Source organism: Gelidibacter salicanalis, assembly GCF_007997285.1.
Classification (GTDB): Bacteria; Bacteroidota; Bacteroidia; order Flavobacteriales; family Flavobacteriaceae; genus Gelidibacter; species Gelidibacter salicanalis.
The window spans coordinates 57,047-104,178 of sequence record NZ_VORX01000010.1 but is presented as its reverse complement, the minus strand read 5'-3'; the positions used below and the strand labels follow the sequence as shown (position 1 = coordinate 104,178).

General features: G+C 37.1%; 41 protein-coding genes and 1 riboswitch. Of the genes, 19 read left to right on the top strand and 22 right to left on the bottom strand.

The features are described 5' to 3' along the window. Positions 1 to 281: 281 nt before the first annotated feature. Positions 282 to 851 carry a DUF4251 domain-containing protein gene (locus ES711_RS15505; RefSeq protein WP_146894217.1) on the top strand — a complete coding sequence of 190 codons (570 nt, stop codon included), beginning with the start codon at positions 282 to 284 and terminating at the stop codon, positions 849 to 851. 276 nt (positions 852 to 1,127) lie between these two features. Here ES711_RS15505 and ES711_RS15500 read toward each other — a convergent pair whose 3' ends face one another. The 5 genes from ES711_RS15500 to ES711_RS15480 are packed head-to-tail and all read right to left on the bottom strand — an operon-like array spanning position 1,128 to position 8,583. After that, positions 1,128 to 2,879: an AMP-dependent synthetase/ligase gene (locus ES711_RS15500; RefSeq protein ID WP_146894216.1), complete on the bottom strand. Its 1,752-nt coding sequence runs from the start codon at positions 2,877 to 2,879 to the stop codon at positions 1,128 to 1,130. Between the two features lie 18 nt (positions 2,880 to 2,897). Further along, the gene (locus tag ES711_RS15495) at positions 2,898 to 3,956 is read right to left on the bottom strand and encodes a CaiB/BaiF CoA transferase family protein (RefSeq protein ID WP_146894215.1); all 1,059 of its coding nucleotides are present in this window, start codon (positions 3,954 to 3,956) and stop codon (positions 2,898 to 2,900) included. Between the two features lie 43 nt (positions 3,957 to 3,999). After that, entirely contained in the window at positions 4,000 to 5,205 is a 1,206-nt protein-coding gene (locus tag ES711_RS15490) for an acyl-CoA dehydrogenase family protein (protein ID WP_146894214.1), read from the bottom strand. 17 nt (positions 5,206 to 5,222) lie between these two features. Then, entirely contained in the window at positions 5,223 to 7,391 is a 2,169-nt protein-coding gene (locus tag ES711_RS15485; protein WP_246139218.1) for a 3-hydroxyacyl-CoA dehydrogenase NAD-binding domain-containing protein, read from the bottom strand. After that, positions 7,384 to 8,583, bottom strand: a complete 1,200-nt coding sequence (locus ES711_RS15480) for an acetyl-CoA C-acetyltransferase (RefSeq protein WP_146894213.1) — start codon at positions 8,581 to 8,583, stop codon at positions 7,384 to 7,386. The genes ES711_RS15485 and ES711_RS15480 overlap by 8 nt, the downstream gene beginning before the upstream one ends. A gap of 185 nt (positions 8,584 to 8,768) precedes the next feature. Between ES711_RS15480 and ES711_RS15475 the strand changes: the two genes are divergently transcribed. The 7 genes from ES711_RS15475 to ES711_RS15445 all read left to right on the top strand — a co-directional run bounded on the left by ES711_RS15475 (position 8,769) and on the right by ES711_RS15445 (position 15,329). Further along, positions 8,769 to 9,425: a transglutaminase-like domain-containing protein gene (locus ES711_RS15475; protein ID WP_146894212.1), complete on the top strand. Its 657-nt coding sequence runs from the start codon at positions 8,769 to 8,771 to the stop codon at positions 9,423 to 9,425. Continuing rightward, positions 9,425 to 9,994: a TetR/AcrR family transcriptional regulator gene (locus tag ES711_RS15470; protein WP_146894211.1), complete on the top strand. Its 570-nt coding sequence runs from the start codon at positions 9,425 to 9,427 to the stop codon at positions 9,992 to 9,994. The genes ES711_RS15475 and ES711_RS15470 overlap by 1 nt, the downstream gene beginning before the upstream one ends. A gap of 139 nt (positions 9,995 to 10,133) precedes the next feature. Continuing rightward, a riboswitch (SAM-I-IV-variant riboswitch) is annotated at positions 10,134 to 10,231 on the top strand. 53 nt (positions 10,232 to 10,284) lie between these two features. Then, positions 10,285 to 11,586 (top strand): Na+/H+ antiporter NhaC family protein, encoded by a 1,302-nt coding sequence (locus tag ES711_RS15465; RefSeq protein WP_146894210.1) that lies wholly within the window; start codon positions 10,285 to 10,287, stop codon positions 11,584 to 11,586. 140 nt (positions 11,587 to 11,726) lie between these two features. Continuing rightward, positions 11,727 to 12,308 (top strand): TetR/AcrR family transcriptional regulator, encoded by a 582-nt coding sequence (locus tag ES711_RS15460; protein WP_146894209.1) that lies wholly within the window; start codon positions 11,727 to 11,729, stop codon positions 12,306 to 12,308. A 21-nt stretch (positions 12,309 to 12,329) separates the two neighbouring features. Then, positions 12,330 to 13,328, top strand: coding sequence for an NADP-dependent oxidoreductase (locus ES711_RS15455; RefSeq protein WP_146894225.1), 999 nt, complete (start codon positions 12,330 to 12,332; stop codon positions 13,326 to 13,328). 25 nt (positions 13,329 to 13,353) lie between these two features. Next, entirely contained in the window at positions 13,354 to 14,514 is a 1,161-nt protein-coding gene (locus ES711_RS15450; protein WP_146894208.1) for an iron-containing alcohol dehydrogenase, read from the top strand. Between the two features lie 8 nt (positions 14,515 to 14,522). After that, positions 14,523 to 15,329, top strand: a complete 807-nt coding sequence (locus ES711_RS15445) for a type 1 glutamine amidotransferase domain-containing protein (RefSeq protein ID WP_211363134.1) — start codon at positions 14,523 to 14,525, stop codon at positions 15,327 to 15,329. Positions 15,330 to 15,415: 86 nt separating this feature from the next. On the opposite strand, the gene ES711_RS15440 is transcribed toward ES711_RS15445, so the two are convergent. The 6 genes from ES711_RS15440 to ES711_RS15415 all read right to left on the bottom strand — a co-directional run bounded on the left by ES711_RS15440 (position 15,416) and on the right by ES711_RS15415 (position 23,429). Further along, positions 15,416 to 15,931 carry a hypothetical protein gene (locus ES711_RS15440; protein ID WP_146894207.1) on the bottom strand — a complete coding sequence of 172 codons (516 nt, stop codon included), beginning with the start codon at positions 15,929 to 15,931 and terminating at the stop codon, positions 15,416 to 15,418. 206 nt (positions 15,932 to 16,137) lie between these two features. Then, a complete protein-coding gene (locus tag ES711_RS15435; RefSeq protein WP_170245288.1) occupies positions 16,138 to 17,841 on the bottom strand; it encodes a tetratricopeptide repeat protein in 1,704 nt (567 codons plus the stop codon). A gap of 208 nt (positions 17,842 to 18,049) precedes the next feature. Next, entirely contained in the window at positions 18,050 to 19,438 is a 1,389-nt protein-coding gene (locus ES711_RS15430; protein WP_317129881.1) for an FAD-binding oxidoreductase, read from the bottom strand. A 257-nt stretch (positions 19,439 to 19,695) separates the two neighbouring features. After that, the gene (locus tag ES711_RS15425) at positions 19,696 to 20,886 is read right to left on the bottom strand and encodes a CynX/NimT family MFS transporter (RefSeq protein ID WP_146894205.1); all 1,191 of its coding nucleotides are present in this window, start codon (positions 20,884 to 20,886) and stop codon (positions 19,696 to 19,698) included. Positions 20,887 to 21,176: 290 nt separating this feature from the next. Next, on the bottom strand, positions 21,177 to 22,262 hold the full coding sequence (locus ES711_RS15420; RefSeq protein WP_146894204.1) for a nickel-binding protein: 1,086 nt from the start codon (positions 22,260 to 22,262) through the stop codon (positions 21,177 to 21,179). A 249-nt stretch (positions 22,263 to 22,511) separates the two neighbouring features. Further along, positions 22,512 to 23,429, bottom strand: a complete 918-nt coding sequence (locus ES711_RS15415) for a leishmanolysin-related zinc metalloendopeptidase (RefSeq protein ID WP_170245287.1) — start codon at positions 23,427 to 23,429, stop codon at positions 22,512 to 22,514. A gap of 481 nt (positions 23,430 to 23,910) precedes the next feature. On the opposite strand from ES711_RS15415, the gene ES711_RS15410 reads away from it, so the two are divergent. The 5 genes from ES711_RS15410 to ES711_RS15390 all read left to right on the top strand — a co-directional run bounded on the left by ES711_RS15410 (position 23,911) and on the right by ES711_RS15390 (position 28,932). Continuing rightward, positions 23,911 to 24,468 carry a Crp/Fnr family transcriptional regulator gene (locus ES711_RS15410; protein ID WP_146894202.1) on the top strand — a complete coding sequence of 186 codons (558 nt, stop codon included), beginning with the start codon at positions 23,911 to 23,913 and terminating at the stop codon, positions 24,466 to 24,468. A gap of 136 nt (positions 24,469 to 24,604) precedes the next feature. Continuing rightward, complete coding sequence (locus ES711_RS15405; protein ID WP_246139217.1) at positions 24,605 to 25,978, top strand: TolC family protein; 1,374 nt, start codon at positions 24,605 to 24,607, stop codon at positions 25,976 to 25,978. A 19-nt stretch (positions 25,979 to 25,997) separates the two neighbouring features. Further along, positions 25,998 to 26,954 carry an HlyD family secretion protein gene (locus ES711_RS15400; protein ID WP_146894201.1) on the top strand — a complete coding sequence of 319 codons (957 nt, stop codon included), beginning with the start codon at positions 25,998 to 26,000 and terminating at the stop codon, positions 26,952 to 26,954. 6 nt (positions 26,955 to 26,960) lie between these two features. Further along, entirely contained in the window at positions 26,961 to 28,136 is a 1,176-nt protein-coding gene (locus tag ES711_RS15395) for an ABC transporter permease (RefSeq protein ID WP_146894200.1), read from the top strand. Between the two features lie 106 nt (positions 28,137 to 28,242). Then, positions 28,243 to 28,932, top strand: a complete 690-nt coding sequence (locus ES711_RS15390) for a 2'-5' RNA ligase family protein (protein WP_170245286.1) — start codon at positions 28,243 to 28,245, stop codon at positions 28,930 to 28,932. Positions 28,933 to 28,937: 5 nt separating this feature from the next. On the opposite strand, the gene ES711_RS15385 is transcribed toward ES711_RS15390, so the two are convergent. The 4 genes from ES711_RS15385 to ES711_RS15365 all read right to left on the bottom strand — a co-directional run bounded on the left by ES711_RS15385 (position 28,938) and on the right by ES711_RS15365 (position 35,816). Beyond that, positions 28,938 to 29,882, bottom strand: a complete 945-nt coding sequence (locus ES711_RS15385) for a hypothetical protein (RefSeq protein ID WP_146894198.1) — start codon at positions 29,880 to 29,882, stop codon at positions 28,938 to 28,940. Between the two features lie 86 nt (positions 29,883 to 29,968). Beyond that, positions 29,969 to 31,813, bottom strand: a complete 1,845-nt coding sequence (locus ES711_RS15380; RefSeq protein WP_146894197.1) for a helix-turn-helix domain-containing protein — start codon at positions 31,811 to 31,813, stop codon at positions 29,969 to 29,971. Positions 31,814 to 32,583: 770 nt separating this feature from the next. Further along, entirely contained in the window at positions 32,584 to 35,079 is a 2,496-nt protein-coding gene (locus ES711_RS15370; RefSeq protein WP_146894221.1) for an ABC transporter permease, read from the bottom strand. A 47-nt stretch (positions 35,080 to 35,126) separates the two neighbouring features. Next, on the bottom strand, positions 35,127 to 35,816 hold the full coding sequence (locus ES711_RS15365; RefSeq protein WP_146894195.1) for an ABC transporter ATP-binding protein: 690 nt from the start codon (positions 35,814 to 35,816) through the stop codon (positions 35,127 to 35,129). Positions 35,817 to 35,841: 25 nt separating this feature from the next. Between ES711_RS15365 and ES711_RS15360 the strand changes: the two genes are divergently transcribed. Beyond that, positions 35,842 to 36,585: an arylesterase gene (locus ES711_RS15360; RefSeq protein WP_146894194.1), complete on the top strand. Its 744-nt coding sequence runs from the start codon at positions 35,842 to 35,844 to the stop codon at positions 36,583 to 36,585. A 132-nt stretch (positions 36,586 to 36,717) separates the two neighbouring features. Here ES711_RS15360 and ES711_RS16405 read toward each other — a convergent pair whose 3' ends face one another. The 3 genes from ES711_RS16405 to ES711_RS16395 form a co-directional block, all read right to left on the bottom strand. Then, entirely contained in the window at positions 36,718 to 37,638 is a 921-nt protein-coding gene (locus ES711_RS16405) for a DUF421 domain-containing protein (RefSeq protein WP_211363120.1), read from the bottom strand. Between the two features lie 87 nt (positions 37,639 to 37,725). Then, entirely contained in the window at positions 37,726 to 38,079 is a 354-nt protein-coding gene (locus ES711_RS16400; RefSeq protein ID WP_211363118.1) for a sodium:solute symporter family transporter, read from the bottom strand. Next, positions 38,079 to 38,318 (bottom strand): hypothetical protein, encoded by a 240-nt coding sequence (locus tag ES711_RS16395; RefSeq protein WP_211363115.1) that lies wholly within the window; start codon positions 38,316 to 38,318, stop codon positions 38,079 to 38,081. Before ES711_RS16395 ends, ES711_RS16400 begins: the two co-directional genes overlap by 1 nt. A 190-nt stretch (positions 38,319 to 38,508) precedes the next feature. On the opposite strand from ES711_RS16395, the gene ES711_RS15350 reads away from it, so the two are divergent. The 5 genes from ES711_RS15350 to ES711_RS15330 all read left to right on the top strand — a co-directional run bounded on the left by ES711_RS15350 (position 38,509) and on the right by ES711_RS15330 (position 43,180). Continuing rightward, positions 38,509 to 38,943 (top strand): RrF2 family transcriptional regulator, encoded by a 435-nt coding sequence (locus ES711_RS15350; protein ID WP_146894193.1) that lies wholly within the window; start codon positions 38,509 to 38,511, stop codon positions 38,941 to 38,943. A 67-nt stretch (positions 38,944 to 39,010) separates the two neighbouring features. Continuing rightward, positions 39,011 to 39,349, top strand: coding sequence for a cupin domain-containing protein (locus tag ES711_RS15345; protein ID WP_146894192.1), 339 nt, complete (start codon positions 39,011 to 39,013; stop codon positions 39,347 to 39,349). A 19-nt stretch (positions 39,350 to 39,368) separates the two neighbouring features. Then, positions 39,369 to 41,597 (top strand): nitric-oxide reductase large subunit, encoded by a 2,229-nt coding sequence (locus tag ES711_RS15340; protein ID WP_146894191.1) that lies wholly within the window; start codon positions 39,369 to 39,371, stop codon positions 41,595 to 41,597. A 206-nt stretch (positions 41,598 to 41,803) separates the two neighbouring features. After that, positions 41,804 to 42,373 carry a Crp/Fnr family transcriptional regulator gene (locus ES711_RS15335; RefSeq protein WP_146894190.1) on the top strand — a complete coding sequence of 190 codons (570 nt, stop codon included), beginning with the start codon at positions 41,804 to 41,806 and terminating at the stop codon, positions 42,371 to 42,373. 66 nt (positions 42,374 to 42,439) lie between these two features. Beyond that, positions 42,440 to 43,180 carry an acyl-CoA desaturase gene (locus ES711_RS15330; protein ID WP_146894189.1) on the top strand — a complete coding sequence of 247 codons (741 nt, stop codon included), beginning with the start codon at positions 42,440 to 42,442 and terminating at the stop codon, positions 43,178 to 43,180. Positions 43,181 to 43,193: 13 nt separating this feature from the next. Here the strand turns inward: ES711_RS15330 and ES711_RS15325 are convergent, their stop codons facing one another. The 4 genes from ES711_RS15325 to ES711_RS15310 all read right to left on the bottom strand — a co-directional run bounded on the left by ES711_RS15325 (position 43,194) and on the right by ES711_RS15310 (position 47,102). Continuing rightward, complete coding sequence (locus ES711_RS15325; RefSeq protein WP_146894188.1) at positions 43,194 to 44,510, bottom strand: DEAD/DEAH box helicase; 1,317 nt, start codon at positions 44,508 to 44,510, stop codon at positions 43,194 to 43,196. Positions 44,511 to 44,512: 2 nt separating this feature from the next. Further along, positions 44,513 to 45,856 (bottom strand): DEAD/DEAH box helicase, encoded by a 1,344-nt coding sequence (locus ES711_RS15320; RefSeq protein WP_146894187.1) that lies wholly within the window; start codon positions 45,854 to 45,856, stop codon positions 44,513 to 44,515. Positions 45,857 to 46,038: 182 nt separating this feature from the next. Next, positions 46,039 to 46,542, bottom strand: coding sequence for a CIA30 family protein (locus tag ES711_RS15315; RefSeq protein WP_146894186.1), 504 nt, complete (start codon positions 46,540 to 46,542; stop codon positions 46,039 to 46,041). Between the two features lie 50 nt (positions 46,543 to 46,592). Beyond that, positions 46,593 to 47,102, bottom strand: coding sequence for a peroxiredoxin-like family protein (locus ES711_RS15310; RefSeq protein WP_317129880.1), 510 nt, complete (start codon positions 47,100 to 47,102; stop codon positions 46,593 to 46,595). Positions 47,103 to 47,132: the final 30 nt, after the last annotated feature.

The window sequence follows — 47,132 nt, the reverse complement described above, 5'->3', positions numbered from 1 at the left end:
TCGAAATCATGAACAATCTGGAGCTTAAATTCTTCCGAATAAATACGGTGCTTTTTTAAGGTTTTTAAATTTGCTTTCATAAGTTTACACTTTGATTAAAGTGGTCAACCTATATCAGGGACTTACATTTTTCTCCTCTCTCTATTCTCTTTTCTATCATCTAAGAGTGGTTACACAGAGTACAACAGAAGAAAAATTCGTGAAATTCGTGAAATTCGTGTCAAAAACTTTTCTCTAATCATCTGATACAACTCTAATCCAAAATTCGTAAATTAGTAACTATGAAAAACCTAATTCTTTATAGTGCGTTAATCTTTGTGTTCATTGGTTGTGGTTCTTCCAAAGAATTCACGGCACGGGATAATCAGGCGTATCAGAATTTGAAGGATTTAGTAGACTCCCAAACATTTGAAATTGTCTCTAACAGGGCCTCACCATTTGCCTCGGCAGCGTTTAGCCGCGTGGCCAACTCTCGGATTTTAGGTCCGGGTAACAGCGCGAATAATATTGATATTAGCGCGAATGCTAACAGATTGACAATCAAAGGAGACAGTATCAGCGGTTATTTACCTTTTTTTGGGGAACAGCATTTTGGCGGTGGTTATAACAATAATAAAACCAGCATTGAATTTGATGATGTGCCTAAAGATTTTCAAGTGATGCATGATGATCAAAAACACGCTGTAGAGATTCGTTTTAAGATTGACGATAAATATCGCAACAGTGAGCATTACGATATGATGATTATCTTATATCCAAATTTAAGAAGCACCATCAGAGTCCAGTCGACCACCAGGAGTTCTATAGAATATACTGGACGGGTAAGTGCATTGGAAGATGGTAAAGAATAGTAGGATTTCATATCCTATAAAATTCTATTTTACATAATATAAATTATAGAACAAATATGAATATTTAATGTCAGTTGGTTTTGATGCTTGAATCTGCTTTGAGTTATGATTATATATGTAAATGTTATCTTTATTGGATTCAATAGCATCAATCAAAAGTTATCTGATTAGTAAATAATTAAAAATTCTGTTATTATTGGTTCAAAACTTCATCAAACAATTTTTCGTCAAACAATCGTTTTTCAACAAATGCATATTATGAAGACCTATAGAAGATTATCTCAAATATATTTTAACAAAAAGATCTTGATATTTTTCTTTGATGACCTTACGTTTCAATTTCATCGTCGGTGTTAAATGTCCAGCTTCAATGGTCCATGCTTCAGGTGTGATTTCAAATTTCTTGATTTGCTCCCACTTCCCTAAACTTTCACCATACACATCAATATCCTTTTGAATTTGGGCAATATGGGTTTTATCGGTCGTAATATCGGTTATGATATGATTGTTCTTTTTTGCCCAATCGCTAACAAAGTCATAGTTGACTTGAATGAGTGCGGCAGGCATTTTATAGCCTTCGCCAATCACCATAATCTGTTCAATAAATGGCGACTGTTTCATCATATTTTCAATCATTGCTGGAGCAATATATTTGCCGCCAGAAGTTTTAAACATTTCTTTTTTTCGGTCCGTAATTTTTAGAGATCCATCATTACAAATTTCGCCGATATCACCTGTATGAAAAAAACCATCTTTTATAGCTTCATTGGTTTTTTCTTCATTTTTGTAATACCCCTTTAGAATATTTTTCCCTTTAACGAGAATTTCGCCATCTGTTGCGATCTTAACTTCTAAACCTGGCATTATTTTTCCTACGGTTCCCACTTTTACCCCACCTTTTTTATAGCTATTTAAAGAGATGACTCCAGAGGACTCCGTCATTCCATAACCTTCATATATTGGCAATCCTGCCGCAGTAAACACTTTTATTAAACGTTCTTGTAAAGGTGCAGAACCCGATATAAAAAATCGTAAATCGCCACCAAAAATAGCACGCCATTTACTATAAATTAATGTATCTGCTATTTTGTGTTTTAAGCCTCTTTTTTGCCCTATTTCAGTGTTTTCGGCTAGTCTTACTGCCCAGAAAAACAAACTTTTCTTTACACCTGAAAGCGCATTACCTTTTGCCATAATCTTATCATAAATTTTTTCTAATAAGCGAGGTACAATAGGTAAAAATACTGGCTTTACTTCTTGAAAGTTATCCACTAGCCTTTCAAGAGATTCCGCAAAATAAATCTCCATTCCCATGTACTGGTAATAATACGTTACTAGTCGCTCAAAAACATGGCTAATTGGTAAATAACTCAGCATTGGAAGGTAGGACTCTTGAAGATTTATAAGATCCTTACACGTCGTTGCCGTATGTAATAATTCTTCATGCGCAATCATGACACCTTTTGGAACTCCTGTGGTTCCGGAAGTATAAGCAATGGTTGCAAGGTCTTTTGGCGACACATTTGCCTTTCGTTGTTCGAGTTCTTTTTGATGATTTACGTTCTGACCTAAAGCTAACAAATGTTCCCAATTGTCAAGGCAAACAGTGTTATCAAAAGAAAAAATAGTAGCTACTTGCGTGTTTGGTTGTATTGCTTTTACTTTATTAAATAAATCTGTATTGGAAACGAAGCAAAATTTTGAATCGGAATGGTTTAAAATAAATTCATAATCTTTTGAAGACAATGTCGCATATAAGGGCACGTTAATTGCCCCAATTTGCAAAACTGCCATATCTAAAATATGCCATTCCACACAGTTTATTTCTGTTACTACAGCAATTTTATCGCCCGCTTGAACACCTAATTCTAGTAACGCAGTACTTATAGTATCAATTTGACTACAGTAATCTTGCGTGCTCAAAGACAACCAATTACCTCCTGTTTTTGTATTAAACGCCTTATCGTGTGGTGTATGTTTTAATTGATATGCTGGAATATCGAATAAACGCGTTAAGTTTTGTGGCATAATACAGATGGTCAGTGGTTAACTATAAGTTTTATAAGGCGAAGCATACGTTTTTATGGTGCTAACTTTAATGGTAGTCTTATTAAAAACGTTACGATCTTTTATGTGTTGATGTTCTGTTACTTCTTCTATCTCTAAAACTGGCGACAAACAGGTATCATGATTGGCACTTAAGGTTGTCCATTCATCTCTCGTTTTGGTTTTAAAAAGTGCTTCTAAATGGTTCTTAGGAAAAACACCATTGATTAATTCTAGTTCCGATGTTCTTTTCCAATCTGGTTTATCTACTAGGTCACAGAAGCCGTTCCAAAATTTCATTTCTAAAGCACCCAACGCAATCCATTTTCCGTCGGAAGTTTCATATACATTATAGTTAACAAGCATACCACTTAAAATTGGCGTTTGTTTGTATGAAGCGCCACCTTGAAGCATACTATGAGCAATAGCGTTTAAGGGGATAGTTGCATCTAACAAACTCAAATCGACATACTGTGGTTTATTCTGTAATTTTTGAGCTATGAGTCCAGAAGTACAAGCCGATACTAACATATACGAACCACCTGCAATATCTGCAATTTGAAACCCAGGAATAACAGGTTTTCCTTGCGCGTCTCTATTTAAATCTAACAAACCAGCAGTAGCCAAATAATTAAGATCATGACCTGCTTTGGTATGTAATGCTCCAGTTTGACCATAGCCTGTAACGGAGACATAAACAATGTTTGGGTTTATTGCCTTTACAGTCTCAAAATCTAAATTGAAACTTGCCATGGCACCAGGACGAAATTGCTCTATCAACACATCAGCAGAAGCTATTAAATCACTAACTTCTTTATAACCTTCCTCAGTTTCATAATCAACTATAAGCTGTTCTTTTGAATGATTCATAGCATGAAACATAACAGAACTTTCGTCAATTTTAGGTTCGTAAAATCGCGTATAATCTAAACGTTTTGGACTTTCAATCTTAATTACTTTTGCACCTAATTGACTTAATAGATGTGTGCCTAAAGGTCCTGGAAGTAATCTGGTAAAATCTAATACAGTAATGCCTTGTAATGGTTTTGATTCTTGCATTATTTTATAATTGAAGTTTAAAATCTGCTATTTACAACTACTGTTATTTCTTTTGTTGCTTACGCATGGCTTTCATTTGAGCAAATAACTCTTTAAACAAGCCTCTAGCCACTACTAATTTCATGATTTCATTGGTGCCAGCGTAAATACGTGCTACTCTATTATCGGCATATTGTCGTGCAATAGGATATTCCCACATATAACCATAGCCACCGAATAATTGTAGACATTCATCGACCACTTTACTATGCATATCTGTTGCTGAAAATTTTGCCATAGAAGCACTTTCAGCAGAGAGTTTACCTGCTATTAAATCTTCTGTACAACGGTCTATAAACGCTTGATGGATTTGTAAGAGTGTTGCAGCTTCCGCTAGTTTAAATTGGGTGTTTTGAAAGCCGGCAATGGGTTGCTTAAATGCTGTTCTTACAGACGTATACTCAATAGTATCTTCAATGGCTCCTTGTGCACCCCCGACCGCTGCTATAGCAACTGTTAATCGCTCACGTGCTAACTCTGTCATCATTATTTTAAAACCGTAGCCTTCTTTACCTAGCAAGTTTTCTTTAGGAACTTTGACGTTGTCAAAAAACAACTCACAAGTATCTTGTGCTTTCATTCCAATTTTTTTGAAAGGCACGCCTTTTTCAAAACCTTCCATTGCACTTTCCATAATTAATAATGAAACGCCTTCTTCAGGAGTACCGGAATTTGTTTTTACAGCAACAATAGACATATCTGACAAATAGCCATTAGTAATAAATGTTTTTTGTCCATTAACTACATAATGATCTCCTGCGTCTTTGGCTGTTGTCCGAAGTGCTTGTAAATCTGAACCACAGTTAGGCTCTGTCATTCCAATAGACGTGATCATTTCGCCTGTAGCCATAGGTGGCAAGTATTTCTCTTTTTGAGCATCTGTTCCCCATTTTAGGATATACGGTGCTACAATATCTGAATGCAATGAGTAGCCAGGGCCGCTGATTCCCTTTTTTGCTAGTTCTTCCATAAATAAAGCACTATAACTAAAATCGAGGCCAGAACCGCCATATTGCTCTGGCATATCGATACAAAGCAAACCTAAATCGCCTGCTCTTTTCCAAATTTCACGACTTACCATGCCTTTTTTTTCCCATTCCTCCGTTTGAGGCGCAAGCTCATTAGCAATAAAATCTTGAATCATGCCTTGCATCATTTTATGTTCTTCTGATGCATATATTTTTCGTTCTAATAATACGTTTTGTAACATAATTAGTTATTTAAAAATTAGTTTTTATAAAATACTCTTCCCTCTCCTGCTGCTTCAATACGCTTTACCAACGCATCTGGTAATTGAAAACGCTCGCCATATTTTTGTGCTAATGTATCTGCATAAGCTTTAAATTCCTTAGCACCAATATAATCGATGTAAGACATGACACCACCTGTATAAATTGGGAAACCAAGTCCTAAGATAGAACCAATATCAGCATCTCTAGGCTCACGCAATACACCACTATCTAAACACTTGTAAGAATCTATAACCATTGCGAATAATAATCGTTTACCAATTTCCTCTTCATCATAATCTGTTTGCTGTTTAAAAATAGTTGGCCATTCTTCCCATAAATATTTCTTTCCGCCTTCTGGATATTCATAAAATCCTTTTCCAGATTTTTTACTAACTCTACCGTGTTTATTCACAATAGTGTCAATGGTATCTTTTAATTCCTTTTCAAATTCAGTTAAATCAGGACTTTCGTTCATGATATCTAACATCAATTTTAGAGTGACTTCATCTGAAATAGCTAAAGGACCAATTGGCATACCAATTTTCTTGGCTACATTTTCTATAACCGCTGGTGGAATTCCTTCTGCTAACATCTTAATACCTTCGTTTACAAATTTTCCGAAGACACGAGAGGTAAAGAATCCACGTCCATCATTAACTACAATAGGTACTTTTTTAATTTTTGTGACATAGTCAATAGCAGCCGCAACTGTTTCATCAGATGTTTTTTCTCCCACGATAACTTCTACTAAAGGCATTTTATCCACTGGTGAGAAAAAATGCAAACCAATAAATTTTTCTGGTTTTTTTGATGCTTTTGCCAATGCTGTAATAGGTAATGTAGAGGTATTACTTGCGTAAATCACTGCATCTGCAATCACTGCTTCGGTTTCTTGTGTGACCTTATATTTAAGGTCTAAATTTTCAAAAACTGCTTCAATAATTAAGTCACAATCTTTTAAATCTTCAACTGAAGCTGTAGGTTGAATTTTATCTAATAAGGGCTTCGATTTGTCTTCGGTACTTCGTCCTTTTGCAATCTTATCCTGTTCTATTTTTGAAGAATAGCTTTTTCCTTTTTCGGCACCTTCCATAGAAACATCTTTAAGAACGACATCTAATCCAGCTTTTGCAGAAACATAGGCAATGCCTGCCCCCATCATTCCAGCACCTAAAACACCAACCTTTTTATAGGTCGTATTTTCAAAATCTTTTGGTTTGGCTTTTCCTTTGGCTGCATCACCTATAAAAATAAAAGCAGCTCTAATAATATTTTTCGTTTCTTTAGTGAACAAGGTATTTACAAAATAACGTGCTTCAACTTCTAAAGCTTTATCGATTCCTGTAGAACTTCCATGATAAATAGCGCTTAACACATTTTTAATATGTGGCAAATTACCATGGGTCGTTTTATATGCCATGGCATTAGATACCGAATAAAACTCCGTAAAACCAGATACTTGACCTATTCCATTTGGTGTTCCAAGCACTACAAAGCGCTTATCGTCCCAAGGTTGTTGCACTTCTGGATTTTTCAATATCCAATCTTTAGCTAATGCGTTAATATCGTCTTCAGGACTGCATATTTGATTGACTAAGGTATCTTTTAAGGCTTGCTCTGCTGTTAGTTTACGAGATTGAGTAATATATTCAATTGTTTTTCTGGGACCTAAAAGTCTTAAAAAACGTTGTGTACCACCTGCTCCAGGAAATAAACCAACAGAACATTCTACCAATCCTATTCTATTTGCTGGATGATTAAGCATAATGCGATGATTACAGGCCAAGGCAATCTCTAAACCACCACCTAAAGCCAATCCACTTATTGCAGCGACTATCGGTTTAGATGATAATTCCATTTGCCGCATGCTTTGATGCGTTTTTGCGAGCATATCATAGCAATCTTGTTTGGAACCATCAAAATTTAGAAACCATTTTAAATCACCTCCAGCAATAAAATCTCTTTTGGCAGAATTGATAACAATACCTTTTACAGTAGCGTCTTTAATGGCTTTATCGGTTGTTGCAAAAAATTCTGAAATGGTTTCTGCATTCATAATATTCACTGGCGAGTTTGCCACGTCCCAAGTAATAAAAGCAATCCCGTCTGTATCTATTGTATATTTTATATGTTGCATTATGTTTCTTTTTAAGCGTTTAAACACGTTCTATTATAGTTGCAGTTCCCATTCCTCCACCAACACATAGCGTTGCTAAAGCAGTGCTTTTATCTTGCTGCTCTAATTCATCTAAAGCAGTACCAAGAATCATACATCCAGTAGCACCTAATGGATGTCCCATTGCGATTGCTCCTCCATTTACATTTACAATAGAGTGATCAATTTTCATGTTTTCCATCAATCGCATTGGTACAACAGCAAAGGCTTCGTTAACTTCCCATAAATCGATGTCTGAAGCTGTCATCCCTGCTTTTTTTAATGCTTTTTTAGTTGCTGGTGTTGGACCTTCCAACATAATTAAAGGTTCGGAACCTATGATACTTCCCATTTTAATTTTCGCTCTTGGAGTGAGTCCTAATTTTTCTCCAATTTCTTTAGTACCAATTAGCATTAATGCCGCACCATCTACAAGTCCTGAAGAATTACCAGCATGATGTACATGTTTAATCCGTTCTATTTCAATATACGTATCTAAAGCCGTTTGGTTGAATAGCATCTCGCCCATTTTTTCAAACGACGGATTTAATTTTCCTAAAGCTTCTATGGTAGTGTTGGCACGAATATATTCGTCTATTGCTAAAATTTCGATACCATTTATATCAGTAACTGGGATTATGGATTTTTTGAATGCATTTTTAGACCAAGCAGCAGCGGCTCTATTTTGAGATGCCACTGCAAAACTATCCACGTCGTTACGTGAATAACCATATTTGGTAGCGATTAAATCGGCCGAAATTCCTTGTGGTACAAACTTACCGAAAGCAGCATCAGGTTCCATAACCCAAGCAGAACCGTCAATTCCCATAGGCACTCGCGACATAGATTCTACGCCGCCAGCAATAATTAAATCTGACCAACCTGATCTTACTCGAGCAGCTGCTTGATTTACTGCTTCTAAGCCAGAAGCACAATAACGGTTTAAAGATACTGCTGCTAAATGATCGCCATAATTTGCTACTTGTGCAGCAACTTTTGCAATATTCCCACCTTGCTCTCCTGCTTGTGTTACACAGCCTAAAACTAAATCTTCTACATACGATGTGTCTAAATTATTTCGTTCTTTCAGTGCTGACAGCAACGTTGTTACTAATTGTACTGGGCTTACTTGAGATAAGCTTCCTGCTTTTTTGCCGATTCCTCTAGGTGTTCTTACAGAATCATAAATATATGCATCCATTCCTTTTATTTTTTAAAATTACTAAGAGGTAACATATAGAATAAAAAAATATGTGACCACATGGTTACAAACTTAGACTAAAGAATTATATTTGTCAATAAAAACACTATAATTTTATTAACATCCTATAAATTGACGATAATTATTATAGATGTCAGCATATAAATCATTAAAAAAAAGCGAATATGACATATTTAGAAACCAATTATAATTTTGACTATTCGTCAGCGTCTATTCAAAAACTAATTGAAAAAATAAATGATAGCAGTACAAAGGAAACGCCGTTAGAATTTGCTTTAAAAGCCTATTATTATATTAGGGATGCTTGGCATTACAATCCTTATCGCTTTAGTTTGAAAGAAACCGATTGGATAGCGTCTGAAATTTGCACACATAAAAGTGGACATTGTTTGGATAAAGCTATCCTATTGATCACTGTTTTGCGCGGTAAAAACATTCCAGCCCGATTAGGATTAGCCAAAGTTAAAAATCATATTGCCGTAGATGATATTGTTGAAAAATTTGGTAACGACGTGCTTGTGCCACATGGTTATGTTGAAATGTACCTAGATGGCAAATGGTTAAAAGCAACACCAGCTTTTAATAAAACGCTATGTGAAAAATTGAACGTTCAACCCTTAGATTTTGATGGGAAAAATGATTCGTTGTTTCAAGCGTATGATAATTCAGGCACAACGGAATTTATGGAATATTTGGAAGATTATGGTACTTTTGACCACGTGCCTTTACCATATATGCTCGATTTAATGAAGGAAACTTATCCGTTATTACGAGATAGAACTATTGAATTGGGAATGGTACTAAACCTTAATGAATTATAATGAAGAAAGACAGAGCTGCAACAGAAGAAAAAATTTATGAAAGTTTTTTAAGCCTATTAGAGGAAAAAGGACCTCAAGCAGTAGGTATAAATGCTATTGCTAAAAAAGCAGGTGTTTCTAAGGAACTTATTTATCGTTATTATGGTGGATTAGAAGGTCTGCTCCTTCATCTGGCAAAAAAAGGAGATTTTTTTAAATCTATGCTTTCATTGCAGGACAGAGCGATAAATTCCACAGAAGCTCTCAAAGATTTTGCTAAAGCTGGAACGCAAGAACTACGTGAAAACAAACTCACGCAAGAAATTCTGCGCTGGCAATTACTTGAAAACAATGAAGCTACTCACGATTTATTTAAGTATAGCAATAAAGAAATGTCTAAAATGTTTGCTATTTCAGATAAGGATACTTCCTTAAATCATGCGTTTCAACTCATGATAGGTGGCTACATTTATTTTACACTGTTATCTAAATTCAATAAAAAGTTTATCACAACAGATTTATCTTCTCAAGAGTCTTGGGATAACTTTGATAAAGCGATTGAAAAAACGATTGATTTATTTAATAAGTAAAGGCTGAGATATCTTTTGATATGCACTTCAGCAACGTCTAATAACTTCATTCCAATAGCGTTTATCTCTTCTAATAATCTAACCTAAAAATTTATTTAAATTCTTCTGTTTTATTAGTAAAAAACCTTACTTTTGCCCACTTAATTATCAAGAATCTCATCAAGAGATAGCAACCTGCATTAACGAGCAAGGTGCTAAATATGATAAGCCAAATACTTTGGAAAAAACGTTATTCTCATTCCTAATTATTTGTTGTCATATTCAAGCTGAGATTCTGCAAACTAAGATTCATGACAGCTACATCACCTATCACACCAAGTTTTAAAGCTTTAATTCCTTTTTTTGTATTCATCACCACATTTTTAAGTGTTGGGATTATTCAAGATGATTTTTACGCACTACCCGCGCCTATTGCAGTTATTGCCGGGATTCTTGTGGCATTTTTAATGTTTAAACAATCGGTAAATTCTAAGATAGACACGCTATTAAAAGGTTGTGGCGATCCTAAAATTCTCACCATGTGCTTAATTTATTTACTCGCTGGTGCATTTGCCGCAGTCACAAAGGCCACCGGAAGTGTCGACACCATTGTTAATTTAGGAATGGATGTCATAAATGTGCAATACATTTATTTTGGAGTCTTCATTATTGCCGCTTTCTTATCGGTTTCAACCGGAACTTCTGTAGGGTCCATTGTAGCCTTAGCGCCAATAGTCATAGGTTTTTCAGATACGGGCGGTTTTTCTCTAGGAATTCTCTGTGGTGCATTATTGGGTGGCGCCATGTTTGGCGATAATTTATCGGTTATTTCTGATACCACCATTGCTTCCACCCAATCTTTGGGAGTTAAAATGAGCGATAAATTTAAGACGAATATAAAAATAGCCATTCCAGCAGCACTTGTCACCATTGGTATTCTTATCTACCAAGGCATACATCTCGACACGAATGCTTCTGAATCTGTGACCTATTCCTATTCGCTATTAAAAATCGCGCCTTACTTAATCGTGATAGGGTTATCGGTAATCGGGGTGAATGTATTTGTCACTTTAGTATTGGGCGTACTTACGGCCGGTATTTTAGGTCTATTTTATGGGGATTTCTCTATCATCCAATTTACCCGCATCGCCTATACAGGTTTTACTGATATGACCGAAATATTTTTACTCTCCTTATTAACAGGCGGATTGGCAGCGCTGGTAGCCTTTAACGGTGGCATCGAATTTATTCTGGTTAAAATAAAAACCTTGATACGAAATCAAAAATCGGCACAATTCGGAATTGCGGCATTAGTATCAAGCGTCAATTTCGCTATAGCCAATAATACAGTTGCTATTATAATTTCGGGCTCTATTGCAAAATCTATCAATGATGAATATAGCTTAGATAATAAACAGACGGCCTCTACATTGGACATTTTTGCGTGTATTACTCAAGGAATCTTACCCTATGGCGCACAAGTATTAATGATTTTAAGTCTCGCCAAGGGTCATATGACCTATGTGGATTTAATCTCTAATACATGGTATTTACTTTTTCTTTTCATTTCAACAGTACTATTTATTGTTCTCAGGAGAAATTCTAAAAGTTAATAATCGCCAGATTCATTAATTTAACGCAGATACGCTACCGCTAATGTTATCCTCCAAATTAGCATTCACATATAATACTTTGTTAAAAAAAGAATGAACATTCATTTTTGTTGTATATTTGCATTGTAAATAAATTAAACATGGCAACACTTCAAAAAAGTATAGACAAACGTAATGCACTTATTAAGGCCACTATTGAGTTGGTGAATAACAATGGCTTTCACGCCACACCAATGAGTAAGATTGCGAAAATGGCCAACGTTTCTCCGGCGACCATTTATTTGTATTTTGAAAATAAGCAAGACTTGGTCAATAAAACCTATATCGACGTTAAAGCACAATACACCAATTACGCCTTTGAAACTTATTCTTCTGATATGTCTGTAGAACGTGGTTTTGAGGTGATTTGGAAACGTATAGCTGATTTCAAACTCAACGCCTCTGAAAACGCAATGTTTCTGGCACAATGTGATAACACCCCAATTATCGACGAACCTATTTTACAGGAAGGGATTAAACATTTACAACCCCTACTCGACCTTTGGGAACGCGGTAAAAAAGAAGGGCTGATAAAAAACATGTCCAACTATTTATTGTACGCCTATGCCATCAATCCGCTGTCATTTTTAATGATGGCGCAAAAACGTGGCGCATTTCAATTGGATGCTTCACAACTAGAAGATGCCTATCAATTGGCGTGGAGCAGTATAAAAAACAACTAAAAAATTTAAAAGACATTTATGATGACGAAGACTATATTATTAAAAAACAGACCAAAAGGAACGCCTACAATTGCAGATTTCGAATTTGTAACAGAAGAGACAAATTTGACTATTGCTAATGGCGAGTTACTTCTAGAAACCCTATATGTTTCTGTTGATCCTTATTTAAGAGGTCGTATGAGCGAAGCAAAATCTTATGTGCCACCGTTTGAGCTTAACAAACCAATTCATTCAGGTGTTATAGCTAAGGTGACTGCTTCCAAAAACGAGCAATTTAAAGAAGGTGATTACGTGTCTGGCATGCTCGATTGGAAAACCCAACAAGTAAGCACTGGTGAAGGACTTTTAAAAGTCGATCCTTCTAAAGCACCTTTAAGTGCCTATCTAGGGATTTTGGGCATGACCGGCTTGACCGCTTATTTAGGTTTAACTCAAATAGGTAAACCTGTTGCGGGAGAGACACTTGTGGTTTCTGGAGCTGCTGGAGCGGTAGGTTCCGTTGTTGGTCAAATAGGAAAAATTCTAGGACTACGCGTTATTGGTATTGCAGGCACGGACGAAAAGGTTGAGATGTTAACATCAAAATTTGGCTTTGACGCAGGCATCAATTACAACACCACAGAAAATATGGTCGCTGCAATACAACAAGCCGCACCAGACGGTGTTGATATTTATTATGATAACGTTGGCGGAACAATTTCTGATGCCGTGTTATTTAACATCAATAAATTTGCAAGAATGGTCATCTGTGGCGCTATCTCAGCGTATAACAACACTGAATTGCCAAAAGGCTTAAGTGTGCAGCCATTTTTAGTCAAAAAGAGCGCGCTCATGCAAGGGTTTATCGTTTCAAATTATGCTGAAAAATTCCCAGAAACCATGAAACAATTATCAGGATGGTTGGCTGAAGACAAATTGACCTACACAGAAACTGTTGTAGAAGGTTTTGACAATATCCCAACAGCTTTTATCGACTTATTTGAAGGTAAAAACACGGGGAAAATGATTGTCAAAATATAATTAACTAAAAGAAAGACACAAAATAATGAACAATTTTGAATTTAAAAACCCAACCAAAATAATTTTTGGAAAGGACACGATAGCAAAACTAGAAAATGAAATCCCACAAGACGCTAAAGTATTACTACTTTATGGTGGCGGCAGTATTAAGAAAAACGGGATTTATGAGCAAGTTAAGTCCGCTATAAAAAACCTGAAAGTGGTTGAATTTGGTGGCATCCCTGCCAATCCGGAATACGCCGTTTTGATGGACGCCTTAAAAATTATTAAGGATGAAGAGATTACCTATTTACTCGCTGTTGGCGGAGGCTCGGTGATTGATGGTACCAAGATTTTATCGGCTGCTGCCCTATTTGAAGGCGACATCCCTTGGGATATTTTAAGCAAAGGCATCAAAACTGAAAAAGGCATGCCTTTTGGAACGGTATTGACTTTGCCAGCAACAGGTTCAGAAATGAATTCGGGAGCCGTAATTACCAGAGCAGAAACTAAAGAAAAACGTACCATGGGCGGGCCTGGATTGTTTCCGGAGTTTTCCATTTTAGATCCTCAGGTGATCAGTTCGATTCCTCAACGTCAATTGGCCAACGGATTGACCGATGCCTTTACCCACGTGCTAGAACAGTATATGACCTATCCTAACGGCGCACTATTACAAGATCGTTTTGCAGAAAGTGTTTTACAAACCATCATTGAAGTAGCTCCAAAAGTATTAAAAGATCCTACAGATTACAAGGCGGCTGCGGATTTTATGTGGAGTTGTACAATGGCTTTAAACGGACTGCTACAAAAAGGAGTTCCTACAGATTGGGCAGTACATGCTATGGGCCATGAATTAACCGCACTATTCGGAATAGACCATGCGCGAACTTTGGCAGTCATAGCACCAAGTCATTACAAGTATAATTTTGAAGCTAAAAAAGAAAAATTAGCACAGTATGGTGAACGTGTATGGAATATCACTGAAGGCAGTACCGACGACAAAGCTTATGCAGCTATTGAACGTACCGTAGCATTTTTCCACGAATTAGGCATAGACACCAAACTTTCTGATTATACTAAAGATTACGAAGGCACCGCCGAAACCATTTCGAAACGTTTTACAGAACGTGGCTGGTTAGGATTAGGAGAACACCAGACCCTGTCGCCAGACAAGGTTGAGAAGATTGTTAAAATGGCTTATTAATTTTAGATATGAAGCTATTACAATCATTAGCAATTGTTTTGACTATCGTTATGGCGTCAAGTTGTAAGGATAGTCAAAACGAAAAAACTTCTGAAAGCGTTTCAGAAGCACAAACAGACATTAAAAAAGACAAAAAGATGAACATTTTATTTGTATTAACATCTCACGATCAATTAGGAGATACCGGAAAGAAAACAGGGTTTTGGGTTGAAGAATTTGCCAACCCATATTATACTTTATTAGACAAAGGTGCTACTATTACTATCGCCACGCCAAAAGGTGGTGCTGCACCAATCGACCCTACTAGTGATGCGCCAGATGCTGCTACAGAAGCGACGAAGCGTTTTGATAAAGATGCCGAAGCGCAGAAATTAATTGCAAACACCAAAGTATTAGCGGATATGAATCCGGATGATTTTGATGCCGTATTTTATCCAGGTGGTCATGGTCCGTTATGGGATTTAGCTACTGATAAAACTTCAATTACCCTGATTGAAAAATTTAACAGTCAAAAGAAACCTATCGCTTTTGTATGTCATGCACCTGCGGCTTTAAAAGACGTGAAAGATGCGGAAGGCAATCCATTAGTCAAAGGCAAAAAAGTAACTGGTTTTACAAATACTGAGGAAGCTGCAGTTCAATTGACGGATATCGTGCCATTTTTAGTGGAAGATATGCTGACTAAAAACGGTGGTATCTATTCTAAAAAAGAAGATTGGGCAGCTTATGCCATTCAAGATGGGAATTTAATTACAGGTCAAAATCCTGCATCTTCGGAATTGGTAGCAAAAAAGTTATTGGAAAATTTGAAATAATCTTTCAATTATTTTAAACATCAAAAAAGGCTGTCTTATAAATAGGACAGCCTTTTTTAATTTCCTGTACCTTACACAAAAAATGGTTATAGTGTAATTTGTACATTTTTAGTTGTTTTCCCTTTTTTTAATATGACCTCAAATACAAAGATTGGTGTTTCATTTACAGCATAATCAATGGTGTAGTGAATTTTATGAAATTCCCAACCTGGGTATTCTTTTGCCAAATCGCTGCTAAGCTCATAGGGCATTCTTACATTTTCATAAAACTCTTCACATTTAGTAATGGTCCCATCATGATCATAAATGGCTTTAATATAATTCTCAGCCGATTTAAAAACTACTGAATACGTTTGTGATGTCTTCGCATTGTAAATAGACAATGCACTAATGTCATAGTTGGCGGCAATCGATTGTAATGTTGTGACGCGAACGGCTTCAGATTGTAAGGTCATTTCAGATAAATACTGGCCGTTTTTTAGAACGGGTTTTTCAGATGTTACGCTGTGGCTATACTCAGGTGTAACCATTGCAAAATCATTTTGTGCGGACATAAGGCTGGTCAATCCTAAAAATACTAAACCGAGGATACGTGTTTTCATGAGTGTAAGGTTTTAAAATTAAACGAATGTGTGACGCTATAAACACTTAGGAAATTTGAGGTATGAACTCTGATTTTAGGAAAGTACTAAATTAGAAGAGATAGACTTATAATCTATGAAATTGGTATAGACAGCTGATGCACAAGCTATAGACAATTAATAGACATGTGGTAATTTTCGATTTTAAATAGCTATTTTATAGCGGATTACAAATTCTGAATGAACGTATCCAAATCCACATCTTCAGAAAGATCTAATTTTTTTCTTAGCCGATAACGACTTGTATTGAGGGAAGCCATTGTAATATTTTGAAGTGTAGCAATACTTCTACTTTCAATCTTTAGTCGAATTAGAGAAGACAATCTAATTTCATTTTTGCTTAAGTTAGGATACAGCGTCGTCAGTTTACTATAGAACGCATCGCTTAACTTGTCTAAGCGCTCGAAGAATTCTTGAGAATCACTGTCAAAGCTTATTTTATTTTTAATGTCCTGATTTAAGGATTCCAAGAGCACTTCACGATCTTCAGGATTGGAAGTTTTAATCGCTTCCAACTGTTCTGCGAGGTGTTTGGTCCAGTCTTGATTTTGGGTCAAGCTAATAGCAAAATCTGATAAGTCGCGTTCTTTAGATTTAATTTCAGAATGTAGCTGCTTTACCTTTAAGGCTGAGTTTTCCAAGTGTTGTTCTGCTAGCAATTGTTTGTTCTTGGCATTGATCAGATGTTGGCGTCTGCTTAAAAATAAAATCAATAGAATTAATATAAACACAGAAGAGACCAACCCGATTAATCTTAATTTTCCACGTTGACTATTAATTTTATCTTCCTTTTCCAATTGATCAATCTTAAAATTAAGCGCAATCCTATCGATAGTGACGTCATTAAACTCCTCTTGCCAACGCTTATCAGTTATGGCCGCAACTTTATAAATACTATCTGCATAAGCATTAATGCGCCTTGCAGTAGCATAAGCCGCGTCAATTTTATGTTGTTCTTGTAATAGAAGTTGCTTCGCATTCAAGAATTCTAAGTACGATTGCGGATTTATTAAGTTTGAATTTTCCTGATGTGTCACAATCTTTTCCAATGCTTTAAAAACCTGCTCAGCTTCGTTTAGCTTGTTTAAATGAATGTTACTGGTTACCAATTGTGCGCCTGCACTGATTAACCGCGGAATATCCTTTTCAAACGTGCCTTCATTGAACGTGGAATTATAAAAATCAAAATTGAGTGCATATAGCGGTTGTGCTTTTTCGTGAAGATTTTGTTCCACATAAACATCTGCAATATTATCGCGAATACTCCCGATTAACGTATGCTTAGGGAATTTGGATTCCGTGATTTGATACGCTTTTTGAAAATAATGAAGCGCTGAATCCAATTCCTTTTTATGCCAATATAAGAGCAATCCATAATTGTTAATGGCTGAAGGATAATATAAATTATCAAGATTTCTGGTGAAGTCCATATTCAGTTGGTGCTGTTTTTTAGCGCTATCAAATTGGCCAAGATTCGCATAATTTTCAGCAAGAACACTGTGTGCATAAAACCGCATCACGTTAAAACCTTTTCGATCTTCCGGTGAGAGTTCATGTTCTACTAATTTATAATGGCGGAAAAAGGCTTTATAGGATCTAATAGATTCTTTCGGAAAACCAATGTCTTTAAACCAATTACCCGAATGCAGATAACTATTCAGTACAAAAACATGATGTCCTTTAATATGAGTTAAGAGGTCCATACGCTTAAAATGCATGGACAAATAATTTTGCAATTGGGTTTCATTAAATGATGTACGCCTAAATGTTTTTATATCGTCTTCAGGAAATGAAATTGCCATAGAATCACTGATGGCTTTATATTGATTGTATGCCTCATCACTAGACAATGCTGCATTCTGTGCACACAAATGAGCATTTGAAAACCATAGGCACAGCAACATTGATAAATAATACTGTTTCAACTTAGATGATGTATAAACATTAGTACCTCTAAAGATAAATATTTATAAACTCTAAACCTTTGACAATCAATAATATTACAATTACGTATACTGCTCAGTTGATGGGCTTTCAATCATCTATTTAGAGCACCTTGCCAGTTATATTACAAGGTCATCACACTTTAATATTCTGATTTACTCTAAACAGATTTTCAGGATCATAAACGCGTTTGATTTTGACCAATCGCTCATAATTATGTTTATAACTAGCTTTTACACGGTCTTCACCCTCCTCCATCATAAAATTGGAATACGCACCACCGGCAGAAAAAGGATGTAAGGCATTATAATAGTCTTTACACCAATCCGTAATTTTACTTGCATTTGCCGGATCAGGATCTACGCCAACATATACTCCTGCATACTTGGCATCTCTATAGGCCCATGGCGTTTCGTCCGCTCCTACTCTACTTGCAGCTCCGGATATAGGGTATAGATGCATTTGAGATAAAGATGTTGGTATTTTCGATCCAAATTTTAAATGTTGCGCTCTTACTTCTGGGCCTAATTCATTAAAAAAGTCTGCTCTCCAATACCATTGAAGGCCTTTTGGTAATAACTCATCGAAGAGGGTTTGTAATGCAGGATAAGGCATTTCTCCAACATGGGCGAACACTGGATTTTGATCTAATACTGGTTTAAATATTTGGTCAAATTTATCGGGATTTCCCACATAACACCATACAATTCCACAGAACATTTTATTGTGTAAATGTTCAGGAAATGGCGATTCCGGAATGATCATCGTAGCAATAAACCCATTTAAATCTTCTGAAACGTTTTGAATGAAACCATTGTACCACGACATGACTTCCTCTACCTTTTCAATGGGCCATAAGGTTGGGCCTCCCATGATCATTTTAACGGGGTGCGCTTGAAATTTAAAGGAGGTCACCACACCAAAATTCCCACCACCACCGCGGATAGCCCAAAATAAATCGGTATTTTCTTTAGCGTTAACAGTTACAAATTTTCCATCTGCCAATACCATTTCAGCTTCCAATAAATTATCAATCGTCAATCCGTATTTTCGTGTCAAATATCCTATTCCACCACCAAGCGTAAGTCCGCCCACACCGGTGGTAGAAATCATTCCGGAAGGAATTGCTAAGCCAAACTCATGGGTCACCTGATCAACTTCGTTCCAAATATTACCACCCCCTACTTTAACGGTGTTGTTGGAAGTATCTACATCCACAAATTTAATTCCTGATAAATCGATGACCAATCCGTCAGTACATAATCCCAATCCTGCGCCATTATGGCCACCGCCTCTTATGGCCACCAACAGATTGTTGACTCTACCAAAATTTACAGCGGCCATGACATCGTCAGCGTTTTCACACATTGCGAATAGTCCAGGTCGTTTATCGATCATAGCGTTATACACCTCTCGGGTTTCATCATAATTTCCATCTGATGGCACAATGACGCGACCGTTTAATTGTTCTACAAAGGCTTTTATTATTTGAGGTGAAATTTCTTTTATCGCAGTTTTCATCATATTTGGATTTTAAACTATTACTATTTTATTTGGTTTATAGCAAATGTAGATGAGATTAACCGTCTTCAAATCAACATATTGACCAAATTAAAAGACTTTTAGACCAAGATGATCTTACAATCCGCGAGAGAAAAAAAAAGTTAAAACAAAGGAGATAACACATCAAAATTTTGAAATGTTGTTGAGTAGCTGACTAAATAGAAAATTGACGTCCGTGAAGAAATTGATTTACGGTTCAATTGTAAAAATGGTGATGCCTATACCTTTCTATCTTTACCAACATCAATTCCCATAATGAGTTTAATAACTGATACGGCCACTAATAAAGCTAAAGCATAATTCCAAGTGTCAGTCAGGTCATAAATTAAACCGACGATAAACGGTCCTGTTGCTGCTATTAAGTATCCGATAGATTGCACAATTCCTGAAAGTTCAGCAGCAGTTTCGGCATCTTTAGATCTTAGGACAATGAGCAATAGTGCTAATCCGAATGTGCCCCCAAGTACCATTCCAATCAGGCCAACCCAAAGTTCAACCATTCCAAGTTCGGGTATCATTAATCCGATTAATGCAATAACTTCAATGATAATTAAAGAAACAATAATTAAACGCTGATCCTTTCTAGAGCCGGCCCATACAGGAATTGCAATGGCACCGATAATTCCTGTGGCTTGTGATAAGGAAAGCATCCAACCTGCATACGAAGCATCAAAACCCCGATCAATCAAGATTGCTGGCAACCACGCTAAAATCACATAAAATGCCCACGACTGAAGCCCCATGTAGAGTGCCATTTTCCAAACCAACATAGAACCACTCAGTTTCTTCATGGCTTCTTTGAAACTTCTACTTGGCACCGTACGATTGATACGTTTGATATTAGGAATCCAAATAATTAAGGCAATAACCGCCAAAACCGCCCAAACACTTAAAGAGCCACGCCAACCTAAATTGAACTCAACAGCTAAAGGAAAACTCAATCCTGCAGCAATAGCGGCTCCAAGCGACATAATACCGGAGTATAAACTTGTTACAAAGCCGGCTTTGTGAGGAAAGTTTCTCTTTATTAACGCAGGAATCAATACGTTTCCAAATGCAATGGCTATCCCCAACATTATAGTACCTAAATACAACCCAAAAATGCCAACTGAGGAACGAATTATGATGCCCAAGGTCAGTAAAATTAAAGCAGCTAATAGGGTGTTCCCAATACCAAAACGCTTGGTAAATAACGGCGTAATTGTAGAAACAATACCGAAAGCTATCAATGGTAAGGTGGTGAGCAATCCTAATAACGTTTCAGAAAGCCCAACATCAGCACGAATCATATCCACCAAAGGACCAATACTTGAAAGTGCTGGTCGTAAATTGATAGCTACAAACAAAACCCCCACTAGCAATAGCGTTCGTGAAGCTTTGTTTAATCCGTTTGAATCTTGTGTTCCCATATCCATCAAAAATAAAGGACATATAAATGTCCCAGTTTTTTATGATTAGCATTTGTTATTAAAATTCCCAATGGTAATTCAATCCTTTTAAAAAGAATGCAGCTACACAATGTGAAGCTTTACTTTCCATTATCGGATTGAAGTGCAAAAGGACATGCTAACAAAAAGATTACAAAATTAGGCTTTTGTTTCTAGAAGATCGAGAGATTGTAGTTATAAACAAGAAACATAATTAAAAGGTTTTCTCTAGTTTAAACTAACCGTATTTACTTTAGCTATGGGCTGAAAAATTAACAGCAAAGGTTTGAAGGAAGAATTCCGTATTTTTTGTAGAAACACTTTGAAAAATATGCAGGCGAACTAAATCCTGTTTGATACGCAATTTCTGAGATATTGCCGCGTTGTTTTCTTAATAGTTGTAGTGCTTTATTTAAACGATAATCTCTCAAAAATAAGTTGGGAGATTTGCCGACAACGTCAACAATTGTTCTGTAAAATTTAGATTTACTATACCCAAGACACTGTTCGAAATCCTGCACATTTGTAGAAGGTTGCGACCAAACAGCTTCTGTATATGCCATCAATTGGTTTATAAAAGTTTCTTCCGACGTATTTACAACATGAAGCGCATTACCATTTGGGATTGGCGAATTTTGATTCTCCCCTTCATAAAGATCTTTTAGGGCTCTCGTGATTGAAAAATTACCTTTAGCTATATCACTTAAATAATCAGAAGTTTTAATGGTGTCTTCAAATATTGCTTGCTTGTCGGTTACCGGAATGCCAGCGCTGATCCCAATTTTCAATTCCAGATTAGGATTAATGGCTGTGTATAATTCTTGAATTTTGATGCCACAAGTTATGGCATCAGTCACCGATTTAAAGGAGATTAAAAAACTGTCTGCCTTATGTTTCACAATTCGGCCATTGCAGCTTGTCGTGATTCTTTTTATAGTGCGTGAGCAATTTTTAATGGCAGTTTTTAATAAATTAGCATCGGTTGGAATTAAGTTTTTCCGATTTAACTTCACCACCATAATAGACCTAAATGCGGGCTCGTTAATAATGTTTAAACTCACATCTTTCGATTTTTCAGGATCTTCAATCCGACCTAAGAAAGATTCCACTATCGTATCGTTCACTTGAATAATTCGCATCGGAACGGCACCATGTGCGTTTTTGTGTAAATTAATTACCGCTTGCTCATCGGGCGCATCAATTAAACAAAATGCTGTTTTTCGTTTTTCATCACACCAATAGGTGAGCCCTCTACAATTAAATTTATGCTCTATATTCAAATCTGCCTGATGCATTTCAGCCACGTGTTGTGCCGAAACACCTTCAGGAAGTTCATGCAAATCCATAAATAAAGGCATAGTATTGATAATGAGACTACAAGATACAGTAATTAATTTAAAATGTGGCGATTTAGCAGACGGTTTTCCAGCTGTACTTTATTATAATTAGGTGTACTTTAAAAAAAATCTACTTACAAATGCTTAATTGCTTTTAACTTAAACTATAAAAAAAAGCCCACCATTAATGGTGAGCTCTCCTATAAAATTTACCTCAAATTCGAACACGTGTGTATCGATTTCAAAGGTATTCTTAAAAATTTAATACATTTAATTATCGATAGCGATACCAATAGGCATAAGGATCACTTCCATTTCCGCTATATTCAGACCTTGGTTACCTGGTGTTCCAGATTCATTAACTTCAACGCCTTTGGTACCACGTGGCAATTCATATGATTCACCCACAGACGAAGAACCATAGCCAAGATCTCTCATAGAACCTGCGGTTATTCTACTTAGTGGATTTTCTCCTAAATTAAGATAACCTGTCATCAATTCGTTTCTTAAAATAGATTCACGCCAGTGACCTCCTGCAGTACCAGGACCACCACTATTTTCAATAGGCAATTCAAATTTGCCGCCTTCTGCGTTCCAGAAAACGTTGGCTTTGTCGCCTGTAAAATATGGATTGCTTGCAGGACCTGCTCTTAAAGATCTTCTGAAATTCCAAAGTGTACCTACGCCCAAAACATGTCCCATTTCGTGAACTATCACTTCTTCAAATAAATCTATCTCATCTAAAAATGCTAAATCAGCCACATCAAACTGCATTACTCCAGATAAGGTCAAATTATCACTGTTACGTACATATCTTGGTCCAGCGGATCCAAGAATTCCACCTCGTCCGTCAATATTGACAAGTGCAACTTCAATAATGATATCATCGATGGTTCCCTCTATGGGCGGTACGCCACCAAAAGCTGACGGAAGTGTCCCTGTAAAGGAAGGCACATCAGCAATGATTATGCGCTCCCAACGCGCAACAGCTTGAGCAAAAACTTCGCGTTGTCTTTCTGTTGTTGGTGTTAGATATCTCAATGTGATATCAAAGCGTCCTCTATCCTCAGGACTTCCATTTGCTTCTCCCTTGTAGTTTGGCCCAAATCCATTTACAACCAAAAGTTCACTAGGATCTGGAATCAAGGTTAATACCTGGCTCTCAGTTAGATCAAGTTCTGAATCCATAGTCGAGTTGGAACATGAGGGAAATAAAAAAACGGAGGACATTAAACCGAGCGCAACAAGCCCTCGATAATTTTTTCTTAATGCGTGTTTCATAAACATGGATTGATTAATTGTTATTAAAAAATAATTTGATTTGATAGTCTTCTAAAATAACTAATATAAGATTACATTTTACAATAATATTTACGTAATTAATAACATATTTGTTAAATTTTATCACTTTTGTTTTTTACTATAGAAATACTGCCTTTAAAACCTTGTCGATGCCAATCTTTTCTAATCCCTAGTAATTTGATCTGCACATAAAACTTGAGAGTAAAAGATTGCTAAAAACGACACTATATTTTTGAATTTCCCAACACTATAGCTCACCCAATTAGAGTCTATACTCTATTATTTTGAATGTACCGAAAATTTACACTAATAATTTTACTTATCTTGTCGCTGACCGATAATAACAACAATAATACTACCAACACACATGAGTATAGTTGAATTTTTAAGCTCCATAGTACCTTTTACACAAAACGAATTAAATGACATCCAAGGTCATTTTAAAAAAGAATCAGTTCCCAAAAATCAGATTCTCGTCCATCAAGGTGCTATTTGTAAAACCTTGTATTTTATGGAACAAGGTATGGGCAGAAGTTTCTATACAAAAGAAAATGGAAAGGAAATTACCCAATGGTTTTTTGGGGTTGGAAAATTTATGACCAGTGCCGATAGTTTTTTTCAACAAACCCCAAGTTTGTACAATCTGGAAGTTTTAGTGGACTCTGTGGTATTTAGTATTTCAAAAGAAGACATGGACCAACTCTTTGCGAAGTACCATAAAATGGAAAAACTAGGACGTTTGGTGACTACTGAAATGCTCACCAAAATTGTGAATAAACTCAATGCCATCCAATTTCAAACCGCCAAAGAACGCTATGATTACATGCTGGCTGAGTTCCCTGATATTGCCCATCAAGTGCCGCTTGGGTATATTGCTTCTTATTTGGGAATGACCCAAGAAACCTTAAGCCGCATCCGTAAGTAAACCAAAATGATAACCACCCTTTTAAAATCCTCCTCAAACCTAAAAACTCAAACCTAACTACCCCTTTTTTGATATAGGTCAAAGGAAATCAATATAGTGATACGTAAATTTGCCTAGTATTTAAAACCATTATCTAATGAATTTAAAAAAAAGTGTCTTAAAACTATTTTTGATGGTCGTGGCAATCGCAGTGCCAATGTCTCTATCTGCACAGCAATTAGATCCTGTGCTGCAAGAATTGATTCAGAAAGGCATCAATAAGAATCATAAGCTTAATTCCAACCGAATTGATGCCGCGCAAGCGCAAGTAGATCAGCAATTGGCGAAATCTGTTTTCTTGCCAAAAATCACTCTTAATGGGAGTTACACCAGGCTAAATGACGACATTACATTTGATGAAAACACGCAAAATTTACTAATTGGCACTCAAAAGTTGGTCATAAAGGATGCTATCGGTATTCCGTTTAATACACCCTTTCCTGAAAATGTTCCTTTAACGGAGGTTCCCAATCTACAAAATAAAAACATTTTAAAATCGTCGGTCGATTTAGACTGGGTATTGTTTAGCGGATTCGAAGCTACAAACGCCCTAAAAGCAAGTCAACATAAAGAATCGTCCCTAAACTATGTTGGGTTGGCCGAAAAAGATAAAGTCGCTTTACAAATCATTGAAGCTTATGACAAATTAGCCTTGGTAAAAGCCTCTAAAAAAGTGCTGTCGGCATCTGAAGACTACTTAAATGAACAGGTGTTTTATGTGAAAAAAGCGATAGAAAATGGCCTAGCAACACCAATCAGCAGAAAAAAAATTGAATTGGCACAACAGCAATTGGCTGGCAAGCAATTAGAATTTGAACATAATAACATTTTACTGATTGAACTTCTACATCAGTTAACGGGTGAAACTAAAGAAAATTTGAGATTGTTAGATCCGGAATTGCAATCCTTTGCAGTTTCAGAAGCTGCTAACGCTGAAAAGCGCAACGAAATTAAGGCTTTAGAAGAAGCTGAAAAAGCGACCTTATACAAAGCCAAAATGGAGAAAAGCAGTTTTATTCCGAAAATTGCGGTAAAAGGTCATTATGAATTTATTGAAGACGATTTATCGCTTTTAGATCCTAAGTGGTTTATTGGCGCAGGTGTGCGATGGACGCTTTTTGATGGGAACCAATCGCGATTGAACAGCAAGAAAACACTTTTGGAAAGTCAAAGATACCGTGACCAAATAGAAGATGCTGAAGAGATGATTGCGTTGAGTATTACAAAAGCAGAATTAACCTATCAGGCGGCACTGCAAAACACCACAATTGTGCAGAAAGAAATAGAATTGGCGAATGACACTTATGAAATGATTAATAAGCAGTATAAAAACAATTTAGCGTCCATCAATGATGTGCTGGATGCATTGAATGATGTTGAAAAAGCCAATTTCAAACTACAAGAATCGAATTTTAATGAACGCCGTGCTGTAGCTGATTTGTTACACGCTAAAGGTATCCTCACTTACTAAACCGACAACAATTTAAGACATGAAAATAAATACACACATACTTTTAGGCGCCTTTGCCCTACTCTCTTTAAACGCTTGTAAAAACGATAAAATCACTTCTAACCGTGGGAAAGTAAAATTTGAAACCATAGCTGTTAGCAGTAAAATTGGAGGACGGATTGAAAAAATTTATGTTGAAGAAGGCCAAACCGTCAAAAAAGGTGATACTCTAGCATTGATGAATACCCCTGAAGTCAAAGCCAAACTCATGCAGGCCGAAGGCGCAATAACCGCAGCCAAAGGTCAGTTAAACCTTGCATCTAACGGTGCCACAACTGAACAGTTAAACCAAATTGAAGGCCAATTAAACTCTGGAAAAGCGCAATTGGAGTTTGCCCAAGAGTCGTATAACAGGTTGCAAAACATGTATCAGGATTCGCTGGTGAGCCAACAACAATTTGATGAGGTACGTATGAAACTCAATATGGCTAAAGCGCAAGTAAAAGCTTTAGAAGCCAAGCGTGATGAGGTCAGAAAAGGAGCGCGTTCAGAACAAATCGCCCAAGCCCAAGGTCAATTGGACCGTGCCGTTGGCGCTAAGGAAGAAGTATTGTCAGCCTCTGACGAGCAGTATATGATTGCTCCAGCAGATATGACTGTTGAGACCATCAGTTTAGAGGAAGGCGAATTATTAACGCCAGGCTATACCATGTTCAATGGCTATAAAACCAACAGTCTGTATTTTAGATTTACCATTCCGGAATCTAAAATCTACGACTTCAAATTGGGTCAGGAATTGACCTTAGTGAATCCCTATACAAAAGATGAGACAAGCGCTAAAATTGTCGCCATTAAACAAATGGCACAGTATGCTGATATTACCAGCACGGCGCCTTTATATAACTTATCTGAATCTATTTATGAGTTAAAAGTGGTGCCAACATCTGATGTGTCTAAACAAAAGTTTTATACCAACGCAACCATTCTTATCAAATAGGAACCCATGAAAGATTTTAAAAGCTTACTTAAGGTAGAATTCAAGCGTATTTTTTCAAATAGCGTATTGATGGCTATCTTTTTCGGGGCCCCAATTGGGTATGGCATTTTGTTCGGATTTGTTTACCAACAGGCCAAGGTGAAAGATTTACCGATTGTTATTGTTGATCAAGATCGCAGTCCGGTAACCGATCAGATTATTGATGCGTTTATCGCTAATGAAGGATTGTTTGTAAAAGATGTGCGCCCAACTTCTGGGAATATCGTTGCCGAAATGCCTACTGAGCAGTACGCGGCGGTCATTACCTTTCCTACCGATTTTGAAAAGAATGTGCTACAAAAGAAGCACCCTGAAATCCGTGTAGATTTAAACATGGCCAACATCGTTAACGCCAACACAGCAAGCAATCATATCAATACCGTGTTGATGACGATGAATGCGGGAATTGAAATTGAAGGGCTTAAAAAACAAGGCATGCATCCTGACCAGGCTAAAACATCATACGAAAGTTTTAAAATCAATTTTAATAAACTCTATAACTCCACCGGAAACTATGTGACGTTTATGTTGCCAGGGATTTTGGCTGCTATCATGCAACAAATTATATTTTTAGCAATGGCCTTGGCGTTTTCGAGAGATTTTGAAGATGGCTATTTTGGTGATTTAATAAAAAATCACAAGTCGTCGTTATACCTAATTTTCCTAAAAGCCACGCCGTTTTTAATTATGTTACCTTTTATTTGGGCCATCGTCGGTTCGTTTTTTCCATATTTTAGGATCACCGCCGATATTTTCAACTTCCCGATGTTGGTCTTAACGATCTTACTGACCTTGGCTTCTATGGCTATCGGAATGTTATTTTCTATTGCCATCCCTAGTCAGTTAAAAGCTACCGAATTATTGATGGTTATCTCTACGCCTGCATTTATATTAAGCGGATTTACCTGGCCAACGGCAGCAATTCCAGAAGTGATTGCTAGCGTAGCCCAATTTATTCCGGTGACGCAATTTTTGAGTGCATTTCGAAAAATCGCGTTTTATAGAGGTGATTTTGCATCCGTATCTTCGGAAATTACCATGCTAGTACTCATTTTTGGAGTGGCGTTTATCGCGATGGTGTTTTTGCTGCAATTCAAGATAAATAAAACGGCGAAAAAAGACGCAGTGGTTTTAGATGCTTAAGTCCATTGTCTTGAAATCTACCTAGAGGACAAACTGGCAATGCTGTGTAAAAAAGGGAATGTCTCACATTTTGGTTACTTTTGAAAACATTAATTTACGTTTTAATATGAAGTTAAAGTACCTGATCATACCCTTTATAAGTCTGACCCTCACTCATGCCTGTAAACAAAAGCAAGAACATGTCATCGCTATTGATGTACTACTCACGCTTCCTCAAGATGTGTATACTCAAGCGGTTGAACTGAACAAATCGGTGCTACAAAACAATCCTGATAATTTTACTTTAGACGCGCAACATATTCCCCACATCACCATCATGCAAGCTTATGTAAATGAAAGTGATTTGCCAGAAATAGAAAAAGTGCTGGTCGGACTTTATAAAACTATAGAAAATGAGACCTTTTTGGTAGATACACTCCAATATAATAAGGAAAAAGAAGAAAGTTTCGCTTCCATGGGAATTGAAAAAAGCGAAGCGCTAATGCGGCTACACGACCAGGTGATTAAAGTATTAGAACCGTTTAGTGTGAGCAACGGGACGCAAGAATCGTATGTGCAAAATGAAGATGGGACGCCTATTGATGATTTCACCATCGCCTATGTACCGAAATTCATTAGTCATCACAGCTATGAAAATTATAATCCGCACATTAGTTTGGGTGTAGCAGATACTTCCGTTTTAGACAGTTTAGAAACTCATAAATTCCATCCTACTAATTTTAAAGCTCCTACTTTGGCACTGTATCATTTAGGGAACTATGGAACGGCAAGAAAATTACTTTGGGAATCAAACTAAATCGGTTAATCCAACATAATGATTTGACTCTTCAGAGCCCATTTCCCATCTTGCTCCACACTGCGGGTAACCGTAATTTTATTGACGCCTGATTTCTTGAAAACGTCAATAAGCTTTAAGCCTTTATGCACTGTGGTGTTGATAAAAATGGGTTCAGTAAGTAATGCACCGTTGGTTGGATTAAACACGTATAACGTCTTAGAAGTCGGTTTAATATCCCAAAAACCAATCTCATCAGCACCATCTCTATTTAGATCTTTGAGGTTATCTAGCTCTGACTTGTACGCCCCTTTTATAGTGATGTTTTCTAAATCAGCACTGCTAAAAACGATAATGCTATCACACCCGCCTTTGCATTTTATTGCATCGCTATTTTGACCTTCTGTCGTTTTTGATGCGATTAATTCTGGAGAAATGACCGTGGCATAATCAGATAATCCATCACCATTAAAATCGCCAAAAAGTTGCCTTTTATTAGCAATAATGCGATTGTTTTCTCGTGCTTTCGGAAAAATTGGCGCATCTAAATCGTTAACCGTTTCAGCCACACCTTCACGTAGAATTCTGAAATCGCCATTTTTGATGGTTACGGATAGATAAGAATCGTAATCAGCTTCTATTCCGTTATAGCTCACGTGAGTAGTAAAGGTAACCAAATATATTCCTGACTCTTCCGTTACTTCAATGTCATCGTTTAAAATGCTTTGGGTATAGTCAGGAAATTGTTCAAACAGCATCTTTTTGTCCTGCATCACTTGCGCTCTGGTACGTTGCTTCCCGTAATAAGAAACCACATTCATGTAATTGGGCGCTAAGTAAGGTGATTTTAATAGAGTATGCGACTCATTCCATTGTTCTACAAATTTTCGTAGTTTATTTTCGTCATTAGAATTCACTTCTTTGCAGCCAAATAATAAGACGACAAAAAATAAGGACAGCACATACTTCATAAATTTATTGGGATTTTAGCTTCTATAGGAATGTTAAAGATACGTGTATTTTTAAATAGATAAAAGATAAGTAGCGCACCAAAAGGCTATTTCGTTAATGCTTTAATAATCCGTTCTTCATTTATAACTATATCCCTAAACAGTACATGAGGGAATTCTTGATATTTTGACATTTTGAAGGATTCAAATATTTTAGACAATGTTGAGGCTGTAATAAGCGATAAATTCATTTCAGTATCCATTTCACAGTCATATATAAAGTCATCGCTGAACTCTGGCGATACCAAAAGCATTTTTGCAATTCTTAAGTTATTTTTAAGTGCAAGATTTTGATATGATTTTAATTGTCTTGATACAGTGCTAAACTTATTATAACCTCTTTCTTTACTTGTCTTACATTCCACAATTATAATTTCATCATTACCTAGATTAAGGAGTATATCAATCATATCCTTTTGAGTGTTTAATTTATTTTTAAATTTATCATCTACATTAAAACCAAGTCCTTTAAAAATAATTTTTGTGAGTTCCTCAAATTTTAATCCTAACTCGCTTTCTTTGACCGATATTCCGTTTTCTTTTAAAAGGTTTAAGTTTCGATACCCAACATTAGCATAGTTTTCAAGATATAAATTCTCTACATCTTTATAATGATCTAGAATATTTAAAATAGCGTCTCCTCGTTGTTTAATTCCATTATCTAGGATGAATTTAGACATATCTGGTTTAGTTATTAAATCTAAAATATCTCTAGGTTTTATATTATAATCCAATAAATAATCTGCACTTAAAACATATTCGTCATTGAGTTCGAATTGTTCTTTAAGTTCTTTGTTAAGTTTTGGTAAGGATTGATTTAGTTCGGAGAGCATCTTATCGAATCCATCAATTGAAATACCAACTTTCTCATCTTTTTCGATATTATCAAAATACTCTATTAAACTCTGAATTTTATCTTCTAGAGTACTGCCCTTAAGGTTAGGAATATTTAAACCTTTCTCACATAGTTCATTTAGAGTCTTTTTCTTTTCAGTTAAATTTGTTCCTTCCTTATAGATCCCATAGGTGAGCAAGTCAGTAAACGAAACTCCCTGATCAATAATTTCTTCAATTTTTACTGACGTCGGTAATTTTCTATCAATATTATGTTCTTTGGCAATTTGATTAATGATTGGGTCGCGTAACAACTTTAAAGTACGTCTATAGAATTTTTCTGCAATTTCCTTTTCTCTCACCTTTCTTAATAATCTAACTATTTCATCAGCAACATAAATTGTATTTTCTTTTTTAGAATAAAAAATAACTCCCAAGTTTTTTAAATTCGTAATGACATCTTGAATCTCTTCTTTTTTAATAGGTAGAATAGAATATTTGATGAGTTTAACATCTTCTTGAGAAAGACCTAGTTGTTTTGATAACGTTAAAATAATTGAATGCTCATCAGCCGTTATTTTTGCGTCTCGGTTGTTTGCAATATCATTATTATACGCTGTTGACAAACAGGCTTTGTATATTCTATAATCTCTTTTCCTTGATTCGCTGAGTTCTGATTTTTCATTCAACAATTCAGTATTGAGTGTTTTAATTTTTAATTTTAAATTCTTGATTTCCTTTTCATATAATCTAGAAAACCAATCTTGTCTCATTAAACAATTACCATCTCGAATTATGATATCGATCAAAATGTCTAATTGTGAGTTAGTTTCTTGAAATTCACATTTCAAATATTCCGTAAATTCTGATGAAATTAAAGCGAAGATATTAGACACATTTCGACTATCAACCGATTTAAGTCCTTTGTCTGATGAACTTAAAATCTTATCTATCTCAATTGAATTCTGCGGATTTTTAGAAATTATATTATCGATTATCTTAATAAAGGAGTTCTTTTCCAGTGAACCCAACTTGTCTAATATTTTTTCTAATTTCATATTTATTCTTGTTAAGATTAATAAATTTCACATGACAATTTGTACCCAAGTATATGGGCAGATTATCGTATTGCATTCCAAACAATTGGAAGCTATTTTATTAGGGAGAATCTTACAAACATAATATTATTAGGGATAGATTGTAATAAATTTGTTAAAAATGTATAAATAGTTTGCTATCCTGATCATTTGATGTCTATAACTATCTATTTCCATTTTAAATGAATATAAATTTCCAGATATTATTATTCCTTAGAATCTAGAATATTGAAACAATATTAAAGACCTAAGAGTGAATCCATTTTTCCATTCGTCAAGCTTATCGATAAGCTCCATTATTTTTTAAATCATGAATCATTTGTTGCATCATTTATGCTCTTCTGAAGCGTAAATTACGCATTTCATTATAACATTCTGTAACATATAAAGGGTTGATAGTGAATTAATACTAGTCTTTAGGGCGTCTTTTGCTCCTTCTCCATAATATGTAAAAGATAATCAACAAAATGGGCAGAATGATATAGACGATGAGATCAAAAGGGTTGGAAAAATCCATAGGGCTGTTATCATCTGGGTTTCGAGTCCCTTGTGGTAATTGAATGAGTAATGAATATAGTATGATTAGCATTTGTTATGAATAAATGATTAGCACTCAATTTACGGAATAAATTAGTGAATCCGAATTAAATTATAGCCGATTAATTCCGGCCGTAACATAAAAAAACCGTCCCGATGACCTCGAAACGGTTAGATTTTTATAGTTAAACCGTTTATGTTTCACGCCGCAATACCTCTAACGGTGAACTTCTCAACACGGATTGAATGTTGCTTAAGCCAATGGCCACTACCAAAAGGGTAATACCTGGCAGAAACACTATAAATGGAACAAGTGAAGGTATAAACGGTTCTTTAAATACGAAAAGTGCCAAACACAAACTGCTGATCAGGGCAAGGATAATTCCTACTAAACTTCCCAACAATCCTAAAAACACATATTCAAAAGCTGAAATTTGTAAGATCTGTGAATTTTTCGCACCCAGTGTGCGGAGCAACACACTTTCTTTAATCCGTTGGTATTTGCTGGTTCTTACGGAGCCAATCAAGACAATAATTCCGGTTATAATACTGAAAAACGCCATAAAGTTGATCACCCACGATACCTGATCTAAAATATCCTCCACAAGAGTATAGACTTGGCGCAAATCAATGATGGTGACGTTGGGGAAATTGGACACCAAATTCTGTTGCAGCGCTGCCGAGCTAGCATCGTCAGGTACTGAAGTGGTTAAAACATTAAATTGTGGTGCCTGTTCCAAAACGCCAGCAGGAAAAACGATGGTAAAATTGAGTTGCATTTGTGCCCAATCTACTTTACGAATACTGCCAACGGTGGTCTCCATCAATACGCCTTGTACATTAAACACCACCGGATCGCCTACGCTTAGTTTGGCATCGTCGGCTAAATTATCTGAAATGGAAATGGCTATTGGATCATTGGCATTAATTTGGGAAACCCACTCGCCTTCTACCACTTCTTCAGATTCGGTCAATTCATCACGATAAGTCGTTCTAAATTCATGGTTTAAGACCCAACCACGGATTTGGCGGGTGGTATCTTGGCGTAACTCATTCACCAAAGTTCCATTTATGCTGTGCATCCGCATCGTCACCAACGGAATGTTATTAAGAACCGTTAAGCTATTAGCCGTAATAGTTTGAGCTACCGAATCCAATTGCGGCGGTTGCACATCTAAAACAATGATATTGGCATTTTCTGAAGTCTGCCCTACTTCTGTTTTAGACAGAAGAATATCTTTAGTAAAATACAAGGTGCTGATTAAAAATGTTCCCAAGCCGATCGCTACCACTAAAACTACGGTTTGATTGTTGGGGCGGAACAGATTCAGCAGACTTTGGCGCGCGGTGAAGTTCCAATGTTTAGGAAAAAAGCGTTTCACGGTTTTGATAAATCCTAAGGCAACCCCGGCCAAAATAATAAACGTAATCACGGTACCGGCCACAAATGCCAAGGCATAAAGAGGCTCTTTGATCAGCCAGAATGAAAATAAATACAAGAAGACCAATATGGCTCCAAATACAAGAAGTCGAATTTTAGTAGGTTCTTGAGATGCCTTTTCATCCACGCGCAGCACATCTAATGGCGATACATACCACGTGCGCAATAAGGGCAACAGCGCAAATAAAATAGACATGAAAAGCCCTAAGAACACACCTATTAAAATAGGTGCTGGCGTAATACTGATGACCAGCGTAAACGGTAAAAAGTCTTTAAGGAGATACGGAAATAATTGTTGAAGTCCCACACCAATCAGTGAACCCACCAGTCCGCCAACAATCCCGATGCCCGCAATTTGGATCAAGAAAATCAGAAAACTTTGAAGTCGGGATGCGCCCATACATTTTAAAACTGCGATAGCGCGTAATTTCTCTTTAATATAAATATGTACGGAGCTGGCAATACCTATACACCCTAATAATAAGGCAATAAACGCAGCTAGATTCAAGAACTTGCCCACGTTATCATATCGTTGTCCCAATCTGTTTGTCGTGCTGGTATGCGTGTCTAAATCGGCATTCTCCAAATCGAGTTGCGGTTCTAATTGATCTTGAAGTTGTTTGAGATTAACGGTATCCGAAACTTTATAATAATATTGATATTCTTTTCGGCTTCCAAATTGCAGTAATTGAGTGGCCTCTATAAATCGATACGGCACCACCACTGGCGGTGCTACAGAACTCGAAAACGCAGAACTTCCCGGAATAGATTTTAATGCACCGGCAATTGGAAGTGTCAATTCTCCAATTTTGATGGAATCTCCAGGCTTAACCTTAAACTGCAACATCAATGTGGCATCCACTAGCACGCCACCAGATTCCTGGTAGGTTCCGGAAACAGCAGAAGGCTCTGTATCGAGGCTCCCATAAAAGGGAAAACCACCTTCAAGACCACGCACCTGTACCAATTTAGTGCCACCATTTTTGGGGAATGCAATCATCGATACAAACTTGACTTCAGAAGCATCAGGCTGTAAGGAATCGATAATGGACTGTGCACGTACAGTAGGTTCTTGTCGAGAATCAATGATAAAATCAGCCCCCATCAAACTTTTTGATTGACGCTGAATATTATCTTTTAAATTGGTGCTGAATAATTGTATGGATACCACGGCGGCAATGCCCAAAATAATGGACGCCATAAATAAGAGCAAGCGCACTTTACTAGCTTTGGCATCTCGCCAGGCCATTTTAAAAAGCCAAGGCAATTGTAAGGAAGTGTTGTTATTGGAATTGTTCACAGTGCAGAAGTCAGTTGATTGGTTACTATTTTACCGCCTTTAAGTTTTAGGATTTGTTGGGTTCGGTTGGCCAATTCTAAATCGTGCGTAATGATCACCAAGGTGGTGCCATTTTCTTTGTTGAGGTCAAATAACAACTGAATGACCTTCTCTCCGGTTTCTTCATCTAAATTCCCCGTAGGTTCATCAGCGAATAAAATTGATGGTGAATTTGCAAACGCGCGGGCAAGGGCCACACGCTGCTGTTCGCCACCCGAGAGTTGCGACGGATAATGGTGCACCCGATCGCCTAGTCCAACTTTTTCCAACAAGGTTTTACTTTTTTCTGTGGCATCTTTCGTGCCCTGCAATTCTAAAGGCACACTTACATTTTCGAGGGCTGTTAGGGTTGGTAACAACTGAAAATTCTGAAAAATAAATCCGACGTTTTTATTCCGCAATTGTGCGCGTTGGTCTTCGTTTAAGCTATTTAAGACTTGTCCACACAACTCTACATTACCAGCATTAGGTTGGTCTAAACCAGCACAAATTCCTAACAAGGTCGTCTTACCGCTGCCTGAAGGTCCGACAATAGAAAAGGTTTGGCCCTTCTCAACATCAAAAGAGATGTCGTGTAAGACCGTTAATTGTTTGTTACCACTGGTATATGTTTTTTCCAACCCGGTAATCTTTAATATCTTTGACATTTAATTTTAATTTAAATAGCGATTTATGTTCGAGGCTCAAAATAATCAATTGCAATTACATCTACCAACGTCCAGCGGGCATAAACTCATAAAGTTTTGTTATTTTATATTACCTCTTTTGTTGTTTTCCTGTGGCGATTCTGACGCAAAAAAAAACACAAATATTGATCAAACCGAAACCCAAGTTGAAGAAGCAAAAACGCCAGTAACGGCGACTAAAACTATTTTATGTTTTGGAGATAGTATTACGGCAGGTTATGGATTGGATGATACTACAGAAGCTTATCCGGCTTTGGTACAACAAAAAATTGATTCTTTAGATTTAAATTATACGGTAGTCAACTCAGGCGTCAGCGGCGAAACGACTGCTGGTGGAAAAAGCAGAATCGACTGGGTGATCAAACAACCTATTGATATCTTTTTATTAGAATTAGGTGCCAACGATGGTTTACGTGGTGTGGCTTTGTCAGAAACTCGTGCTAATCTACAGTCGATTATTGATGTGGTAAAAACTAAAAGCCCAGAGACGACTATTATTCTTGCAGGGATGGAATTACCTCCAAATATGGGTAAAGAATATACCACTGGATTTAGAGAATTGTATGCGGATCTTGCCGAAAAAAATAACTTAGAATTTATTCCATTTATACTAAAGGATGTTGGAGGAATTGCCGCTCTAAATCTAGGCGATGGCATTCACCCGAATGTGGAAGGCCATAAAATTTTGGCAGAAACGGTTTGGGATACTTTGGAGCCTTTGGTGAGATAGGTTTGAGGGGTGAGGATTGAGGTATGATTTGACTTAGAAAAACCACCTCGTCTTCTGCTTCTTTTCCGAAGCAGAAGACACTCCTCCTTAAAAGGAGGAGAATTTTTGGTTCATGAATTTCTAATGTTCATTTTATTCTTCTTGGTACGGCACTAAAACATAGCCGTCTCGTTCTTGGCCTTTTTCAAATTTGAAGACACTGATTTGTCCGGGTATTTCTAAATAGGCATATTCTACTTCGCCCATATTGCGAATGCCTTCCAGGCGAAGCGAACTGTAAATTTCTGCTTTGGTGAGGTTTTCTGATTTTAAGCTTTCTTCTATAAATTGGCCATCCTGAATGATCAAAGTCGGTTTTGAATCGACGAATTTGTCAAATCGTGGGAATCTTGTTTTTAGCTTTTCAATGAGGAGCTGCAGAATCAAAATCGTCAACATGACGATAATTGTATAGATGATTGCTACGCTCGGATAAAACATCACATCGCCCACGGCGGAACCTAAAGCAATCACCAACAACAGCTCGAGGGTGGTGAGCTGTTGACGGGAACGTTTCCCCGCCAGTCGCAATAAAAGCAAGGCCATTATATAAATGACCACCACGCGTAAAAACAGTTCGGCCAAGAAGAATAAGGGTTGTTCCCCTACAAATATTCTTGTCCAATCGAAAGAAGTCACTTGATCCATAACATCTGATTTAGAGACTGACAAATTACGAAAATTAGTAACGTGAACATCAATTGGGAATCCATTAAAAAACCACCTGGTCTTCTGCTTCCCTGCCGAAGCAGAAGCCACTCCTCCTTTGAAAAAAGAGGAGAATTTTTTGAATTTGATATATGTCTCAAAACATATACTAAATAACAGAACAGTGGATAATCCTGCAGAAATCAGTCCAACCACAATTACCAACCCGATACCTACAGAGAATTTGGTCACAACATAGGTTGGAATAATTTCATCCATTTTTAAGGTTGTTCCGTTCACGGTGAAATCAGGAAAACTTATTCGGGCAAATCGTCCAACAATCACCACTATAAAGAAAATAATCATAAAAGAAATACCACTAATTAAATAGGTGTTTACTATTGTCGAATCTTTTAATAATAAGGATTTGGGTGATGATATGCGGCTGACAGACTATAGCGACACCAATAACAATTTGGGTGACGATAATTTCAAAGTAATCACAAATAAGAAACTTGACGGATTGGTGGGTTTGATCAAATTAGGATCTATGGCATTATGTTTCTGCATAAAACCTTTAATACCATCCGTAAAAAAATCGGCACTGGACCCAATTAAGATAATGGCCACAATACACATAATTATGGCTTGAATGGTATTAGTGTAAACCACAGAATTTGCACCACCAAATATCATATATCCAAAAATAAACGTGGTTATGCCCATCAATACATAAAACGGTTCTGCATTAAGCGATTTTAAAATGACCTGGGTGAGCCCAATATTAATTAATACGATAAGGGTCATCAACAGCAGCGCAACAAATGCGAAGAAAATAGCGTAGTTATACTTTTATAGCGCTTTCCAATCCATTGTGCCATGGTTGTGGCCTTTACCACTTTTTTCTGTTTGACGAAGCCTTTGGTAAACACAATTAAAGAGATAAATGCCGCAATGGGTAATACTAAAGCAAATGAAATGACCCCAGAAACACCGTAGAGGGCTATAAATCCTGGATTGATGATAAAGGTTGCTTCACTGGTCATGGATGCCGCTTAAGATAAGCCCACCACCCATGCAGGAAAATTGAAGACACTGTTGTCAATAAAATTAATTTGTTTCTAAATTATTAGCATTCAGCACCCTAAATATCAGCCGGTTTTTTTGTTAATTTAATATAGGATAAAATTGTCCTTTATTGAATTTTCCTATACTTTTGTGGGCTAAATCACCTCTATGTTTTCAAAGTCTTGTGAGTACGGATTAAGAGCAGTAATTTTTATTGCACAACAATCACATCTGGGGCATAAAGCCAGCTTAACTTCGATTTCTCAAGCGGTGGATTCACCTCCGGCATTTACAGCTAAAATTTTGCAGCAATTAGTCAAAAACAACCTCATTGATTCTAGCAAAGGGCCAAAAGGCGGCTTTTTTATGGCACCAGAAGCCATGAAAAACCTTACGCTTGAAGCCGTTGTAAGCGTCTTAGATGGAGATTCCATTTATACCAATTGTGGCTTAGGATTGAAGCAGTGCAATGATAAAAAACCTTGCCCCCTCCACTTCAAATTTGTGGCCATTAAAGAGGAACTCCAAGCAATGCTGCAAAACACCACCTTAATCATGTTGGTCAACGAGATGAATTTAGACCGTTTCCATTTAAAAAGATAACACATTTACATCAATAAAGGATAAATAGACCTTTTTATATTAATTAACAATTCACTTACATTATTTTATGAAAACAGCTTCAATTACTGAACACCTTATTTACAAAACCGACAAACCTGCCATCAGCGTCATGCTGGAGAGTGATCACTCTAAAGAAATCAGAATACTTATGCGCAAAGGACAACTGATGAAAGAACACAAAGCGCCCAACGCCATTGTAGTTTCCCTTTTTGACGGGAAAATCGATTTTGGCGTCCACGGTGAAACCCGAAAACTTAAAAAAGGAGATCTCATCGCCTTAGAGGCAAATGTCCCTCACGATTTATACTGTACTGAAGACGCCATTATCCTTTTATCGCTGTCAAAAAATGATAGCGTGGACCGTGTAAATAAAATTGTAGACTAACCCCAACCAACCAGAAACCATGAGAAAAATTTGGATCGCTTTTATTAGCGTTGTTGTATTGTCATTTATTGTGCTGATATGGATCGGCACCGAGGTTTATCAAACCCAGCCTCCAATTCCTGAACACGTTGTCATTAAAGAAACCAATACTGTGGTCTATACCAAAGCCGATATTCAAATCGGGCAAAATGTATGGGAATCTATTGGCGGCATGGAAGTAGGTTCCATTTGGGGCCACGGAAGTTATGTGGCACCTGATTGGACCGCAGATTGGATACACAAAGAAGCCGTCTACATGCTGGAGCATTGGGCACAAACGGATTATAACACCGCCTATGACGACCTTGATGTGGAAAAGAAAGCTGCTCTTAAGGCACGTCTGATTAAGGATGTCAAAACAAACACTTTTGACGCAGACACCCAAACCATCAGCATTTCACAAATCCGCTGGGATGCCATTTCAGCCAACATTAACCATTATAGTTCTATATTTTCTGACGGTCATGAGCAGTATGCCATTCCGAAAGGCGCGTTAACTGATCCCGTAAAATTAGGGCAGCTAAATGCCTTTTTGTTTTGGACCTCTTGGGCGGCAAGTACCAATCGTCCAGAAAAAGAGTATACCTATACTTCAAACTGGCCCCATGAACCTTTAATTGATAATTTGATCACTGATGACTCTCTCATTTGGTCAGGCTTATCAATTGTTCTGCTCCTACTATTTATAGGAATTCTAACCTACTACTATTTGAGAAACCATGAAAAGGGTGAGATCTTAGAAAAACCAAATTCTGACCCGCTTTCAAAATTACAATTGGTAGGTTCTCAAAAGGCGGTTTTAAAATACTTTATTGTCATCTCATTATTGATTGCACTGCAAGTGGTTTTAGGAGCGCTTACCGTCCATTACACCGTAGAAGGTCAGGCGTTTTTCGGATTTGAGTTATCGCAATATTTACCCTATTCAATTACCAGAACTTGGCATACGCAATTGGCTATTTTTTGGATTGCCGCCACTTGGCTTGCCACGGGACTGTTTTTAGCTCCTATGATTTCTGGGAAAGAAATGAAATACCAAGTATTTGGTATCAACTTCCTGTTCTTTGCCCTAATTATTATTGTGTTAGGCTCTATGATGGGCGAATGGCTTGGTGTGCATCAATTCTTAGATTTAACCACCAACTTTTTCTTTGGGCACCAAGGCTATGAGTATATGGATTTGGGGCGTTTCTGGCAGTATTTCTTGGCCATAGGCTTAGTATTGTGGGTTATTATGGTGGGCAGACATTTGATGTACGCTATAAATAAGAAAGACGAATCAAAAGATCTGATCATTATTTTATTAGTTTCTGTGGTAGCTATAGGTTTATTCTTCTTTTCAGGTTTGATGTATGGAGAAAACAGTAGCTTACCCGTGATTAATTACTGGAGATGGTGGCTGGTACACCTATGGGTGGAAGGCTTCTTTGAAGTTTTTGCAACTGTGGTTATCGCCTTTATTTTTTCTCGAATGAAGGTTATTTCTACAAAAACTGCGGGGCGCGTCTCTGTGGCATCTGCAGCCATATTTTTAGCTGGAGGAATTATAGGAACCTTACACCATTTATATTACTCAGGAACTCCCGTTCAAGCTATTGCTCTTGGAGCTACTTTTAGCGCGTTGGAAGTTGTCCCTTTAACCTTAATGGGCTTTGAAATCAGAGAAAACTGGAACCTTTTAAAAAGCAAAGATTGGATTCAAAAGTACAAATGGCCTATCTTTTTCTTTATTGCCGTTGCCTTTTGGAATTTTATCGGTGCCGGGGTCTTCGGATTTTTAATCAATCCACCCATCGCACTATACTATATTCAAGGTTTAAACACCACAGCAGTACACGCCCACACCGCTTTATTTGGCGTATATGGGATGTTGGGAATGGGCTTTATCATTATATGCCTCCGCTTTTATTCTGACCGGGTGTGGCAAAATACAAAGTTGAAACGGGCGTTCTGGTTATTGAATATCGGATTGACGGCGATGGTTATTTTTAGCTTATTGCCTATTGGTATCATACAGGCGTATACCTCTATTACCAAAGGCTACTCATTTGCCAGAGATGCGGACTTATTATATTCTCCCGTCGTTCAAACCCTAAAATGGTTGCGTATGATTGGCGATGTCATCTTCTCTGTCGGAATCTTTTATTTCTGTTGGTTTACAATAGATGAAACACTCTATAACTACCGACGAAAAAAAGTTGGACAGTAATTCATCGTTTTTATTTTAATTGAGAGGTCAGCAGGATATGCTGACCTCTTTTTTTTTAAAAAGAACTTAAAAACAACCCCTTATGTTCTGCTGCCCGAAAGTAATTTTTATTGCTAGAGATGAGTCTTAGATGGGTCCGCGGAGGATTGCAAAACCAACTCCAAATCCTTATCTTTGCAGTGATCTTAAACCTACAAAAGAAACCCGTGAACCAAATTAGAAGCTATCTCGATCAAATTGCAACCATCTCTAACGTAGACTGGGATTTTTTCACTTCCAAATTGCACCGGCGCGTGATACCAAAGAAAGGCGTTTTTTTACAGGCCAATCAGATTGAAAATTACATTTCATTTATTGAATCAGGGGTGGTCCGTTTATATATTCCAAAGGAAAATCCAGAAAAGGAAATCACTTTCGGTTTTAGTTTTAAAGATCAGTTTGTCAGTGCTTATGATTCCTTTTTAACGCAAACCCCATCAGCCTATGAATTGCAAGCGCTTACTGAGACAACGTTGTTAAGCATCACTTACGACGATTTGCAGGCGGTTTATAAAACCACGCAAATAGGGAATCTTATTGGCCGATTGACTGCTGAGCGTCTATTTTTGATAAAATCTAAACGCGAACAACATTTATTGAATCTTACGGCCGAAGAACGCTACATAAAACTGTTTAAAGAACGCCCAGAACTATTAAAAGAGGTACCCTTGAAATATATCAGCTCTTATATTGGCATTACTGCTCAAGCACTTAGCAGAATCAGAAAGCGTTTATAGACGTATTACTTGACCTAGGTTCATTGTTTCGCACAAACTATCAGTTTATCTTTGTAAAAAAATATTATGGTTATTGTAATTTTCGTTTTAGTTCTTTGGTACGGAGGCTTGTTTTTTCAGTCTTTCTTTCTTCATCGTTATGCTGCACATCAAGTGTTTACGATGTCTAAGAGCATGGAACGTGTAACTTTTGTATTGACTTGGATTTTTCAAGGCTCAAGTTATTTGAGTGCTTATGGTTATGGCATCATGCACCGCATGCACCACGCCTATACGGATACTGAAAAAGACCCACACTCCCCTTCTTACGACGATAATTTATTCGCCATGATGTGGAAGACTAAAACCATTTATCAAGATATCAACGATCAGCGTGTAGAAGTAGATCAGAAATTCACCAAGAATGTACCGCAATGGGCTGCTTTTGATAAATTTGCAGGATCTCGTTTTTCCAGATTACTTTGGATAGGCATTTATATTTTAGTATTCGTGTTTTTCGCAACCGCATGGTGGCAATGGCTTTTATTGCCCATTACCTTTTTAATGGCACCTATCCATGGGGTGATCATCAATTGGTTCGGTCATATTTATGGGTACGCCAATTATAAGATGAAAAATACCAGTAAAAACCTATTTCGTTTTGATTTCTTGATGATGGGTGAAGGCTATCATAACAACCACCACAGACACGCCAGTAGAGCTAACTTTGGCGTGAAATGGTATGAAATTGATATGACGTATTTAGTGATTAGAGTTTTGGATGCCGTAGGCCTTATTCAACTAAAACCGGTTAGAATCAAGAAGTGATAATTTCTGATTATTAATCCAATACTCTTATTCTTACTTTTTTCTTCTTTAAACGGGTATTGTCCAAAAGAGTGACAATGCGTTTGGATTCTTTAAGCGGGACGGCGATAAATGCGCAATCCTGCTTCAGTTCTATGGTGCCCAACTGCTCTTGAGTAAGACCTCCTTGCTTCATAAAAAGTCCAACAATATCACCTTTGGAAATTTTATCTTTACGTCCGCCTGAGATAAATAGCGTTTCCCATTGCGGCGGCGTATTTGGCGCTTTTTTAGAAATGTTTACACCTTGTGAATCTTTGATGAAATCGGGTAAGGTTTCATCGCTACCTTTTAAGATATAGGCAGTACCTTTAGAATTGACTCTCGCCGTTCTTCCATTCCTATGGATGAATTCCTCCTTATGCTTTGGCAATTCATAATGAATTATAAAGTTAAGCTCCGGAATGTCGATACCTCTAGAGGCCAAATCAGTGGCTAACAATATTTGACTCGTGCCGTTTCTGAAAGTTATTAAAGAGCGTTCACGGTCTTGCTGCTCCATGCCTCCAGAAAAAGTGGAATGACTGATTTTGTTACGCTTCAAAAAGTGACTCAATCGATCGATATTCTCCCGTAAATTACAAAAGATGATCCCTTGCTCATTACCAATATGTTGCAACAACTCCAATAAAGTTGGCAGTTTATTCGGTTTTTGAGACACCACAGTCTTAATTGCTAAAGTGGATTTTCGTTTAACCGTAAGGTAGTCCACTACATATGGTTTATCCAATCTTACAAACCCAGGTATTTTCTCCAATTGTGTAGCACTGGTTAGAATCCGTTTATTAATACTTGGCAATTGGCCAATGATGCGCTTCATTTCATCTTCAAACCCATCTTCCAATGATTTATCAAACTCATCCAAAATTAGGGTTTTAATACTTTTTTTCGAGAAACGATCCGCATCAAAATGATCCAGAATCCGCCCGGGAGTACCAATCAACACCGCCGGAGTGTGCTTCAGTTCAATTTTATCCTTGGACATTGGTCGTCCACCGTAAACCGCGTTAATTTTAAATCCGGAGCCCATATTACGGGCTACCTGCTCAATTTGAATGGCAAGTTCGCGAGACGGCACAATTATAAGCGCCTGAACGTCAGGATTCGTTGGGTCTAAAACATCCAATAAAGGTAATAAAAAGGCCAGGGTTTTACCCGTACCTGTTGGTGATAATAAGATGGTATTGGTCTGTTCGGCTATTACGGAAATGGCTTCCTCCTGCATGGGATGCAAGGTTTGGATATTCAACTTATCTAAAATATCCTGTTGATCTTTTATAGTATTGGCCATTGCTATTGGTTCTTTTTATGTTTTTTGGAAGCCTCTGGTTTAAGCGTTTCCGTGTTGGATTGTGCCAAGTAATTGGCGAGTATTTTATCGACCAATTCGTCCTTTGTCAGGTGATGAAAGATGGTCTTTATCTTCGATTTAAAATCTTCTGAAACCTCCCGATTTGGTTTGGTCTTAAATATTTTTTTGGCCCACAGTAAGCCGTTATTTTCTTCGATACTTTGGGCGTCCGCTTTTTTAAATTTAGTAAAAACAATACCGAGTTCTTTTTCAAAATCGGCAATGTCTTGCACTTCTTCTTGTTGTAAGATGGTTAAAGACAACCCCTTAGCACCTGCTCGTGCCGTACGCCCACTTCGGTGTACATACGCTTCGTAAGTGTCTGGCAAATGATAATTAACCACGTAGGATACTTCTTTTACATCAATGCCACGGGCTGCCAAATCTGTAGCAACTAAAATATCAATATAACCTTCCCTAAATTGTCCCATAATCCGGTCGCGAATGCCTTGGGTTAAACTGCCGTGAAGTGCTCCTGATGAAAACTTGTTAATAGCTAAATTCTTAGCTAATTTATTAACGGCAGCCTTAGTTTTACAAAATATAATCCCGCGTTCGCTTTCTTTAGAATTTAAAAAATGCAATAAAACTTCTAGCTTTTCAATGGGTTCCACCACGACATACTGATGATCAATACCTTGATGTCCTACAGATGCCATATCGGCTTCAATATGCACCACATGTTTGGACATGTAATTTTGAACCAATTGTTTTATTGCTCCCGGCATTGTAGCCGTGAACAATAAGGTACGTCTCGATTTTGAAATGTCTTTAATAATGGCATCCACTTCATCTTTTAGGGCGCTGACCATTTCATCCGCTTCATCCAATACCAAATACTGTACGCTTTTGATATTTAAAGCACCACGTTTTACCAAATCGAGTAAACGTCCAGGTGTGGCAACAATAATATGAGTAGTTGTTTTTAAACGTTCTATTTGAGGTTTAATGGGAATACCACCACATAGTGAAGCGATGGAAATTTCAGGGCTGTTTGCAGAAAAAGCAGTCAGGTTGTCATAAATTTGTTGGCCTAATTCTCTTGTTGGCGCTAAAATTAACGCTTGTACCTCTGTTTTTTCAGCATCAATCAATTGTAACAAAGGCAAACCGAAAGCAGCGGTTTTTCCTGTTCCAGTTTTTGCCAACACCACAACATCTTCTTGTTGATTGAGAACAATAGGAATGGTCTTTATTTGAATATCCGTAGGAATAGTAATTTTTAAAGTTGCTAAACTTTTTTGAAATTGCTCATGTATTCCTAAATCTGAAAACTGTTTTGACATTTACAAAATTTTGTGCAAAGATAACCACACTTAGGCAGAGAATCCTATCATTTGGACTATTAATACAAGATGCAATGGTGTGAATAGACGGCAACATCTGTTTAAACATATCGCAAATAATATCGTTTAGAAATTTCTTAAAGCAAAATTATGGAAGCCATATGGACATAAAACTAAAATTTTCAGGCCAACCACATACGTTCAATCTCTAAGGCAAAAGATTCATCCCGTTTATTACCGATTAGAAAGGTTATTTCTGCCATCAACTTACCATCGTAGTTGGGACGATCTAGGCTAGTTCCTCTATAAATTGGATAAAATTGATCAAAATAAAGGGTAATCATTTGCCATTCCCCGGAAGTTTTAAATTTTTGAACGTAGGAATACTGCTGTGCTTCATAAGATTTGATGCGGAGTTGATACGATTTTCCATCCCCTTTTACGCGCAGATTAATCCTATCGAATTGAGACACCTCCTTCTGTAAAAACGACCGTTTCGCAGTTGCAAATCCACCATTGTTTTCAGTGGATATTGCACCTGTAAACAAGCCATTCCCTTTGTCAGTCAAAACTATTTTGCTTTTAGAAAGTCCACCCATGACCCCGTCATTAACCACATGCCAACTAAGGGCATCTGGTTGTGGCGACTGAAAGTCATAAATTACGCTGTTATCTTGAGAAGTCATCTTGAAAGAAAATTTGGAAACATAACAAAAAGTGTTTTGGTAGGAATCAATTAGGCTTCACCTCGTGCTGGGTAATTTTCTTTAACGATAAAATCGATAGATTTTAACAACTCTTCAATTTCCGGTCTTGCAAACGGCATCGTTTGTATGGATGAGGCATAAAGCGTTTGATCCGGACGAATCAGGAAGAGTGCTGGTTCAATAAACTCCTCAGGTTCTTCTTTTATACCTTTTGAAATGGCAAGTCCCCAAGCTCTTGCCTCGGCAATCGGAAAGTTATAACCTATCGGTAAATCTTTTACTTTCCATTCATCATAAGTCGCTTTTGCCCGCTTTTCAGAATCAGAACTGATGGCAATGAGATTCACGCCTTTTTCAGTAAATTCTGGTAAATGCTGTTGAAGGGTTTGGAGATATTTTTTACAAATTGGGCAATGTTTGCCTCTGTAAACAACCACTAAGGTGAAATTATCTGGAGTTTGATCAGCTAAGGACCAAGTGGTATCATTCACTAAGTCAATGGTCAAATCTGGTGCTTTAGTTCTCGGTTTTATCATCATATATAAATTTAGATCTTAAAGATGCTTTAC

What these genes read in the sequence shown, in the direction of transcription:
- ES711_RS15475 (WP_146894212.1), top strand. Translation starts at nt 8,769, where the DNA reads ATGACATATTTAGAAACCAATTATAATTTTGACTATTCGTCAGCGTCT.
- ES711_RS15470 (WP_146894211.1), top strand. Translation starts at nt 9,425, where the DNA reads ATGAAGAAAGACAGAGCTGCAACAGAAGAAAAAATTTATGAAAGTTTT.
- ES711_RS15330 (WP_146894189.1), top strand. Translation starts at nt 42,440, where the DNA reads ATGGTTATTGTAATTTTCGTTTTAGTTCTTTGGTACGGAGGCTTGTTT.
- ES711_RS15495 (WP_146894215.1), bottom strand. Translation starts at nt 3,956, where the DNA reads ATGCAAGAATCAAAACCATTACAAGGCATTACTGTATTAGATTTTACC.
- ES711_RS15440 (WP_146894207.1), bottom strand. Translation starts at nt 15,931, where the DNA reads ATGAAAACACGTATCCTCGGTTTAGTATTTTTAGGATTGACCAGCCTT.
- ES711_RS15325 (WP_146894188.1), bottom strand. Translation starts at nt 44,510, where the DNA reads ATGGCCAATACTATAAAAGATCAACAGGATATTTTAGATAAGTTGAAT.
- ES711_RS15425 (WP_146894205.1), bottom strand. Translation starts at nt 20,886, where the DNA reads ATGGGAACACAAGATTCAAACGGATTAAACAAAGCTTCACGAACGCTA.
- ES711_RS15360 (WP_146894194.1), top strand. Translation starts at nt 35,842, where the DNA reads ATGTTCGAGGCTCAAAATAATCAATTGCAATTACATCTACCAACGTCC.
- ES711_RS15345 (WP_146894192.1), top strand. Translation starts at nt 39,011, where the DNA reads ATGAAAACAGCTTCAATTACTGAACACCTTATTTACAAAACCGACAAA.
- ES711_RS15315 (WP_146894186.1), bottom strand. Translation starts at nt 46,542, where the DNA reads ATGACTTCTCAAGATAACAGCGTAATTTATGACTTTCAGTCGCCACAA.
- ES711_RS15480 (WP_146894213.1), bottom strand. Translation starts at nt 8,583, where the DNA reads ATGGATGCATATATTTATGATTCTGTAAGAACACCTAGAGGAATCGGC.
- ES711_RS15500 (WP_146894216.1), bottom strand. Translation starts at nt 2,879, where the DNA reads ATGCCACAAAACTTAACGCGTTTATTCGATATTCCAGCATATCAATTA.
- ES711_RS16405 (WP_211363120.1), bottom strand. Translation starts at nt 37,638, where the DNA reads ATGATTATTTTCTTTATAGTGGTGATTGTTGGACGATTTGCCCGAATA.
- ES711_RS15430 (WP_317129881.1), bottom strand. Translation starts at nt 19,438, where the DNA reads ATGATGAAAACTGCGATAAAAGAAATTTCACCTCAAATAATAAAAGCC.
- ES711_RS15505 (WP_146894217.1), top strand. Translation starts at nt 282, where the DNA reads ATGAAAAACCTAATTCTTTATAGTGCGTTAATCTTTGTGTTCATTGGT.
- ES711_RS15390 (WP_170245286.1), top strand. Translation starts at nt 28,243, where the DNA reads ATGAAGTTAAAGTACCTGATCATACCCTTTATAAGTCTGACCCTCACT.
- ES711_RS15340 (WP_146894191.1), top strand. Translation starts at nt 39,369, where the DNA reads ATGAGAAAAATTTGGATCGCTTTTATTAGCGTTGTTGTATTGTCATTT.
- ES711_RS15395 (WP_146894200.1), top strand. Translation starts at nt 26,961, where the DNA reads ATGAAAGATTTTAAAAGCTTACTTAAGGTAGAATTCAAGCGTATTTTT.
- ES711_RS15445 (WP_211363134.1), top strand. Translation starts at nt 14,523, where the DNA reads ATGAAGCTATTACAATCATTAGCAATTGTTTTGACTATCGTTATGGCG.
- ES711_RS15385 (WP_146894198.1), bottom strand. Translation starts at nt 29,882, where the DNA reads ATGAAGTATGTGCTGTCCTTATTTTTTGTCGTCTTATTATTTGGCTGC.
- ES711_RS15310 (WP_317129880.1), bottom strand. Translation starts at nt 47,102, where the DNA reads ATGATGATAAAACCGAGAACTAAAGCACCAGATTTGACCATTGACTTA.
- ES711_RS16395 (WP_211363115.1), bottom strand. Translation starts at nt 38,318, where the DNA reads ATGACCAGTGAAGCAACCTTTATCATCAATCCAGGATTTATAGCCCTC.
- ES711_RS15400 (WP_146894201.1), top strand. Translation starts at nt 25,998, where the DNA reads ATGAAAATAAATACACACATACTTTTAGGCGCCTTTGCCCTACTCTCT.
- ES711_RS15320 (WP_146894187.1), bottom strand. Translation starts at nt 45,856, where the DNA reads ATGTCAAAACAGTTTTCAGATTTAGGAATACATGAGCAATTTCAAAAA.
- ES711_RS15415 (WP_170245287.1), bottom strand. Translation starts at nt 23,429, where the DNA reads ATGGATTCAGAACTTGATCTAACTGAGAGCCAGGTATTAACCTTGATT.
- ES711_RS15410 (WP_146894202.1), top strand. Translation starts at nt 23,911, where the DNA reads ATGAGTATAGTTGAATTTTTAAGCTCCATAGTACCTTTTACACAAAAC.
- ES711_RS15490 (WP_146894214.1), bottom strand. Translation starts at nt 5,205, where the DNA reads ATGTTACAAAACGTATTATTAGAACGAAAAATATATGCATCAGAAGAA.
- ES711_RS15465 (WP_146894210.1), top strand. Translation starts at nt 10,285, where the DNA reads ATGACAGCTACATCACCTATCACACCAAGTTTTAAAGCTTTAATTCCT.
- ES711_RS16400 (WP_211363118.1), bottom strand. Translation starts at nt 38,079, where the DNA reads ATGACCCTTATCGTATTAATTAATATTGGGCTCACCCAGGTCATTTTA.
- ES711_RS15460 (WP_146894209.1), top strand. Translation starts at nt 11,727, where the DNA reads ATGGCAACACTTCAAAAAAGTATAGACAAACGTAATGCACTTATTAAG.
- ES711_RS15370 (WP_146894221.1), bottom strand. Translation starts at nt 35,079, where the DNA reads ATGGCCTGGCGAGATGCCAAAGCTAGTAAAGTGCGCTTGCTCTTATTT.
- ES711_RS15350 (WP_146894193.1), top strand. Translation starts at nt 38,509, where the DNA reads ATGTTTTCAAAGTCTTGTGAGTACGGATTAAGAGCAGTAATTTTTATT.
- ES711_RS15380 (WP_146894197.1), bottom strand. Translation starts at nt 31,813, where the DNA reads ATGAAATTAGAAAAAATATTAGACAAGTTGGGTTCACTGGAAAAGAAC.
- ES711_RS15450 (WP_146894208.1), top strand. Translation starts at nt 13,354, where the DNA reads ATGAACAATTTTGAATTTAAAAACCCAACCAAAATAATTTTTGGAAAG.
- ES711_RS15455 (WP_146894225.1), top strand. Translation starts at nt 12,330, where the DNA reads ATGACGAAGACTATATTATTAAAAAACAGACCAAAAGGAACGCCTACA.
- ES711_RS15420 (WP_146894204.1), bottom strand. Translation starts at nt 22,262, where the DNA reads ATGCCTTTATTTATGGATTTGCATGAACTTCCTGAAGGTGTTTCGGCA.
- ES711_RS15405 (WP_246139217.1), top strand. Translation starts at nt 24,605, where the DNA reads ATGAATTTAAAAAAAAGTGTCTTAAAACTATTTTTGATGGTCGTGGCA.
- ES711_RS15365 (WP_146894195.1), bottom strand. Translation starts at nt 35,816, where the DNA reads ATGTCAAAGATATTAAAGATTACCGGGTTGGAAAAAACATATACCAGT.